The organism is Pseudomonas migulae, assembly GCF_024169315.1.
In the GTDB taxonomy this organism is placed as follows: Bacteria; Pseudomonadota; Gammaproteobacteria; order Pseudomonadales; family Pseudomonadaceae; genus Aquipseudomonas; species Aquipseudomonas migulae_B.
This window is the reverse complement of sequence record NZ_JALJWR010000001.1, coordinates 6,049,168-6,104,683: the sequence shown is the minus strand read 5'-3', so window position 1 is coordinate 6,104,683 and position 55,516 is coordinate 6,049,168. Positions and strand designations below refer to the sequence as shown.

General features: G+C 59.7%; 58 protein-coding genes (2 of these 58 running past the window's edge). 36 read left to right on the top strand and 22 right to left on the bottom strand.

The window, feature by feature from the left end; translation table 11 throughout:
• The 4 genes in view from J2Y86_RS28090 to J2Y86_RS28075 are tightly spaced (at most 28 nt apart) and all read left to right on the top strand, a layout consistent with a single transcriptional unit that may run on beyond the window.
• On the top strand, positions 1-126 hold the 3' portion of the coding sequence (locus J2Y86_RS28090) for an aromatic-ring-hydroxylating dioxygenase subunit beta (RefSeq protein WP_253439253.1). It extends 408 nt beyond the left edge of the window; only the last 126 of its 534 coding nucleotides appear in the window; its start codon lies beyond the left edge, outside the window; it ends in the stop codon at positions 124-126.
• A complete protein-coding gene (locus tag J2Y86_RS28085) occupies positions 126-719 on the top strand; it encodes a cysteine hydrolase family protein (RefSeq protein WP_253439250.1) in 594 nt (197 codons plus the stop codon). Before J2Y86_RS28090 ends, J2Y86_RS28085 begins: the two co-directional genes overlap by 1 nt.
• Positions 716-1,504, top strand: coding sequence for an SDR family oxidoreductase (locus J2Y86_RS28080; protein ID WP_253439247.1), 789 nt, complete (start codon positions 716-718; stop codon positions 1,502-1,504). Before J2Y86_RS28085 ends, J2Y86_RS28080 begins: the two co-directional genes overlap by 4 nt.
• 28 nt (positions 1,505-1,532) lie before the next feature.
• The gene (locus J2Y86_RS28075) at positions 1,533-2,765 is read left to right on the top strand and encodes a dienelactone hydrolase family protein (protein WP_253439243.1); all 1,233 of its coding nucleotides are present in this window, start codon (positions 1,533-1,535) and stop codon (positions 2,763-2,765) included.
• 62 nt (positions 2,766-2,827) lie between these two features.
• On the opposite strand, the gene J2Y86_RS28070 is transcribed toward J2Y86_RS28075, so the two are convergent.
• A complete protein-coding gene (locus J2Y86_RS28070; protein WP_253439240.1) occupies positions 2,828-4,345 on the bottom strand; it encodes a nucleobase:cation symporter-2 family protein in 1,518 nt (505 codons plus the stop codon).
• A 257-nt stretch (positions 4,346-4,602) separates the two neighbouring features.
• On the opposite strand from J2Y86_RS28070, the gene J2Y86_RS28065 reads away from it, so the two are divergent.
• Positions 4,603-4,884 carry a BrnT family toxin gene (locus J2Y86_RS28065; RefSeq protein ID WP_253439237.1) on the top strand — a complete coding sequence of 94 codons (282 nt, stop codon included), beginning with the start codon at positions 4,603-4,605 and terminating at the stop codon, positions 4,882-4,884.
• A gap of 3 nt (positions 4,885-4,887) precedes the next feature.
• Entirely contained in the window at positions 4,888-5,205 is a 318-nt protein-coding gene (locus tag J2Y86_RS28060) for a BrnA antitoxin family protein (RefSeq protein ID WP_253439234.1), read from the top strand.
• Here J2Y86_RS28060 and J2Y86_RS28055 read toward each other — a convergent pair.
• Together J2Y86_RS28055 and J2Y86_RS28050 are read right to left on the bottom strand one after the other, a co-directional pair.
• Positions 5,202-6,029 (bottom strand): arylamine N-acetyltransferase family protein, encoded by an 828-nt coding sequence (locus tag J2Y86_RS28055; protein ID WP_253439229.1) that lies wholly within the window; start codon positions 6,027-6,029, stop codon positions 5,202-5,204. The two genes, J2Y86_RS28060 and J2Y86_RS28055, sit on opposite strands and share 4 nt — an antisense overlap.
• Positions 6,030-6,141: 112 nt before the next feature.
• The gene (locus J2Y86_RS28050; RefSeq protein ID WP_253439225.1) at positions 6,142-6,936 is read right to left on the bottom strand and encodes an exodeoxyribonuclease III; all 795 of its coding nucleotides are present in this window, start codon (positions 6,934-6,936) and stop codon (positions 6,142-6,144) included.
• 127 nt (positions 6,937-7,063) lie between these two features.
• Here J2Y86_RS28050 and J2Y86_RS28045 point away from each other — a divergent pair, with 127 nt between their 5' ends.
• Entirely contained in the window at positions 7,064-7,651 is a 588-nt protein-coding gene (locus tag J2Y86_RS28045) for a GNAT family N-acetyltransferase (RefSeq protein WP_253439221.1), read from the top strand.
• Between the two features lie 89 nt (positions 7,652-7,740).
• Positions 7,741-8,079, top strand: a complete 339-nt coding sequence (locus tag J2Y86_RS28040; protein WP_253440471.1) for a hypothetical protein — start codon at positions 7,741-7,743, stop codon at positions 8,077-8,079.
• 54 nt (positions 8,080-8,133) lie between these two features.
• Here the strand turns inward: J2Y86_RS28040 and J2Y86_RS28035 are convergent, their stop codons facing one another.
• From J2Y86_RS28035 to J2Y86_RS28025, 3 genes are all read right to left on the bottom strand, one after another.
• Positions 8,134-9,705 (bottom strand): sensor domain-containing diguanylate cyclase, encoded by a 1,572-nt coding sequence (locus J2Y86_RS28035; protein WP_253439218.1) that lies wholly within the window; start codon positions 9,703-9,705, stop codon positions 8,134-8,136.
• Positions 9,706-9,770: 65 nt separating this feature from the next.
• Positions 9,771-10,562 (bottom strand): aldolase, encoded by a 792-nt coding sequence (locus tag J2Y86_RS28030; protein ID WP_253439215.1) that lies wholly within the window; start codon positions 10,560-10,562, stop codon positions 9,771-9,773.
• A 17-nt stretch (positions 10,563-10,579) separates the two neighbouring features.
• Positions 10,580-11,284, bottom strand: coding sequence for a haloacid dehalogenase type II (locus tag J2Y86_RS28025; RefSeq protein ID WP_253439211.1), 705 nt, complete (start codon positions 11,282-11,284; stop codon positions 10,580-10,582).
• A gap of 108 nt (positions 11,285-11,392) precedes the next feature.
• On the opposite strand from J2Y86_RS28025, the gene J2Y86_RS28020 reads away from it, so the two are divergent.
• Positions 11,393-12,235, top strand: a complete 843-nt coding sequence (locus J2Y86_RS28020; protein ID WP_253439208.1) for a LysR family transcriptional regulator — start codon at positions 11,393-11,395, stop codon at positions 12,233-12,235.
• Positions 12,236-12,365: 130 nt separating this feature from the next.
• Here J2Y86_RS28020 and J2Y86_RS28015 read toward each other — a convergent pair whose 3' ends face one another.
• Complete coding sequence (locus J2Y86_RS28015) at positions 12,366-14,108, bottom strand: L,D-transpeptidase family protein (RefSeq protein WP_253439205.1); 1,743 nt, start codon at positions 14,106-14,108, stop codon at positions 12,366-12,368.
• 81 nt (positions 14,109-14,189) lie between these two features.
• Between J2Y86_RS28015 and J2Y86_RS28010 the strand changes: the two genes are divergently transcribed.
• The 8 genes from J2Y86_RS28010 to J2Y86_RS27975 all read left to right on the top strand — a co-directional run bounded on the left by J2Y86_RS28010 (position 14,190) and on the right by J2Y86_RS27975 (position 20,886).
• Entirely contained in the window at positions 14,190-14,894 is a 705-nt protein-coding gene (locus J2Y86_RS28010; RefSeq protein WP_214382036.1) for a murein L,D-transpeptidase catalytic domain family protein, read from the top strand.
• A 114-nt stretch (positions 14,895-15,008) separates the two neighbouring features.
• Positions 15,009-16,709, top strand: a complete 1,701-nt coding sequence (locus J2Y86_RS28005) for a copper resistance system multicopper oxidase (RefSeq protein WP_253439202.1) — start codon at positions 15,009-15,011, stop codon at positions 16,707-16,709.
• Between the two features lie 12 nt (positions 16,710-16,721).
• Positions 16,722-17,609, top strand: a complete 888-nt coding sequence (locus J2Y86_RS28000; protein WP_253439198.1) for a copper resistance protein B — start codon at positions 16,722-16,724, stop codon at positions 17,607-17,609.
• A gap of 54 nt (positions 17,610-17,663) precedes the next feature.
• Positions 17,664-18,035 (top strand): copper homeostasis periplasmic binding protein CopC, encoded by a 372-nt coding sequence (copC, locus tag J2Y86_RS27995; RefSeq protein WP_253439195.1) that lies wholly within the window; start codon positions 17,664-17,666, stop codon positions 18,033-18,035.
• A gap of 3 nt (positions 18,036-18,038) precedes the next feature.
• The gene (gene copD, locus J2Y86_RS27990; RefSeq protein ID WP_253439192.1) at positions 18,039-18,974 is read left to right on the top strand and encodes a copper homeostasis membrane protein CopD; all 936 of its coding nucleotides are present in this window, start codon (positions 18,039-18,041) and stop codon (positions 18,972-18,974) included.
• A 276-nt stretch (positions 18,975-19,250) separates the two neighbouring features.
• Positions 19,251-19,649 carry a hypothetical protein gene (locus J2Y86_RS27985; protein ID WP_253439189.1) on the top strand — a complete coding sequence of 133 codons (399 nt, stop codon included), beginning with the start codon at positions 19,251-19,253 and terminating at the stop codon, positions 19,647-19,649.
• A 97-nt stretch (positions 19,650-19,746) separates the two neighbouring features.
• Positions 19,747-20,016 carry a heavy-metal-associated domain-containing protein gene (locus J2Y86_RS27980; protein ID WP_253439186.1) on the top strand — a complete coding sequence of 90 codons (270 nt, stop codon included), beginning with the start codon at positions 19,747-19,749 and terminating at the stop codon, positions 20,014-20,016.
• An 84-nt stretch (positions 20,017-20,100) separates the two neighbouring features.
• Positions 20,101-20,886 (top strand): transporter substrate-binding domain-containing protein, encoded by a 786-nt coding sequence (locus tag J2Y86_RS27975; protein WP_253439184.1) that lies wholly within the window; start codon positions 20,101-20,103, stop codon positions 20,884-20,886.
• Positions 20,887-21,006: 120 nt separating this feature from the next.
• On the opposite strand, the gene J2Y86_RS27970 is transcribed toward J2Y86_RS27975, so the two are convergent.
• On the bottom strand, positions 21,007-21,225 hold the full coding sequence (locus J2Y86_RS27970) for a hypothetical protein (RefSeq protein ID WP_223432055.1): 219 nt from the start codon (positions 21,223-21,225) through the stop codon (positions 21,007-21,009).
• Positions 21,226-21,702: 477 nt separating this feature from the next.
• Here J2Y86_RS27970 and J2Y86_RS27965 point away from each other — a divergent pair, with 477 nt between their 5' ends.
• The 7 genes from J2Y86_RS27965 (at position 21,703) to tal (ending at position 26,076) form a co-directional block, all read left to right on the top strand.
• Positions 21,703-21,972 (top strand): short-chain dehydrogenase, encoded by a 270-nt coding sequence (locus tag J2Y86_RS27965; RefSeq protein ID WP_253439182.1) that lies wholly within the window; start codon positions 21,703-21,705, stop codon positions 21,970-21,972.
• A gap of 310 nt (positions 21,973-22,282) precedes the next feature.
• Positions 22,283-22,708: a DUF2628 domain-containing protein gene (locus J2Y86_RS27960; RefSeq protein ID WP_253439180.1), complete on the top strand. Its 426-nt coding sequence runs from the start codon at positions 22,283-22,285 to the stop codon at positions 22,706-22,708.
• Positions 22,709-22,976: 268 nt separating this feature from the next.
• Positions 22,977-23,972 (top strand): tRNA dihydrouridine(20/20a) synthase DusA, encoded by a 996-nt coding sequence (gene dusA / locus J2Y86_RS27955; RefSeq protein WP_253439178.1) that lies wholly within the window; start codon positions 22,977-22,979, stop codon positions 23,970-23,972.
• A gap of 37 nt (positions 23,973-24,009) precedes the next feature.
• Complete coding sequence (locus J2Y86_RS27950) at positions 24,010-24,231, top strand: AbrB/MazE/SpoVT family DNA-binding domain-containing protein (RefSeq protein WP_253439175.1); 222 nt, start codon at positions 24,010-24,012, stop codon at positions 24,229-24,231.
• Positions 24,232-24,289: 58 nt separating this feature from the next.
• Positions 24,290-24,610 carry a hypothetical protein gene (locus J2Y86_RS27945; protein WP_008151354.1) on the top strand — a complete coding sequence of 107 codons (321 nt, stop codon included), beginning with the start codon at positions 24,290-24,292 and terminating at the stop codon, positions 24,608-24,610.
• The gene (locus J2Y86_RS27940; RefSeq protein WP_033061895.1) at positions 24,597-24,908 is read left to right on the top strand and encodes a helix-turn-helix domain-containing protein; all 312 of its coding nucleotides are present in this window, start codon (positions 24,597-24,599) and stop codon (positions 24,906-24,908) included. The genes J2Y86_RS27945 and J2Y86_RS27940 overlap by 14 nt, the downstream gene beginning before the upstream one ends.
• A 208-nt stretch (positions 24,909-25,116) precedes the next feature.
• A complete protein-coding gene (gene tal, locus J2Y86_RS27935) occupies positions 25,117-26,076 on the top strand; it encodes a transaldolase (RefSeq protein ID WP_253439173.1) in 960 nt (319 codons plus the stop codon).
• A 234-nt stretch (positions 26,077-26,310) separates the two neighbouring features.
• On the opposite strand, the gene rssC is transcribed toward tal, so the two are convergent.
• Both rssC and rssB read right to left on the bottom strand, forming a co-directional pair.
• A complete protein-coding gene (gene rssC, locus J2Y86_RS27930) occupies positions 26,311-26,793 on the bottom strand; it encodes an anti-sigma factor antagonist RssC (RefSeq protein ID WP_007935262.1) in 483 nt (160 codons plus the stop codon).
• Entirely contained in the window at positions 26,793-27,974 is a 1,182-nt protein-coding gene (gene rssB / locus J2Y86_RS27925) for a two-component system response regulator RssB (RefSeq protein WP_253439171.1), read from the bottom strand. Before rssB ends, rssC begins: the two co-directional genes overlap by 1 nt.
• A gap of 276 nt (positions 27,975-28,250) precedes the next feature.
• Here rssB and J2Y86_RS27920 point away from each other — a divergent pair, with 276 nt between their 5' ends.
• Positions 28,251-28,550, top strand: coding sequence for a PilZ domain-containing protein (locus J2Y86_RS27920; RefSeq protein ID WP_214382023.1), 300 nt, complete (start codon positions 28,251-28,253; stop codon positions 28,548-28,550).
• 61 nt (positions 28,551-28,611) lie between these two features.
• On the opposite strand, the gene J2Y86_RS27915 is transcribed toward J2Y86_RS27920, so the two are convergent.
• Positions 28,612-29,301 carry an MlaA family lipoprotein gene (locus J2Y86_RS27915; RefSeq protein WP_253439168.1) on the bottom strand — a complete coding sequence of 230 codons (690 nt, stop codon included), beginning with the start codon at positions 29,299-29,301 and terminating at the stop codon, positions 28,612-28,614.
• A 200-nt stretch (positions 29,302-29,501) separates the two neighbouring features.
• Here J2Y86_RS27915 and J2Y86_RS27910 point away from each other — a divergent pair, with 200 nt between their 5' ends.
• Both J2Y86_RS27910 and J2Y86_RS27905 read left to right on the top strand, forming a co-directional pair.
• Positions 29,502-30,122 carry an HAD family phosphatase gene (locus J2Y86_RS27910; protein WP_253439165.1) on the top strand — a complete coding sequence of 207 codons (621 nt, stop codon included), beginning with the start codon at positions 29,502-29,504 and terminating at the stop codon, positions 30,120-30,122.
• 109 nt (positions 30,123-30,231) lie between these two features.
• On the top strand, positions 30,232-30,495 hold the full coding sequence (locus J2Y86_RS27905) for a DUF4404 family protein (protein WP_084323769.1): 264 nt from the start codon (positions 30,232-30,234) through the stop codon (positions 30,493-30,495).
• A 172-nt stretch (positions 30,496-30,667) separates the two neighbouring features.
• Here the strand turns inward: J2Y86_RS27905 and queF are convergent, their stop codons facing one another.
• Both queF and copI read right to left on the bottom strand, forming a co-directional pair.
• Complete coding sequence (queF, locus tag J2Y86_RS27900) at positions 30,668-31,498, bottom strand: NADPH-dependent 7-cyano-7-deazaguanine reductase QueF (protein WP_253439161.1); 831 nt, start codon at positions 31,496-31,498, stop codon at positions 30,668-30,670.
• Positions 31,499-31,559: 61 nt separating this feature from the next.
• Entirely contained in the window at positions 31,560-32,084 is a 525-nt protein-coding gene (copI, locus tag J2Y86_RS27895) for a copper-resistant cuproprotein CopI (RefSeq protein WP_253439157.1), read from the bottom strand.
• A gap of 155 nt (positions 32,085-32,239) precedes the next feature.
• Between copI and J2Y86_RS27890 the strand changes: the two genes are divergently transcribed.
• On the top strand, positions 32,240-32,920 hold the full coding sequence (locus J2Y86_RS27890) for a heavy metal response regulator transcription factor (protein WP_253439154.1): 681 nt from the start codon (positions 32,240-32,242) through the stop codon (positions 32,918-32,920).
• Positions 32,920-34,269, top strand: coding sequence for a heavy metal sensor histidine kinase (locus J2Y86_RS27885; RefSeq protein WP_253439150.1), 1,350 nt, complete (start codon positions 32,920-32,922; stop codon positions 34,267-34,269). Before J2Y86_RS27890 ends, J2Y86_RS27885 begins: the two co-directional genes overlap by 1 nt.
• A 122-nt stretch (positions 34,270-34,391) precedes the next feature.
• Here J2Y86_RS27885 and J2Y86_RS27880 read toward each other — a convergent pair whose 3' ends face one another.
• The 3 genes from J2Y86_RS27880 to J2Y86_RS27870 form a co-directional block, all read right to left on the bottom strand.
• Entirely contained in the window at positions 34,392-35,636 is a 1,245-nt protein-coding gene (locus J2Y86_RS27880) for a lipoprotein-releasing ABC transporter permease subunit (protein WP_253439147.1), read from the bottom strand.
• Between the two features lie 64 nt (positions 35,637-35,700).
• Positions 35,701-36,384 (bottom strand): lipoprotein-releasing ABC transporter ATP-binding protein LolD, encoded by a 684-nt coding sequence (gene lolD / locus J2Y86_RS27875; RefSeq protein ID WP_167360488.1) that lies wholly within the window; start codon positions 36,382-36,384, stop codon positions 35,701-35,703.
• Positions 36,385-36,391: 7 nt separating this feature from the next.
• Positions 36,392-37,642: a lipoprotein-releasing ABC transporter permease subunit gene (locus tag J2Y86_RS27870; RefSeq protein WP_253439143.1), complete on the bottom strand. Its 1,251-nt coding sequence runs from the start codon at positions 37,640-37,642 to the stop codon at positions 36,392-36,394.
• Between the two features lie 94 nt (positions 37,643-37,736).
• Here J2Y86_RS27870 and J2Y86_RS27865 point away from each other — a divergent pair, with 94 nt between their 5' ends.
• On the top strand, positions 37,737-38,315 hold the full coding sequence (locus J2Y86_RS27865) for a PilZ domain-containing protein (RefSeq protein WP_253439139.1): 579 nt from the start codon (positions 37,737-37,739) through the stop codon (positions 38,313-38,315).
• Positions 38,316-38,333: 18 nt separating this feature from the next.
• Positions 38,334-39,056 (top strand): glycerophosphodiester phosphodiesterase, encoded by a 723-nt coding sequence (locus J2Y86_RS27860; RefSeq protein ID WP_253439136.1) that lies wholly within the window; start codon positions 38,334-38,336, stop codon positions 39,054-39,056.
• A gap of 42 nt (positions 39,057-39,098) precedes the next feature.
• On the opposite strand, the gene sthA is transcribed toward J2Y86_RS27860, so the two are convergent.
• Positions 39,099-40,493 (bottom strand): Si-specific NAD(P)(+) transhydrogenase, encoded by a 1,395-nt coding sequence (gene sthA / locus J2Y86_RS27855; protein ID WP_253439133.1) that lies wholly within the window; start codon positions 40,491-40,493, stop codon positions 39,099-39,101.
• 208 nt (positions 40,494-40,701) lie between these two features.
• Positions 40,702-41,751 carry an FAD:protein FMN transferase gene (locus J2Y86_RS27850; RefSeq protein WP_253439130.1) on the bottom strand — a complete coding sequence of 350 codons (1,050 nt, stop codon included), beginning with the start codon at positions 41,749-41,751 and terminating at the stop codon, positions 40,702-40,704.
• A gap of 134 nt (positions 41,752-41,885) precedes the next feature.
• On the opposite strand from J2Y86_RS27850, the gene J2Y86_RS27845 reads away from it, so the two are divergent.
• A complete protein-coding gene (locus J2Y86_RS27845) occupies positions 41,886-43,184 on the top strand; it encodes an MFS transporter (RefSeq protein ID WP_253439127.1) in 1,299 nt (432 codons plus the stop codon).
• A gap of 194 nt (positions 43,185-43,378) precedes the next feature.
• On the opposite strand, the gene J2Y86_RS27840 is transcribed toward J2Y86_RS27845, so the two are convergent.
• Positions 43,379-44,842 carry a glyceraldehyde-3-phosphate dehydrogenase gene (locus tag J2Y86_RS27840; protein WP_253439123.1) on the bottom strand — a complete coding sequence of 488 codons (1,464 nt, stop codon included), beginning with the start codon at positions 44,840-44,842 and terminating at the stop codon, positions 43,379-43,381.
• A gap of 363 nt (positions 44,843-45,205) precedes the next feature.
• On the opposite strand from J2Y86_RS27840, the gene mfd reads away from it, so the two are divergent.
• Genes mfd through J2Y86_RS27825 form a run of 3 tightly spaced genes read left to right on the top strand, consistent with a single transcriptional unit; the run spans position 45,206 to position 51,937 of the window.
• Positions 45,206-48,655, top strand: a complete 3,450-nt coding sequence (mfd, locus tag J2Y86_RS27835) for a transcription-repair coupling factor (RefSeq protein WP_253439120.1) — start codon at positions 45,206-45,208, stop codon at positions 48,653-48,655.
• A 10-nt stretch (positions 48,656-48,665) separates the two neighbouring features.
• A complete protein-coding gene (locus J2Y86_RS27830) occupies positions 48,666-49,232 on the top strand; it encodes a CsiV family protein (RefSeq protein ID WP_253439116.1) in 567 nt (188 codons plus the stop codon).
• Positions 49,233-49,243: 11 nt separating this feature from the next.
• Positions 49,244-51,937 (top strand): DEAD/DEAH box helicase, encoded by a 2,694-nt coding sequence (locus tag J2Y86_RS27825; RefSeq protein ID WP_253439113.1) that lies wholly within the window; start codon positions 49,244-49,246, stop codon positions 51,935-51,937.
• Between the two features lie 142 nt (positions 51,938-52,079).
• Here the strand turns inward: J2Y86_RS27825 and J2Y86_RS27820 are convergent, their stop codons facing one another.
• The 3 genes from J2Y86_RS27820 to psrA all read right to left on the bottom strand — a co-directional run bounded on the left by J2Y86_RS27820 (position 52,080) and on the right by psrA (position 54,706).
• The gene (locus J2Y86_RS27820; protein WP_034147894.1) at positions 52,080-52,817 is read right to left on the bottom strand and encodes an S-methyl-5'-thioinosine phosphorylase; all 738 of its coding nucleotides are present in this window, start codon (positions 52,815-52,817) and stop codon (positions 52,080-52,082) included.
• Between the two features lie 12 nt (positions 52,818-52,829).
• Positions 52,830-53,828, bottom strand: coding sequence for a beta-N-acetylhexosaminidase (gene nagZ, locus J2Y86_RS27815; RefSeq protein WP_253440467.1), 999 nt, complete (start codon positions 53,826-53,828; stop codon positions 52,830-52,832).
• Positions 53,829-53,998: 170 nt separating this feature from the next.
• Entirely contained in the window at positions 53,999-54,706 is a 708-nt protein-coding gene (psrA, locus tag J2Y86_RS27810) for a transcriptional regulator PsrA (protein ID WP_017337563.1), read from the bottom strand.
• 229 nt (positions 54,707-54,935) lie between these two features.
• Between psrA and lexA the strand changes: the two genes are divergently transcribed.
• Positions 54,936-55,516 carry the 5' portion of a transcriptional repressor LexA gene (gene lexA / locus J2Y86_RS27805; RefSeq protein ID WP_007944149.1) on the top strand. Its footprint extends 28 nt past the window's final position, so 581 of the gene's 609 nt are visible here — the first part of the coding sequence; it begins with the start codon at positions 54,936-54,938; its stop codon lies off the right edge, out of view.

The window sequence follows — 55,516 nt, the reverse complement described above, 5'->3', positions numbered from 1 at the left end:
CAGCTGGCTGGTCGCTACATCTATAAACTGGCCGCTCAGGACGATGGTGGCTGGCAGATCCAGCTCAAGCGCGTGGACCTCATCAACTGCAACGATGTGTTCGCCAACCTTGAGGTATTCGTGTGATGAACGCGCCGGTGGTGATCGCCCTGCACTATCAGAATGACGTGTTGCACCCCGACGGCAAGATCAGGGTCGGGCTGGGATCTGATGACAGCCTGCGTGCTCCACTGCTCGACGCCGCCGGCAGATTACTGGCCGGCGCACGCGCCAAGGGCTGGCCGATCGTTCACGTGCGCGTAGCGTTCCGACCGGACTATGCCGACCTGATCCAGAACGCGCCGATTCTGCGCACTGTCGCCACCCTTGGTGCTGCCCGGGAAGGCAGTTGGGGAGCGGAGTTTTTCAGCGCGCTGGCGCCTCTGGACAGCCGCCATGAGTTCGTCGTCACCCACAACCGGATCAATGCTTTTTATGGTTCACCGCTGGAAACTTTGGTGCGCCAGCTCAATCCTTCGCACCTGTTGATCGCTGGCGTGGCGACCCACTCGGTGGTGGAGAGCACAGTGCGCCATGCGGTGGATTGCGGATTCGAAGTGACGGTGGCGGCAGATGCCTGCGCCAGCGCGGACAGCGGCACACATGCGGCCTCGCTGGCGAGCATGGCGCTGATCGCCCGTATCAGCCACGTCAAGGAAGCCCTGGAGGTCTTGCGATGATGCTCGAAGGCAAAGTGGCGATTGTGACCGGCAGTACTCAGGGACTGGGTCTGGACATCGCTCGGCAGCTGTTGGCCGAGGGGGCTCGAGTGATGCTGGTGGGGCGTAATGCCGACAGCGGTCAGGCATTGGCGCAAGCAATGGGTTGCGGGTTTTCAGCCTGCGACGTGGAGCGCGACGAAGATATCGACGCATGCATCACGGCCACGCTGGCCCGCTTCGGCAGGCTCGACATCCTGGTCAACAACGCTTGCCTGTACGCCGATCAGGGACTGGCTTCTGACCGCGCACAGTGGCTGAAAACCCTGAACGTCAATCTGGTGTCAGCGGCAATCTTTACCCAGAAGGCCGCCGTGCATCTGCCCAGTGGCGGCGTGGTGATTAACATTGGCAGTACCGGTGGCAAATTCGGCGCCGCCGGGCGTGCACTCTACCCCGCCTCCAAGGCCGGCATCCTGCAACTGACGAAAAACCTGGCCATGACCCTGGCCCCGGAGCAAGTCCGGGTGCTGAGCGTATCCCCGGCCTGGACCTGGTCGCCCAGCGTCGCCGACCTCAGCGGCAACGATCCGCAGCTGGCCGATCGGGTTGGAGCCCCCTTTCACCCGCTCGGGCGTATTGGACGGGGCCATGAGGTAGCAAGCGTGGTGGCTTTTCTATGCAGCGCCGGTGCAGGCTGGATGACCGGTGTCGACGTACCGGTAGACGGCGGTTTTTCGATCCTGGGGCCAGACCGTGGCGTGTCGCCGCGAGTGTGGTTTCAACAACACCGTGACAGCCAATAAAACCTGATAACCGAATGAGGTAGACAACATGGGCAAGATGATTGAGATCCGGGCAACGGACAACAACGCCACGTTCAGCGGTTACCTGGCCCTGCCGGCCAGCGGTAAGGGCCCCGGGGTGGTGATCGGCCAGGAGATTTTCGGGGTCAACGCCAATATGCGCGCGGTGGCCGATTTCTATGCCGAAGAGGGCTACGTGGCACTGGTGCCGGACCTGTTCTGGCGCCTGCAACCGGGCGTGGACCTGGGCTACACCGAAGCGGATTTTGCCGTTGCCATCGACCTGTTTCAGCGCCTGGACGTGGACAAGGCAATCACCGATATCGACGCCAGCTTCAAAGCCCTGCGTGCCCTGCCTGAAGTCGAAGGTTCGGGCCTGGGTTATGTCGGCTTCTGCATGGGCGGCAAACTGGCCTGGCTAACCGCCGCGCGCACCGATGTGGCCTGTTCGGTCGGCTACTACGGCATGGGTATCGAACACCTGCTGCACGAATCGGAAAACCTCACGGGCCGGCTGGTACTGCATTTTGCCGAGAACGATGGCTACTGCGACGCCAATGCCCGTGACCGGATCAACCAGCACCTGGCCGGCAACGACAAAGCTGAAATCTACGTGTACCCCGGCGTCGACCATGCCTTCGCCCGGGCCGGGAGCTCACACTACGACAAGCCAGCCTCGCTGATGGCCCATGAACGCAGCATTGCCGCGCTCAAGCGCGAGATCGGTCCCCACTTCAACCTGTCGGCCCTGTGGGAAGAACATATTCGCCACGAATTCGAGACCCGTGACGTGCCCGCCACCATGGCGACCATGGTCGCCGAACCCTATGTCAACCATATCCCGACCATGACCGGCGGCGTCGGCGCCAGGGAACTCAGCCGCTTCTATCAACACCATTTTGTCCACGGCAACCCGCCGGACATGAAGCTCATCCCTATTTCCCGCACCATCGGCGCACTGCAGATCGTGGATGAATTCATCATGTGTTTCACCCACAGCACTGAAATCGACTGGATGCTGCCCAACGTCGCACCGACCGGTCAGTACGTCGAGATTCCGATGCTGGGGGTGATCAAGTTCCGGGGGGACAAGCTGTACCACGAGCATATCTACTGGGACCAGGCCAGCGTGCTGGTGCAGATTGGTTTGTTAAACCCTGAAGGGCTGCCGGTGGCGGGAGTGGAAACGGCGAGAAAGCTGTTGGATGAACAACTGCCGTCCAATACGTTGATGGGGCGCTGGACGCAAAGCGGGCAATAGAGACCGACAATGAAAAAGGCCGATCTGTCATTCGACAGATCGGCCTTTTTTTCAATCAAACGTCAGACATGTTCACTGCTTTTCGCATGCACCGCCCGAGGCTCTCCATGTCCATGGTCCGCCTCCACCACCGGGATCTCTTTCCCGTCGCAGTCATGCAACTTGCCTTCGCTGAAATAATCCCCTTCGCGCAACGCCGCGAGATCCTGATAACGCAGGACCCGTTCAGTACCGGCTGCAAACACCGACTGTTGATCCGAGTTGCCGGCGGTGAGGTGGTTGAAGGCCAGGTTCAGCACGATGGCCATGATCGCCGAGGAGCTGATGCCCGAGTGGAAGATCGTGGCGAACCAGCTTGGGAAGTGGTCGTAGAAATTCGGCGCGGCGATGGGGATCATGCCGAAACCGATGGAGGTGGCGACGATGATCAGGTTGACGTTGTTGCGGTAATCCACCTTGGACAGCGTGCGAATGCCGCTGGCCGCGACGGTGCCGAACAGCACGATACCGGCACCACCCAGCACGGAAGTCGGCACGGCGGCGATGACCCGGCCCATGAAAGGCAACAGACCCAGGATCACCAGGAACAACCCGCCGGTAGCCACCACGAAGCGGCTCTTGATCCCGGTCACCGCTACCAGTCCGACGTTCTGAGCGAACGCGCTTTGGGTGAAGGAGCCGAAGATCGGCGCGATCATGCTCGACAGCATGTCCGCGCGCAAACCGTTGCCCAAGCGTTTGGAGTCGACCTTGGTGTCGATGATTTCACCGACCGCGAGGATGTCCGCCGAGGTTTCCACCAGTGTCACCATGACCACGATGCACATCGACAGGATCGCAGCAAAGTGGAAGGTCGGCATGCCGAAATGGAACGGCGTCGGGAAGCCGAACATCGGGCCTTGCGTGACGGACGAGAAGTCCGCCATGCCGAGAAACACCGCGATGATCGTGCCGATGACCATCGCCAGCAGGATCGACAAACGGGAGATCGTCGCGCTGCCGATCTTGCTCAGTAACAGCACCAGCACCAGCGTCACCGCTGCCAGACCGATGTTCGCCATGCTGCCGAAATCCGGCGCATGGCTGTTGCCGCCCATGGCCCAGCGCGCGGCCACCGGCATCAGCGTCAGGCCAATGGTCGTGATGACGATGCCCGTCACCAGTGGCGGGAAAAACTTGGTGATTCGCGAGAATACGGGGGTGATCAGCAATCCGATCAGCGATGCGGCAATCACCGCCCCGAGAATCGACTGAAACCCGCCCTCCCCGCCACTGCTGACGATCGCCACCATGGTCGCGACGCCGGAGAACGAGACGCCCTGCACCAGCGGCAACTGACAACCGAAAAACGGTAAACCGAGGGTCTGCAGCAATGTCGCCAAGCCCCCCGCAAACAATGAAGCAGCAATCAACAAACCGATGTCCGCCGGCGAGAGCCCGGCCGCCTGGCCGATGATCAAAGGCACAGCGACGATACCGCCATACATGGTCAGAACATGTTGCAGGCCGTAAGCCATATTCGCGCCGACCCCGAGGTTTTCGTCCTCAGGCCGTTGGTGTGAAACATGGGGCGTTTTCATGGTTGGGGGGTTCCCTGGTTTTTGTTATGCGCACACTGTATGCAAGACTCAGGACAAATGTCTATAGAGTTGTATACAACTCACCGGTCAGATTATGGACATGTGTCCATCCCCGACCGCGGCTCACCCTCGGCATCCTTCAATAAACCTTGAAATATATCCCTCCCGGGCCCCCTCGCATCTCCCGCTAGTCTTTTGAATTCCTGGCGACCACCGGTAGTGGTCGCCCTCTTTTTTATACATATAAAGTATGCATAATGAAGTCATTCGAAATTCAGTATCACAAGGCAAAAAACGCGGCGAACAAACTGAAGCATAAAGGCATCAGCCTCGCCGAGACTGAGGCCGTGCTCCATGACGAACGAGCACTGACGCTTGAGGATGATCTTCATGATGAGCAACGATGGATCACCATGGAGCTGGACGCCAGGTGTCGCTTGCTGGTCGTTGTGTACACCTACCGCGATCCGAATTTCGTTCGAATCATTTCCGCGCGTCTCGCCACGAAAAACGAGCGTCGCCAATATCTGGAGGCTTGAGTAATGAAAGATGAGTACGACTTCAGCAGTGCCAAGCGAGGGGCGGTTGCCCCGGGCAAAGGTAAAACCCGCATCACCATCATGCTGGATGAAGCGGTCATAGAGGCCGCTCGCGCGCTCGCGGAAAGCGAGGGGTATGGCTACCAGACGGTGATCAACAACACGCTGCGACACGCATTGCTCAGCGACAAAAACAAATCTGCCGAGACCGGGCATCTCAAAAAAGGGATAACGCCCTCCGACCTGAAAAGCCTGGAGAAAAAGTTGCTGGATGCCGTCAACGAAATCCGGCAAATGATGGAGCCTGACGCTCGCCCCTAGGCCGGCGCGATCAACCGCCCAAGCACCTGCTTCAAATGTGCATGCTCAGGCACCCGGATCCCGAACTCGCTCTCCAGCAACCGGACCAGATCAGCCACCTGCGAGATCTGCCACCGCTCGCTCTCGCTGCCGATCCGGTGGATCGCAAAACTGCCATTGTTCAGCGTACGCCGCCAACCTTCCCCCGTCCGCGCCACCATCAGCTGTTTGGCAAAGGACGATTCGGGATGGGTTGAGACATACCAGTTGCCGACGGTGTAATCGATGTCTTCCTGGCGTTGCAGGTCGAAGATGTACATCGCCCGCCACTCACCGGCGACGTTAGCGCGCAGGGTGTAGCCGTCTTCGTGGCGTTCGATCCGATAGGGTTCGTGAGGGGTGAGTTGCTCGGCCGGAGTGTCGAGCAGCAGCGGTGCGGTGGGGACCATACCGCCGAAACCCACATCAGTGATGTAGCGCACGCCCTCCAGGGTAACCAGGCTCAAGCGGTGCGTACGCGCGGTCCACGCGCCCTCGGGTTGGCCCATGACCACGCGGCCGGATATGCCGCAAGCGTCGAAGCCCAACGCCTGAAGCAGGGCCAGGAACAGGTTGTTGAGTTCGTAGCAATAACCACCGCGGCCATCGTGCAGGATTTTTTGCTCGATGGACGGCAAGTCGATGAGTACCGGCTCGCCAGACAATGTGGTGAGGTTCTCGAACGGGAACACGCCGGTGTGACGAAGCTGCAACTGACGCAGGGTTTCCAGAGTGGGCACCGGTGGCGCGTCGAAACCCAGACGTTGCAGGTACAACGCAAGATTGCTCAGGCGTGGCTCGCTCATTGCTCGATCCTTATGCATTGGGGCCGCGGATCTCTCCGCCGATGGGCGCCATGTATAAGGGAAAAAGCGGTCCGACCGACAATTGATTTCGCCAATCGCCCCACGCGGTAATTCAACGGCGCTTGCGCGAACCCAGTTGAATCCACGTAGGGGCATGGTCGCTGGCATGCGATTCGTTACGCACCCACGCATCGACACCGGCCTCTTGCAAATAAGGACTCAGCGCCGGATTGAGCAACAGATGATCGATGCGCAACCCGGAGTTTTTCTGCCAGTGTTGTCGGAAATAGTCCCAGAAGGTGTAGAGCCGATCCTCTGGATACAGATGGCGCAGGGAATCGGTCCAGCCCTGATCCAGCAACCGTTGATAACACGCGCGGCTTTCCGGTTGCAGCAGCGCATCCTTGAGCCAGGACCTCGGGTTATAGATGTCCAGGTCAGTCGGCACCACGTTGTAGTCGCCGGCCAGTACCACCGGATGTTCGCTGCCCTGGAGATCCTTGGCATAGGCGATCAGCCGCTCGAACCAGGCCAGCTTGTAATCGAACTTCGGCCCTGGCTGCGGATTGCCGTTTGGCAGATACAGACAGCCCACCAGCACACCGTGCACGGCAGCCTCCAGATACCGACTGTGGGTATCGCCGTCGTCGCCCGGCAAACCACGGCGACTCTCCAGTGGTTGTGCATCCCGCGCCAGAATGGCCACCCCGTTCCACGATGACTGCCCCTGCCATATCGCGCCGTAGCCGGCAGCCTCGAGTTCTGCGGCAGGAAATGCACTGTCCACCGACTTGAGCTCCTGCAAGCAGGCGATGTCCGGTTTCTCCCGCTCCAGCCAGGCCAGCAGGTTCGGCAGCCGGGCGCGCATGCCATTGACGTTGAACGTGGCGATTCGCAGATTCTTCATGGGCCAGCACTCCGGACAGGTGTGTTCAGTGTGTGACATCCAGGCATTCCGGTGGTTGCGTCGGCCATCTCAAGTACGGCGTAATAGCCGCCCGACGCCCGCCCGATCTGCCGAGAAAACCGCTGTCATGGAAACCACACTGAAAGGCCACGGAATCAGCCTGCGCCCGCTGCAATACAGCGACGCCGACGCATTGGTACACGCCGCCACTGACGGCGAACTGTGGAACCTGACTGTCACCGTCGTGCCCTCTGCGAGCACCGTCGACAGCTACCTGAAAAAAGCCCTGGACGGCCGGGATGCCGGCACCGTCCTGCCCTTCGTCATTGTGCTGAACGACACCGGCGAGGTCATCGGCTCGACGCGCTTCTGGAAAATCGACCGGCTCAACCGCAAGCTCGAAATCGGCAGCAGCTGGATCTCGGCCCGCGGGCAAAAAACCTTCGTCAACACCGAAGCCAAATACCTGATGCTGCGCTTTGCCTTCGACGTGCTGGACTGTGTGCGGGTGCAATTCACCACCGACGAAAACAACCAGAAATCACGCAACGCCATCCTCAGGCTAGGGGCGCAGCAGGAAGGAATCGTGCGCCACGAACGGATCATGCCCGACGGCCGAAAACGCAACTCGGTGCGGTTCAGCATCATCGATGATGAATGGCCGCAAGTGCGGCAGAACCTCGAGCAAAAGCTTGCTGATTACGGTCGCCGCTGATCCTCGACGACCGCTCGTCATCCAATCGGCACCAACCCCACAGCCCTTCACACCAACATCAGGTAACGACTCATCTTTGGAGACGCACCCTGATGAACATCAAATTCACTTCACTGTTGCTGGCGAGCCTGTTGGCGGCGGCATCCGCGAGCGCTTTCGCAGCGTCGGGTGACGGCACAGACGCCACCGGCACCCAATCCGGATCGACGGGCGGCTCGACGATGGCGCCCAACAATAACCCCAGTGCACCTTCCGGCGGCCACAGCGGCGATGGCGGTAACAAGGGCGATGGCGGCTCGGGCTCCTCAAGCGGCAGCTCCGGCGGAACGGGCGGAACAGGCAGCTCCAGCGGTTCCGGTGCGGGGGGTGGCACCGGTGCAGCGGGCGGTGGGACCGGCGGTGCCGGAGGCGGAACAGGCGGTAGTTGAACACGTGCAAGCGACCCGCGAGGTCAAATCGCGGGTCGCCAAGCCGACGTCATCTCAGCGATCCGAGCGCATCAATTCCCCGACGCCACCGTCCATCGACAACACCGCCGAACGGTTTCGCCCGGAATGCTTGGCCTGATACAAAGCCGCATCCGCACGCCCGATGAACACTTCAGTGCTATCCAGGCGCGTCGGTACGAAGGCATAGCAGCCCAGGCTAACCGTCACGAAACCGCTGGGCGCACCGCTATGGCTAATGTTCTTGGCCATGACACTACGGCGGATCTGCTCGGCAATCACCAGCGCACCGTGAACATCGGTATCCGGCAGTAGCACGGCGAACTCCTCGCCGCCGTAACGCACCGCCAGGTCGGCGGTTCGATGGCAACAACTCTTCACCGCCCTCGCCACTTCGGCCAGGCAATGGTCACCTGCGACGTGGCCGTAAGCGTCGTTGTAGCGCTTGAAGTAATCGATATCGAGCATGATCAGGCTCAGCGAACTCGACTGCCGGGCGCCACGGCCAAACTCGATGGCCAGCGCCTGCTCGAACAGTCGGCGATTGGCCAGGCCGGTGAGACTGTCATGGGTCGCGATCAGCTTCAGCGCCTCCTTGGCCTTGCGCAAATCCTTCTCGACCCGCTCACCGAGGCGCACCTGGCGCACGAACACCCAACCGAACAACCCCACACCCAGCACAACCAGCGCCACAATGACGCTGGATTTAAGCGCCGTGTCATACCAACCCTTGAGAATCGAATCCCTGGACGAGGCTGCCGACACCACCACCGGATAGGCGTCGAGTTGCCGGTAGCCATGCAAGCGAACGGTGCCATCGAGCACAGAACCGATCATGGCGTTGCCGGACATTGCGCCCGTCAGGTACTTGCTGAAAATCGCCCCTTTGGCCAGTGACTGGCCAATCTGTGATTCCACAAACGGCCGTCGCGCCAGCAGCGTTCCGTCGGTCAGCGCGAGGAACATGGAGCCGTCGTCATCGATGCTGAAGCTTTTGAAAAACTGATCGAAGTAGGACATTTTGATGCCGGCCAGCAAAACGCCCTGGAAATGGCCGTCCTTGTCGTTGACCCGTTTTGACACCGGGATGATCCACTCGCCATTCACGCGACTGCGAACTGCGGGCCCGATGTGTGCCAGGGACGAAACGTTCTGTTGGTGAAACAGGAAATAGTCGCGGTCCGCCACGCCGGGGCCACGGGGTAAATCTTCGAAGGAGGTGACGACCCATTGCCCCTTTTGATCGAACAGGAAGATCCCGTGCAACTGACTGAGAGCCTGGACGCGCCGGGCAAACGTTTTCTGTAGACGCGGGATCTGCACGTGGGCAAACCCGTCGACCTGAATCCAGTCCGCCAGACTGGTCAGGACCAGATCGGCTTTCATGAACGTGTCTTCGGCCTGCTGCGCCATGGCGCGCGTGAGGTTCGATGACGCCACTTCGGCCACCGCCAGATCGTGCCGGCGCGATTGCTCCAGTTGCAGATAAAGCAAACCACACAGGCTCAGACACACCACCACAATAAACAGCACCGCCGCCTTGCGCAGGGGGAGCCGTTTCAAAGCGATGCCACTGGTGTGGCCCGGGTCGTCATGAGAGATAGGCAAAAGCTCGTCCTGCAAGGGTAAGGCAAGGGCGAAGGCCCAAAACCCTTAATGTTTGCGAGCTTAGTCTACGGGATGGTATGGGGCAATTGTCCTTTGGTCAGGCGTCGCATCGCACTGTGCAAATGCGCCCGCGCACTTTCCGCATCGCCAAGGCGCATTTGCTCGTAGGCGCGTTGCGCAATGGCGTGAGGCACCGGCTTGAGATCGCGCTGGGTCGCCATCGCCATCAATTGCACCTGGGCGGCGCGCTCCAGGTAGTACAGATCGTCCCAGGCTTCGGCAATGGTCGGCCCGGCGACGATCACGCCGTGGTTTTTCAGAAACAGCACGTCGGCATTGCCCATGACGCTGGCAATCCGGTCACCTTCGGATTCATCGAGGGCCAGGCCGTTGTAGTGCTCGTCCACCGCTGTACGCCCGTAGAATTTCAACGCTGTTTGCCCCAGCCACAGCAGCGGCGGGCCTTGCAGCAAACACAACGCCGTGGCGTGCGGCATGTGCGTGTGAAACGCCACTTTCACCCTCGGCAGCTGTTTGTGCAGGCGGGCGTGGATGTAGAACGCGGTCGCCTCGGGCTGGCCCTCGCCGGCCACGACGTTGCCGTGGAAGTCGCAGACCAGCAGGTTGTCTGCGGTGACTTCTGCAAACGCGTAGCCATAGGGGTTCACGAAAAACAGATCATCGCGCCCCGGCACCATGGCGGAAAAGTGGTTGCAGATCCCCTCCTCCAGCCCATGCAGGGCCGCCAGTTGAAAGCACGCCGCCAGCTCGGTGCGCGCCGTGATGACAGCCGGCGAATCGAGGTTCAGGTCGGAGTAGCGTGCGGAACGGTTACCGCCGGCAAGGGTGTGTGCCATGGCAATGACTCCGGGGTTTACCAGCCAAGGGATTCGAACAGAGGCACGACTTGATCCAGCGTGCTCACAATCGCATCGGGTTGATAGTCGGGCAGCAATTGACGACCGGTGCCGCGGTCGATCCACACACAGCGAAAATGCATGTCACGCGCGGCGGCGTGGTCCAGCGTCGGGCTCGCGCAAATATGCACTACCTGGTCACGACTGACGCCAAGCTGCTCGTGAGCGTAGTCGAACAGCCGTGGATTCGGCTTGTAGGCGCCGGCCTGCTGGGCGGTGATGACCCGATCGATGTGCCCACCGAGTTGCGCCACATTGCCGGCGATGATGTCGTCATCGGTGTTGGAGACGATGCACAACTTGAAACCCATCGCCTTGAGCCGGGCGAGCGTATCGATCACCTCGGGAAACGGCGGCATCTTCGGGATAGCCGCCGCCAGCCGTTGACTGTCTTCGGCCGAGCTCGCCAATCCCAATTCCTCCAACGCCAATTGCAGCCCAAGGGTGCTCAACTGACGGAACGAACGATGCGGCGGTGTCTGCTCCAGTCGGTGTTCGTGCCGGTCATACACCTCGATCAGGCGATCGACATCAACGGTGTGGTCCCCCTTGTCACGCAGGATCTGCGCGGCCACGGCTTTCAAGCCTTCATCCCATTGAATCAGCGTGCCGTAGCAATCGAAGGTCAGCCACTCGGGGCGCGGGGTGTTTTTGAGTGTCATGTTCATGCCCTCTGAAAGGTGATCTTCAGGTTACGAGCGAACAGTGATAGTGTGAAATTAAATTAATATCGACTCGTCAGTGGTAAATCGAATATCAAGGGAGCCGCCATGCTCGATCTCGAACTGCTCAAGACCTTCGTCTGCGTGGTGGACGAGGGTAGCTTCACCCGCGCTGCCGAGCGTGTGCACCGCACCCAATCCACCGTGAGCCAACAGGTTCGCAAGCTGGAAGAACTGGTCGGGCATGCGCTGCTGCTTCGCGACCGCACCGGGCAGAACATCAGCGTCACCGAGCACGGCGAGATGCTGATTCACTATGCACGGCGCCTGCTGGCCCTGTCTTCGGAGGCGGTGGAAGCCCTCGCCAGCGACCTCGACCTGGAGATCCTGCGCATCGGCGTACCGGAGGATTTTGATGCACGGCGTATGGCCGTGATCCTCGCGGGCTTCAACCGCAGCCGACCTGAAGCGCGGCTGGAAACCGTCAGCGGCATGAGCACCGATCTCAAGCAGAAGCTCGCCACGGGCGCCATCGATATCGCACTGGTCAAACGTGAACCGGACAGCGGCCCCAGTTGGGCGGCGTGGCCGGAAGCGCTGGTGTGGGTCAAGGGTGCGGGGGTCGACTCAACCCAGGGAGTCTTGCCACTGGCGTTGTTTCCGCAGGGCTGCATTTACCGGCAACGGGCGATCCGCCTGCTGGATGTGGCCCAGCGACCGTGGCGGGTTGCGTTTGGCAGCCACAGTCTGACGGGGATTCAGGCGGCGGTGGCGTCCGGGTTGGGTCTCTCGGTGCTGCCCGCTTCGGCGGTGTTGCCAGAGCACACTGTGTGCACGGACCTGCCGGACCTGCCACCGACAGAGTTGGCGTTGATCAGTCGGGAAGGCGCGCTGACTGGATTGCAGCGAGGGCTGGTGGCGTTTTTGCGGGAGGAGCTGGGCAAGGTTTGAACAGGAGAAATGGGCGTGACATGAACGCCCATTTCCCTACGCCGCTCAGCCTCAAGGCGTCATTTTCAAGTGCGCGTTGACCCTGCCGCTCTTCGGATCCCACGGGCAAGCGCCGAACGGTTGACGGCCATTACGGCTGCCCCGTCCCCGCCGAGGTCGTCGCCGCATGCAGATTCAGCACCGGCATTTGCGCAGGTCGATTCAATGCCCGCAACACGGGTGCATCGTAGCCGTACACATCGGGCTTGAATGCCACGCGCCCGTCGCTGCCCAAATCGACCGTCCAATAGGCCAACAGCACCGGCACTTTCACCGGCAGCCGAATGTTCTCGGTCTTGCCGTTGGCCAGCTGTTTCTGAATACCGGCACTGTTCCATTTAACCGGGTCGTTGAACAACAACTCCACCAGTTGCAGCGGATTCTCCACCCGGATGCAGCCCGAACTGGTCGCGCGAACAGTCTTGGCAAACAACTCGCGATGCGGCGTGTCGTGAAGGTAAATCGCGTAGTCGTTGGGGAAGCGGATCACCACCTGGCCCAGCGAACTCTCGGGCCCGGCATCCTGGCGCAAGCTGATGCCACGCGGGTGGGTCCAGTCGACGCCCGCCGGATCCAGCTCGTTGCCTTCGCGATCGATCACGCGAATACGGTTGGCGGCCAGGTAACCGGGATTGCTCTGAATCTTCGGCAGCACGTCTTCCTTGAGAATCGTCGGTGGCACCGTCCAGGTCGGATTAAACGTGATGTAGGTGATCTGCGCCTGAAAGATCGGCGTATTGCGCGCCGCTTTACCGACCTGCACCCGGGATCGCCAGATCGGCTGACCATCGCGGTACATCGCCACTTTGTAGCCGGCGATATCAACGATAACGAACGTGCCTTGAAGTTTGTAAAGCAGCCAGCGCGCGCGCTCCATGTTCACGCGAACCTGGTCAATGCGCGCATCCACGGGCACATTCAAGGCCGCCAGCGTGGTCGCCCCCGCCATGCCATCCGCTCCGAGGTATTGCTCGTTCTGATACTTTTTCACTGCGGCGGTGACGGCGCCGTCGTACTTCGTACCGCGGACCAGTCGCGGATCGAGAAAACCTGCCGCAACCATCCTCGCGCGCAACTGCGCGACAGCCGGTTCGTCCATGCCAGGCTTGAGCGAATGGTCGACGACCACTTGCGGCCAACCGCCCCGATCACGAATACCGCGCAGTTGCGCCAGCGCCTGACGCAACCCCCCGTACACCGCTTCTTGCGGCGGAGCGATGGCAAACGCCTTCGCGACATCGTGATTGTCGAGCGCCGCGAAGAACGCATTGACGTCGTCGCGCGGGTCGACGCCATTGGCGTCAAAATTCCAGTGAATGTCGAGCCGCGAAGGATCGACCTTGCCCCGCCGCAACTGCAGCAGCGCGGTAATGAAGGTATGCGTCGTCGCCAAATCAAAGGCCGCCCGCTGCTCGGGGGTGACCGGTGTGGTCTGCATTGTGGCCTGGGACCGGACCAGCTCATCGATATGAAAATCCGTCGGGTTCAAACCATCGGCTTCAGTCGCGTTCAGGCTGGCGATCAATTGTGCGACGTCGCGGTCATCCGTCCACGCTGCGCGATAAGCGCGATGCGTATAAAAATCCATGACCAGACGGCTGACATCCACGCGCCGATGACGCGGCGCGGTCAGCAACGGCGGAAACGCGGTTTTCAGGGGCTCCAGCGACGCCTGAATCGCCTGACCGACGTTATCTTCTGCTTCGGCCTCGATAACGGAGCTAGGCGCAATTACCGGCTCAATCGGCGAAGTTTCCGCAAGCGCCGTGCCGCTGATCAGAAAGCCCATAAAAAATACGCGGCTTATGACGAATAACCTTGTTAAAAGCACCATGGATAATCCTTAATCTCCCGCATTCAACGCCTGGCTTTCATTGCACTGCTAGACTCGAACTTAACATGATGAGACATCTATATGGCGCCACTACGTATTGGCTATCTGCTGCCGGCCCTGCTATTGACTGCAATGTCCGTACCGTTAGCCTACGCCGATTCACTCGCGGCCGCCCTCATCAAAGCGGCCCCGAAAGCCAACGCCAACGTCATTAACCTCGCCGTTCGCGCCTCGCAATGCAGCATCGCTCAAGGTGCTGCGCCTGTCCAAAGACTTGCGGTGATTGATTATTCCCTGCCTTCCACCGAACAGCGCCTCTGGGTATTCGATTTAAAGAAGCGCAAGTTGCTGTTTCATGAACTGGTCGCCCATGGTCGCAACAGCGGCGAAAACATGGCCGTCAATTTCTCCAATCAGAATGAAAGCTTCGCCACCAGCCTCGGGCTGTATCGCACGCAACAGAGCTATGTCGGGCAGAACGGTTATTCGCTGCGCATGGAAGGCCTGGAGCCGGGTTTCAACGACAATGCGTTCGACCGGGCGATCGTGATTCATGGCGCGCCTTACGTCAGTCCGGTGCTCGCACGGGCCAATGGCCGAATCGGCAGAAGCCTGGGCTGCCCGGCGGTACGGCCGGCGATTGCGCACAAGCTGATTGATTCGATGAAAGGCGGGCAGTTGTTGTTTTCGTACTACCCGGATCAGCGCTGGTTGAAGAAGTCTTCGTATATCAATTGTGGTAGCGGGACGGTGGCGACGGCGTCGAAATCCACCACCAACCGTTGAATGCAGCGTGAACCTGTCAAAACTGTAATCCGCGCCTCAGTCTGCTGAAAGGCAGCGCCCGTTAGTCTCGTCGTCAAGTTGTCTCCCAACTGACGGACCGGGAATAAAAACGGCATGCACTCCAACACTTCAAGACGCACCTTCGTGAAAGGCCTCGCCGCGGGCGGGCTGCTCGGCGGCCTCGGGTTATGGCGCACGCCTGTGTGGGCGGTCACCGGCCCTGGTGAACCGCAGGTGTTGGCCGGCACCGATTTCGACCTGTTCATCGGCGAAACCCCGGTCAACATCACCGGCAATCCGCGCACTGCGATGACCATCAACGGCGGCATCCCCGGCCCACTGCTGCGCTGGCGTGAAGGCGACACGGTCACCCTGCGGGTGAAGAACCGGCTCAAGGAAAACACCTCCATTCACTGGCACGGCATTTTGCTGCCGGCCAACATGGACGGCGTGCCGGGGCTGAGTTTTCACGGCATCGAACCCGGCGGCGTTTACGTTTACACATTCAAGCTCCGGCAGAACGGCACCTACTGGTATCACAGCCATTCGGGCCTTCAGGAACAGTCCGGCGTTTACGGCCCGCTGGTGATCGACGCCAAGGAGCCGGAGCCTTTCCAGTACGACCGCGATTACGTGGTGATGCTGACCGACTGGACCGACGAAGACGCGGCCAGCCTGATGAACACCCTGAAAAAGCAGTCCGATTACTACAACTACAACAAGCGCACCGTGGGCGATTTCATCCACGACGTCAGCGAGAACGGTTGGGCTTCCACGGTCGCCGATCGAAAGATGTGGGCCGAAATGAAGATGAATCCCACAGACCTCGCCGACGTCAGCGGCGCCACCTACACCTACTTGATGAACGGCCAGGCACCGGACTCGAACTGGACGGGCGTGTTCCGACCGGGCGAAAAATTGCGCCTGCGGTTCATCAACGGCTCCGCCATGACCTACTTCGACGTGCGCATTCCCGGGCTGAAAATGACGGTGGTCGCAGCGGACGGGCTGCACGTCAAACCGGTGAGCGTCGACGAATTCCGCATTGCGGTGGCGGAGACGTTTGATGTGATTGTCGAGCCGGCGCTGGACGCCTACACCGTGTTCGCCCAGTCGATGGATCGCAGCGGCTACGCACGGGGCACGCTGGCGGCGAAAGCAGGTTTGTCCGCGCCCGTGCCGGCACTCGATCCGCGACCGCTGGTGACCATGGATGACATGGGCATGGGCGGGATGGATCACGGCAGCATGGGCGACATGGCGGGCATGGATCACAGTGCCATGGGCGGCATGCAATCGCATCCCGCAACGGAAAACGACAACCCGCTGGTGGACATGCAAGCCATGAGCACCTCGCCGAAACTCGACGATCCAGGCCTCGGCTTGCGCAACAACGGCCGCCGCGTCCTCACCTATTCCGACCTGCGCAGCACTTTCGACGACCCGGACGGCCGCGACCCAAGCCGCACCCTCGAGCTGCACCTCACCGGCCACATGGAGAAGTTCGCCTGGTCGTTCAACGGCGTGAAATTCTCCGACGCCGAACCGCTGCGCCTCAAGTACGGCGAGCGCGTGCGCATCGTGCTGGTTAACGACACGATGATGACCCACCCCATCCACCTGCACGGCATGTGGAGCGACCTCGAAGATGAAAACGGCCAGTTCATGGTGCGCAAACACACCATCGACATGCCACCCGGCTCCCGACGCAGCTATCGCGTAACGGCCGATGCGCTCGGCCGCTGGGCCTATCACTGCCATCTCCTGTACCACATGGAAATGGGCATGTTCCGTGAAGTTCGCGTGGAAGAATGAGGCGCCTAAACCATGACCAGACTCACCCCGATCTCTTTGGCATTCGTGACCGCGAGCCTGACACTCTCTTCGGCGATGGCCGCGACCGACGACATGCAGAACATGGATCACAGCCAGATGCAGGGCATGGACCATAGCCAGATGCAAAGCATGGACGACGGCCAGATGCAGCCCGCTGCGCCCACCGAAAGCCGCACGCCGATCCCGGTTTTGACCGACACCGACCGCGCCGCCGTCTTCGTCAGCCCCGACGGCCATAACGTGCACGACTCCGCGCTCAACCACTACTTCCTCGCCGACAAACTCGAATGGCAGGACGCCGACGACGGCAGTGCGCTGGCCTGGGATCTCTCCGGCTGGATTGGTGGCGACATCGACCGTCTGTGGCTGCGCTCCGAAGGCGAACGCAGCAACGGCAAAACCGAAGACGCCGAAATCCAGGCGCTGTGGGGGCATGCCATCTCCTCGTGGTGGGACGTGGTGACCGGTGTGCGCCAGGATTTCAAACCCGGTGCCCCGCAAACCTGGGCCGCGTTCGGCGTACAAGGCATGGCGCTCTACAACTTTGAAACCGAGGCCACGGCGTTCATCGGCGAAGGCGGCCAGACCGCCGCGCGACTGGAAGGTGACTACGACATCCTGCTGACCAACCGGCTCATTTTGCAGCCGACTGCCGAACTGAATGTCTACGGCAAAAACGATCCGCAACGCGGCATTGGTTCCGGTCTGTCCAACACCGAAGCCGGGCTGCGGTTGCGCTATGAAATTCGCCGGGAATTCGCCCCATACATCGGCGTGACCTGGAACCGCACCTACGGCAGAACCGCGGATTACGCCAGGGACGACGGTGAGGATCGCAGCGAAGCGCGCCTTGTTCTCGGCGTTCGGCTGTGGTTCTAAACGCGTTGACTCAAAAACCAAAAACAACCGCTTCGAGCGGTAAAGAGGCCTTGCATGCGCACAATCAAAATCACCGCTGTTGTCATCGGCTTGCTCGTGAGTGGATTGGCTCAGGCGCACCCGAAACTGCTCTCCTCCACGCCCACTGAAGGTGCGGAGGGCGCGGCACCAGGCAAGATCGAACTGCACTTTTCCGAAAACCTCATGACCCAGTTCTCCGGCGCAAAACTGGTCATGACGGAAATGCCCGGCATGGCGCACTCCCCCATGCCAATGAAGGCCAAAGTCTCCGGCGGCAGCGATCCGAAAACCATGCTCATCACCCCGCTCTCGCCCTTGCCTGCCGGCACCTACAAAGTCGAATGGCGAGCGGTGTCTTCGGACACTCATCCGATCACCGGCAATGTCACGTTCAAAGTGAAGTGATTGATGAGCGACTGGATCAGCATTGCACTGCGGTTTGGGTTGTACGTGGATTTGATGCTGCTGTTTGGGATGGGGTTGTTTGGGCTGTATAGCCTTAAAGGACAGGAACGGATATCGGGGGCGGTGTTGCCGTTTCGGTCGATGTTGACGGGAACGGCGTTGCTGGGCGTGCTGCTTTCTGTCGCCAGCATGGTGATGATGGCGAGCGCCATGAGCGGTGAAACGGACTTTGCCGAGCTGCGTCCGCATATCGAGATGATGGTGTTTGAGACGGATGTCGGGTTGGCCTGGGTCGTGCGTATCATCGCGCTGGTTATCGCCAGTCTGGCGGTGATGCTCAATCACCGTGCGCCCGGATTCAGCCTGCTGATCGCCTCTTTTGCCGGCGCTATCGCCTTGGCCAGCCTGGCCTGGAACGGTCATGGGGCGATGGATGAAGGCAGCCGTCGGTATTGGCATTTTGCGGTGGACATTCTGCACCTGCTGGCAGCGGGTGCCTGGGTTGGCGCATTGGTGGCGTTTGCGTGGATGGCGAAAATTAACGCGCTGCAAACGGAAGAGCGGATCAGGTTACTGGCTCGGGCTGTCAGCCGATTTGAATGGGTGGGCGCGGTGATCGTGGCCGTCATCACGGTCACGGGCGTCGTGAATTACCTGTTCATCGTGGGGCCAACGCTCGACGATGTCTTGCTCAGTACCTACGGGATTTTGCTGTCCATCAAAATCGCGCTGTTTGCCGGGATGCTGGTGCTCGTCGCGTTGAACCGGTTTCACCTGGGGCCGTTTTTGCAGCGGTCGTTGCGTGAGGGTCAGTATCGGGTGGCAGCGAATACGTTGCGGCGCAGCGTGGTGGTTGAATTGGCGGCGGCGGTGTTGATTGTGGGGTTGGTGGCTTGGTTGGGGACGTTGAGTCCGGAAATGGAGATGAGCGCGGAGTAACGTAAAGCAGCACAACTTGATATGGATCAATGACGGCCTCTTGCTCGGGACTAAGCTCAAGGTAATCCCTCGGATCAGGTACACGGTTCCGAGCTTACCTACCGCTGCTGATCCGCCAAGTGCTCGTACTGTGGCCGCCAGCACGCCTGCGCTTCGTTCGCGTCAACGATTAAAACCGTTCTCCGAGCGTCCTGAATTAAGGCCGCCCCCCCTTTGGCTTCACGTCTATAGCGCGGCTCAATAGTCCTGTACGTCCCTGACTCACTGGAGATTGCCATGCATTCGCACTTCAAAGCACTCGTCGCCGCACTGCTCATCAGTAGCCCATTGGTTGCTCTGGCCGTCGAGGAACATCACCCCGACACACCGCCAACCACACCGGCCACCGCCTCCACCACCACGCAAGACAAGGCCATGAGCGAACAGATGCAAAAGATGCAAGCGGCCCACGAAAAAATGATCGCTGCCAAAACCCCGGCCGAACGCCAGGCCGCCATGCAAGAAGGCATGACCACGATGAAGGACAGCATGGGCATGATGCACAACCATTGCCAAGGCATGGGAATGGGCAAAGGCATGTCCGGCGGCAAGGACCGCTCAGACCAGATGATGGGCATGATGATGAAAATGATGGATCAGCAGTCGAGCATGATGAAGATGCCGATGAACAACTAACACCCTTAAAGAAGCGCTTGACCTTGCCATCGTGGCAGGGTCAACGATCGATCCACGTCATCACCACCTGCCACTCACAGTAAAAGAGGCTTACACAATGAACAGCACCGACCTGCAAGTCGAAGGCATGAGCTGCGGGAGCTGTGTCAAACACATCAACGCCGCGTTGCAGCCGCTCGCCGGGGTGGGTGAAGTGACTGTCGATCTGGCGTCCGGTCGGGTCAAGGTGACTGGGGTGGCCGAGAGCGATGTTCTGTTATCCGCACTGAAGGAGGCAGGGTATCCAGCAAGCGTACTGGCAGAAGACAAACATGAAGGCGTAAAGAAGAAATCTGGCTGCGGCGGTTCGAGTTGCTGCTGTCACTGAGTCCGCCCCGGCGAGGATGATGTTGAGCGGCGCGGCAGAAAGTAGGTACTCTCAGCCCCACTCCATCATGGAAGCCGGATAACAATGAAAAACGTAAAAAGTACAATGATGCTCGGTGGCCTGCTCGCTCTGTCGTTTGCCGCTCAGGCAGAGCAATCGCATCTGGACAGCGTCATCCAACAGGGTCAACTGCGCGTGTGTACGACGGGCGACTACAAACCCTATACCGTCAAAGCCGAGGACGGCGAATACTCGGGCATTGACATCGCCATGGCCCGCTCACTGGCCGACAGCCTCGGCGTCAAGGTCGAGTGGGTGCAGACCACCTGGAAAACCCTGATGCCCGACATGCTGGCGGGCAAATGCGACATCGGCATGGGCGGGATCTCGGTCACGCTTGAACGACAGAAAAAAGCCTTCTTCAGCACCACGCTGGATGTCGACGGCAAAATCCCGTTAGTGCGTTGCGAGGATCAGGCGCGGTACCAGACCATCGAGCAAATCAACCAGCCTTCGGTTCGCTTGGTTGAACCGGCTGGTGGTACCAACGAAGCCTTTGTTCACGCGTTTTTGCCCAAGGCGCAATTGAGCCTTCACGACAACGTGACCATCTTTCAGGAGCTGCTGGACAAGAAGGCTGACGTGATGATCACCGATGCTTCGGAAGCGCTGTATCAGCAGAAACTCAAACCCGGTCTGTGCGCGGTGAACCCGAAGCAATTCATGCAATACGGTGAGAAGGCTTACTTGCTGCCGCGTGATGACATGACTTGGAAGTTGTACGTCGATCAGTGGTTGCACCTGGCCAAAGTCACAGGCAACTACCAAAAAGTATTGGGCCAATGGATAGCGACACCCGAGCCCAAATAGACGCCACCTACACACCCCATGTAGCAGCTGGCGAAGCCTGCGTCCGACTGCGCAGCAGTCGCCAACCCAAAGCAGACGGCACATCAGGCAAAACGCAAAACGGCGGAAACACTTCCGCCGTTAATCGTCGTGCAACAACCCCGAACCGTACTCGCCGAAGCTGTTGCCGAGCGCACTGCCATGGAAATTCATCTTATTGGGGTTGTTGGTAGGCCCCGGACCAAAACCGGCAGACGGCAGGGTGGCTTCCGAATATTCGCTATGAGTGCTCGCACCCGAACAGGCGCTCAATAGCAACGCACCGGCGATCAGAGCGACTTTAAAGAGGTTCGAGATCATTTTTCAGTTTCCTGTGGGTTGGAAGCGCGGTGACCTTGGGGAGTCATCCTATGCCGCAAGCCCGCCGGGAATTATGAAACTTTGCTGGGCGACAGCGTTTGTTCAGGTAGTGATTGCTTGAGGCAAAAAAAGGGACTTTTCCAGACAAACTGTTAAAAGAGTAACGTCCTACACGACTCTGGGAATTGTCCGTACACTTGTCCATTGCTGTGCTTTTGTCACGAGGCCTATAGTCCGGTCCACGCCCAAATGGCGTATCGGGTTTGGCGACTCGATGATAAGGCACAGAATCCTCCGAGCCAGCTCGGAGAGTTTCTAAACGCACTTGGCTACCTTTTTTTTGGTGGCTGTGCGTGGGAGATCTTCGGGTCTGCCGGTTTGTGCCTTGTCCGGTTCGCCAACCCGCGTACAGCTACCACCCATTGTTTGGCGACAACGAGTGGTAGGTGATCTCACTTCACTTCAAGGCAATCACTCATGAAAGAATATATGGCTTTAACCAGCAACGCAGACGACCTTCCCTCGTTGTATGTAAACACCACCCAACCGCTGCATTCACTGCTTAGCACCGCACGCTACCGAATTGGCGCGGTAACGCAGATCCTGGAAAACCTCGCGATGCGCGGCGACATCACCACGGACTCGGTGATACTCAGCGACTTCGCAATGCTTTGCTGCATACCCTTGCGCGATGGCTGTGATGTTCTAGATGTCGTTGCGCGACGTATGGATGCTGAGCGGTCCTGATGTCACAAAGGGGCGCCCTCCTCGGACGCCCCTTCGAACTCATGATTCACCCGAGCACACGCTCAGAAACAAAACACCGACGATCAGCACGACTTTGATGATACTCAAGATCAACTTGCGGTTCTCTGCGGGTACGTGAGAGGAAACGAACGAAGTCTCGGCCAAACATAATGGCTTGTGAAATTTCATACGCTGCCGGAAACTCACCCCGCAACATTGGCCACTGGCCTGCAGAAAACGCGATACCAAGCACACTGAAAGAAAATCTGGTCGATACCTCGACCGAGCGCCACCCAAAAAAGGACAGAACATGAGCAACACGGATGAATTGCAAACCGACAATGCCAGCCCAAAATGGAAAGAGCGTTTCGCTTTTTTCAATCAGAACGGCAGCCCCAAAAGCCCCAACTTCAGTTCGGCGCTCAAGCAACTACCGACCCGTAAGCGCATGCTGATCAATATAAACTTCATCGCTATTTTCTTCGGGCCGATTTATCTTTTTGTGCTCGGTCTGTGGAAAAAGAACCTGGCACTCATAGCGATCATCGTTGGCATCACCTTCGGCCTGACGTTCACCTTTGCAATCCTCGGCTATGAAATGCCCAAAGCCTTAGGCAGCGGCCTGAACGTCGTCTTTGCACTTATGTATGGGTTGAGCGTCAACTATGCCTACTACCTGAAACAGGTAAAAGGTTCGCAAGGCTGGAACCCTTTCGAAGGGTTGAAGATCGTCTAAACGAACTCTCTGGATCGAAATGCACCCTGCAGAGTTCAGTTGTTCCCTTACTTTACACCAGCTCTTCAACTGCTCTGGACTAGCACCCCGTTATTGAAATGACGGGGTTCGGTTTCTCTTTACCATGCAATCTCGTCCCCCATCGTCGAATTCCTCTCATGCCGTTGTTCAGATGCCCTGAACAACGGCAACAAGACTCGCCTAAGCCCCGCAACCCCAATCCTGATAAACTCCCCACCTCCCAGCCTCACCCATTCCAGAACCGCCAATGCCCCCAATCACCGCCACGCCCGCCCCGCTCTCCCGCCGCTTCTCCGTCGCCCCGATGATGGATTGGACTGACAGGCATTGCAGGTATTTCCTACGCCTGCTCTCCAAGCACGCCCTCCTCTACACCGAAATGGTCACCACCGGCGCACTCCTCAACGGCGATCACGACCGCTTCCTGCGTCACAACGAAGCCGAACACCCGCTCGCCCTGCAACTCGGCGGCAGCGTCCCGCTGGACCTGGCCGCTTGCGCGCGCATGGCGCAGGAGCACGGTTATGACGAGGTGAACCTGAATGTCGGCTGCCCGAGTGATCGGGTGCAGAACAATATGATCGGCGCGGTGCTGATGGGGCATCCGCAGTTGGTGGCGGATTGTGTGAAGGCGATGCGTGACGCGGTGTCGATTCCGGTGACGGTGAAGCATCGCATCGGGATTAATGGGCGGGACAGTTACGAGGAGTTGTGTGATTTCGTCGGCACGGTTCGCGATGCCGGGTGCACGAGTTTTACGGTGCATGCGCGGATTGCGATTCTGGAGGGGTTGTCGCCGAAGGAGAATCGCGACATTCCGCCTCTGCGGTATGACGTGGCGGCGCAGTTGAAGAAGGATTTTCCGGAGCTGGAGATCATTCTCAACGGCGGGATCAAGACGCTGGAGGCCTGTCACGAGCATTTGCAGACGTTCGACGGTGTGATGCTCGGCCGTGAGGCGTATCACAATCCTTATGTGATGGCCGAGGTGGATCAGCAACTGTTCGGCAGCACGGCGCCGGTGATCAGCCGGGCCGAGGCGCTGGCGCAGTTGCGGCCTTACATAGCGGCGCACATTGATGCGGGCGGCTCGATGCATCACATCACCCGGCATGTGCTGGGGCTGGGCACCGGGTTTCCGGGGGCACGCAAGTTTCGGCAGTTGTTGTCGGTGGATATTCACAAGGCCAAGGAGCCTTTGGTGTTGCTGGATCAGGCGGCGGAGTTGTTGGAGGGGCGGTAACCGGAAAGTCCCTAGCTACGTTAATGGAGTGTCATTGATGGCAACTGCGAGGCTAACGACGCAAGGACGAATTACCATTCCGGCGCAGGTTCGCACCTCGCTCGGGTTGGCCGCAGGTGATCACGTCGAATTTGTAACGTTGCGAGACGGCAGTGTTGAATTTTTGGCCAAGACGGGCTCGGTTCATGCGCTCAAAGGTCTTATCTGCAAGCGGTCCAAGACGATAGGAGTTGTGAGCCGAACCCGTCGCCGGATCTAATAAAAGGCAATTAGCCTCCAATTGTCAGCCACTACGTCAAAGACGTATGATCGCAACCATGCTGACAATCATTGAATCCAAGATATTTACAAAACTCTGGCCGGATTACTGGACTGAAGAAGAACGCGGTGCGTTCATGTCCTATCTGGCAAACAATCCGGACGCAGGCGCAGTGATCCCGGGCTCGGAGGGATGCCGAAAAGTGCGTTGGAGCATGGATGGTCGCGGTAAAAGTGGCGCGGTTAGAATTATCTACATCGCGCAACTTGCCAGCGGCGCCTTGGTCACATTGCTGATCTACGGCAAAGGCGCCACAGAGAACATCCCCGCGCATATACTGCGCAAAATCGCAAAGGAGCTGAATCATGCCCCTAACTGAAAAAGAACTGATGGAACGGGATGCCAAACGCAATATTGGCGAAGAACTGTTGGCGTCGATTCTTGAAGTCAAAGCCGGCCTACACGGCGACGTTCACAAAGTTGAAGTAACCGAGGCTGCAGAGGCCCGAAGCAAAACCGGTCTATCACAACCGAAGTTTGCGGAGCTGCTGGGCGTTTCCGTACGCACTCTGCAGGAGTGGGAACAAGGACGACGGTCCCCTTCTGGGGCTGCACGATCGCTCCTTCATATCGCAGCTATTCGCCCTGACGTTTTCCGAGACGTATTGGCGAACTGAAGTCATGACTGTGGACCTTCTGGGCGTTAACGGTCGCCTGGGTTGAACCTGTGGTCTGATTTGGCATCGTATTTATCGATACTGCGCCCCGCCATTCAAACAGCCGTTTTCAGGTTGTTGCCGCTGAGGCCCTCGATACGTACACACACCCTTGAGTGGCTGTCAGCGCTCGGGTAATGTCATTAGACCCATAGGACAGAGCACGCCCATGACTTCCAAGCTGGAACAACTCAAACAGATGACCACCGTGGTTGCCGACACCGGCGACTTCGAAGCGATCGCTCGCGTTAAACCGGTGGACGCTACCACCAACCCTTCCCTGCTGCTCAAAGCGGCGGCCATTCCTGGTTATGCCGAATTGCTGAACGCTTGCGTCAGCGACTGCAAGGGCGATGTGGGCCTGGCCAGTGACCGTTTTGGCGTTGCGGTAGGGCAAGAAATTCTGAAGGTGATTCCTGGCCGTATTTCCACTGAGGTGGATGCGCGCCTGTCGTTCGACACTGACGCCGTATTGAAGCGTGCGCACCGTCTGATCGAGCTGTACGACAAGGCCGGCATCGGCCGCGACCGCGTGCTGATCAAGATCGCTTCCACCTGGGAAGGCATCCGCGCTGCCGAGATTCTGGAAAAAGAAGGCATCCAGACCAACCTGACGCTGCTGTTCTCGTTCGCGCAAGCGGCGGCGTGTGCGGATGCAGGTGTGTTCCTGATTTCGCCGTTCGTGGGTCGGATCTACGACTGGTACAAGAAGGCCAACGGCAACGACTACACCGGCGCGGATGATCCGGGCGTGCAGTCGGTGACGCGCATTTACAACTACTACAAGGCCAATGACTACAAGACCGTGGTCATGGGCGCGAGCTTCCGTAATCTGAATCAGATCGAGCAGTTGGCCGGTTGCGACCGTTTGACCATCAGCCCGGACTTGATCGACAAGCTGGCGGCGGATACGGGCAAGCTGGAGCGCAAATTGGCGGCGGATACGGGCAAGCTGGAGCGCAAATTGGCGCCGGGCCATGCCGGTGAGGCGCGTTTGAGCCTGAATGAAGCGCAGTTCCGTTGGTTGTCCAACGAAGATGCGATGGCGACCGAGAAACTGGCTGAGGGGATTCGTCAGTTTGCCCGGGATCAGGAGAAGCTTGAGGCGCTGCTGCAGGCCAAGCTGTGATCTAGTTTCGACGCAATACAAAAGGGCGAACCCATTGGGTTCGCCCTTTTTTGTGGATGTTTGTCTGGTGTTGGCTTCGCGCTGACGGATGAGGAGGTCGTGCGGGGCGCTTTCGCGGGCAAGCCTCGCTCCTACAGGGGAATGTGTCGGGTCGTGGTCATTTGAACGACGCAAAACCGTAGGAGCGAGGCTTGCCCGCGAACAGGCCAGTCCGCGGACTACATCACCTTGAGATCAATGCCGCTCCAGCGCATTCACCAGATCATGGAACGCTTCACGATTCGAATCGTTCAGCCCCATCAGGATCTTGTGCGCTTCGAGCACTTTGATCCGCACCACTTCCTCGGACTGATCCTGGTCTGGCAGGTCGGTCAGGCACTCAGGGCACGGGATCGGGCGGTCAACGATGTTGAACACCTGCTCGAAGCCCATGGACTGCAGCAGACGGGTGATGTCTTCGTGGGTGGTGACGACGGTCGGCAGCAGGCCGACCTTTTGCCGCGACAGGATCGACAATTTGGCCAGCAGGCCAAGGGTGGTGCTGTCGATGCTGCGGGTTTCGGTCAGGTCGATCACGATCGCGTTGAAATTCAACGCCGTGAAGATCCGCTCAATAGTCGCATCCAACGCCGAACACAGGGTCAGGCGAACTTCACCGACGAACTTCAGGACGAAGGTGCCGTCCTGCTCGGCGAACTGGATTCTACCGGTACTCATTAAAGATTCCTGCTCAACACCAACAGGGCGATATCATCCGGCATCTCCCCTAGCGTGGCCAATCCAAAAACCTGCCGCAACCCATCCAGGGTGCCGCCCGCTGCCTTGACCCGCTGGGGCAAAGCCGCTTCTTTTTCTTTGAGTGTAGGTTCTGGCAAAAGGTCCAGAATGCCATCAGACATCAGCGTCAGGCTGAACGTCGGCGGCAGTTCCAGCACGTGGTCTTCGTAGGTGGCTTCATTGAAGAGGCCCACCGGCAGACCACGCCCTTCCAGATAACGGACACTGTCTGGCGTGTACAACACAGGCAACGGCAAATGACCGCCGATGCTATAGGTCAACAAACCTGTCTCCTCGTCGATGACTCCACCGACCATTGTGACGTGTTTACCCAGCTTACAACTGATCAGGCCCCGGTTGATATGACCAAGGACCTCTGAAGGCTTGAATTCCGGCAATGTGCCGTTGCGCTTGGATTCGAACAACAAGCGCGTGGTCATGAATTTCAGCAGCACGGTGACGAAGGCTGAAGAGGCACCATGACCGGAAACGTCCGCCAGGTAGAACGCTACCCGACGCTCGTCGACCCGAAAGTAGTCGACGAAATCACCCGACAGGTACAGCGACGGGATGATCTGGTGAGCAAACTGGAACTCGTCGATGGTCCAGGGGCTGACCGGCAGCATGTTCATCTGCACCTGGCGACCGGCGTTCTGGTCTTCCTGGAGCAGGTTCAGGCTGGCTTCGAGCTCGCGGTTGGCCTTTTCCAGCTTCTCGCGGTAGCGCTGGTTTTCCAGCAGCAGGCGCGCGCGATCCAGGGCCCGGCGCACGGAGTGCTCGAGCACGGCCAGATCTTCGAGAGGCTTGATCAGGTAATCCGCCGCGCCCAGGCGCAAGGCCTCGACCGCGTCGTTCATCACGCCGGCACCCGACACCACAATAACTGGGGTTTGCGGTGACCGCTCGGTGACCTGGCGGATGAGTTCGAGTCCGCCCATCTGCGGCATGCGCAGATCGCAGATGACCAAGTCGGGCTTGTATTGCTCGAATACCTGAAGACCCTGCTGGCCATTGCTGGCCTGCAAGACGCTGAAACCACTGTCTTCCAAATAGGCGGCGAGGCTCGCGCGCACTACTTCGTCATCATCGATTATCAGCAGCGTGGCACTGGTTTTTGGCATGTGGGCAAACGGCGCCAGAATTAGGTTGGCGTAGCAGGCTGGGCAATTGACCCCGCGCACACTACTGGATTCGCTTTCTAGCCTCTCTGTTGCACCGCTTTCGGGCATTCACCCTACTCACAGGCACACCAGAGGTGCCCTTCTAAGGCGCAGACGGTACTCCCATCCGCGGGGCGTTTCAAGCTCACGCCGATGGTCGCTTGACGTCTTTACTTGTCAAATCACCGGGAGTTATAAGAACAGACAAAACCGTAACTCAATGGAAGGACGAAGCCCATGAGTCAAACCGATCGGGACTACAGTGAAAAGCGTGATTTCATCCGCATGCGGGTCGATGCCGATGTCGCGCTTATTCACGAAGGGGACGAGGTTGCAGCCGTCTGCATCGACCTTTCCAGCAGTGGCATGCAGGTTGAGGCGCCTCGCTTGTTCAAGGTCGGCGACCGCCTGAGCGTGCGGATCGATTCCGATCATGCGGCGCTCAAAGGCCTCGAAGCCGACACCGAAGTGGTGTGGGTCAAAGAACAGGACGGCGGCAGTCAGAAACTCGGCCTTACAATCTTGAAGATGAAATAACCCGGATCCAAAAGCAAAGAAGGCGGCCAACTGGCCGCCTTCTTCGTTTTATCGGTCGAAATCAGAAATCGTCTTCGACCTGACCGTCCTTCACTTTGAATTCGCGGTTCTGCAAGTACGCATTGCGGATGAAGGTGTACTTGTCGCCACTGATCAGCTTCTCGGCCGACAGCAGGCTGGCGCGGGTGTCGACGATGTTCAGGCCGAAGATCGAATTACGCACGGGCACATCGTGAATGTACGGGTATGGGCCGGTGTAGCCATCGACGTATTTCGCCGGAGCATCACGCAGAGTGCTTGGGCCGAGCAACGGCAGCATCACGTACGGGCCGCTGCCTACACCCCAGTAGCCCAGCGTCTGACCGAAGTCTTCGTCGCTGCGGTTCAGGCCCATTTTGGTGCCCACGTCGAAGAAGCCCAGCACGCCGAACGTGGTGTTGAAGATCAGGCGCGCGGTATCGACCCCGGCCGCGGCCGGTTTGGCCTGCAAGATGTTGTTGGCAAGGTTGGTGACATCACCGACGTTGCGGAACATGTTGTGGATGCCGTCTTCGAGAAACTGCGGGGTGACGAACTGGTAGCCCTGCGCCAACGGCTTCAGCGCATAGGTATCGACCACATCGTTGAATTTGTAGATAGGACGGTTGATGCTTTCCCAAGGGTCGTCTTCCGAGGCTGCCTGGGCAACGAACGGAGCCAGTAACACACTGGCGCATACGAAAAGCTGAGCTAGATGATTGCTCCAGCGCATAGAAAACTCCTTGGTTTGTACTGGCGCGGGCGTCTTGGCCCGGGCATGAAGCTGGTTAGTATAAGGTGGAAAAGCCGCTTTAGGCAGTATCGTGCGTGATGGCGTTCGGATGATTCGCCCTGAGTGTGAGTGATTCACATCAATGTCATCCAACTGTCACCGGCCACGCATAGCCTTGTCGCTATTTCAGGGACGTTGACATGCCGCACGCCGAAGCCTTGCCCCTCGCCGCACCCAGCCTGACCGCCGTCCTGTTCGGCCTCAGCGGATGCCTGGTGGATTTCGGCGCCCGCACGCGCCAGCACGACGCCCATTCTGCCGAGCACGCCGAGGTCACGCCGGGTGCCCTGGACAGTTTGCACAGCCTGCAACGTCAGCAGATTCCCTGTGCCTGGCTCGACGAACTCGCCCCTGCCCTCAGCCATTCCCTGGCGGCCGCTCTACCGGAATGGATCAAACCTTCGCAACACCCCGCAACAATCAATCCTTGGCCCGCGCCGAATGCGTGCTGGGAAGCCTTGATGGCGCTGAATGTCGAGCGCCTGGATGGCTGCGTGCTGGTCAGCGGCGAACCGCGACTGCTGCAGTCGGGCCTGAACGCCGGGCTGTGGACGATTGGCCTGGCCTCCTGCGGCTCGCTTTGCGGGCTGGCGCCCAGCGAATGGCAGGCCTTGAGCCAGAAGGAACGCGAACACCTGCGCGGCAAGGCGACGGTGCAGCTGTTCAGTCTGGGCGTGCACTCAGTGATCGATCACCTGGGCGAACTCGACAACTGCCTGGCCGACATCAGCCTGCGTCGCCTCAAGGGTGAAAAGCCCTGACCCGGATCATGCAGGTTTCGCGCGAGTGGATTAATCTAAAGGTCAGCCATAGACCTTTGGCGCGCTGCTACGGTCTATGCCAGTGCCTATCGATAAAAGGAAGAACGCCATGCCTGCCCGCGAACTGCAAGAACAGCTCAATACTCTGCGCGAGCAATTGGAACAGAATCCGCCGCTGACGGAAGCCGAGCGCGAAGACCTGCATGCACTGATGCAACAGATCGAACTTGAGATTGAACTGGAAACCAAAACCCAGGACTCCAGCCTCTCCGACAATGTGAATTTGGCCGTAGAACGTTTCGAAATTGAGCACCCTACTCTCGCCGGCACACTGCGCAACATCGTGCAGGCCTTGGGCAATATGGGGATCTGAAGCCACCGGATACAAAAAAGCCCCGCTAGCGATAGCGGGGCTTTTTCATATCTACGATTTGTAACGCATTCCCCTGTGGGAGCGGGCTTGCTCGCGAATGCGGTTTATCAGGCACCATCAATGCCGACTGATACACCGCATTCGCGAGCAAGCCCGCTCCCACATTAGATCTTTATTGGCGGACCAGACGGTGGTTCGGCAGTTGAACGTCTTCAGTGCTGCGATACGGGTTGATATCCAACCCTCCACGCCGCACATAGCGCGCATACACCGTCAGTTTCTCGGGTTTCAGCAGCCGCTGCAGGTCGAGGAAAATCCGCTCCACGCACTGCTCATGGAAGTCCGAGTGCTGGCGGAAACTCACGATGTACTCCAGCAAACTCGCATGATCCAGCGCCGCGCCACGGTATTCCACCGCCACGCTGCCCCAGTCCGGCTGGCTGGTAACCGGGCAATTGGACTTGAGCAGATGACTGTGCACGCTCTCTTCGACAACGCGCGACTCGTCGCAACGCAGCAGCTCCGGACGCGGATGCTCGTAGTTGCTGACGCTGATCTCCAGATCATCGATGCACACGCCCGGCAGCGCCACGACGCCTTCGGCTTCAACGTCTTTCAGGCTGCGAATCCGCACGCCAACCGGTTTACCCGCCGCAGCGGACAGGTCTTTCACCAGCGTCGCTTCAAGGCTCGCGGTGTCGGCAAACGGCGTCTGGTTCAGCGAGTTCAGGTACAGTTTGAACGACTTGGATTCGATGATGTTCGGCGAATCCGCCGGGATGCTGAATTCGCCGATCGCCACCACGGGTTTGCCGGACGGCAACAGCCACGACAGCTCGAAGCAGTTCCAGAAATCCACGCCCTTGTACGGCAGGGTTTCAGCCGTCAGACCCAGCTCGGCCCATTTCGCGGTGCGCGGGATCGGGAACAGCAAGGACGGCGTGTAAGTGGCGATGTATTCGCTGGATTTGCCCAGCGGCGAGTGTTCGGCTGCGGGATGCATGGCGGAAACCTGACTGAAGAATCAGCGGATTCTACCAGCCTTTGCTCCCGTCTTTGAGTGCTTACTGACTGACAGTCAACTTGCCGACCATGCCAGCCTGATAGTGGCCAGGGATATTGCAGGCAAATTCCAGACTGGTGGCCTTGGTGAAGGTCCAGGTCAGCTCGGCGGTTTTGCCGGGTTCGACGAGGACACTATTCGGGTCATCGTGTTTCATCATTCCGTGATCCATGCCGGCCATCGAACTGTGGTCCATTTCCTTCATGCCTGTAGGCGTGAGCATGCCGCTCTGCTGCATCTTCAACATTTCCTGCTGATGTTTTGCATGCATCGCCGCGTCGCCGAGGTTGAATTCGTGCAGCAACTGGCCTTTATTCACCAGCACAAAACGAATCGTCTCACCGGCCTTGATATCGATGGCCTTGGGCGTAAACGACATGTCACCCATCACCACTTCGACGCTGCGGCCCGCCTTTGCGGCCGGAGCCGGTTGACCGAAGTCGTAGGTGTGCGTCGGCGCTGCCCACGCCGGCGAGCTCAGCGCCAGCAAACACGCAACCAGCATCAGAGGTGTGCGCAAAAACATAGTCGTACTCCAACAAGATAAGGTTCAGCCTGTGGAAAACTTTAAACTGCAGCCACTGCCCACAAGCTGACGGCCAGATTACAACTTTGTCAGGTTGGCCTGTACTGACGCTGCCCACGGTATAAAGCGTTCGTTCCACTTACCTCGAGTCGCCCATGAAACTACTGATCGTCGAAGACCAACCGAAAACCGGCCACTACCTGCGCCAGGGCCTGGCCGAGGCCGGATTCAACGCCGAGCTGGTGGCCGACGGCAACTCCGGTCTGCAATTGGCGCTGAGCGGCGATTACGCGCTATTGATCCTCGATGTGATGCTGCCGGGGCGCGATGGCTGGCAGATCCTGCAAGCCGTGCGCAGCGCCGGCCTCGAAACGCCGGTACTTTTTCTGACAGCGCGAGATGCGGTGGAAGACAGGGTCCACGGCCTCGAACTCGGCGCCGACGATTACCTGGTCAAGCCGTTCGCCTTCTCCGAACTGCTGGCCCGGGTCCGCAGCCTGTTGCGCCGTGGCAGCGCCCCGCCTCAGGAAACCAGCCTGCAACTGGCCGATTTGCGCCTGGATTTGATCCGTCGCCGCGTCGAACGCAGCGGTCAACGCATCGACCTGACCGCCAAGGAATTCGCCCTGCTGGAAATGCTCCTGCGACGTCAGGGTGAAGTGTTGCCCAAGTCGCTGATTGCTTCGCAGGTCTGGGACATGAACTTCGACAGCGACACCAATGTCATCGAAGTCGCCATCCGCCGGTTGCGCCTGAAGATCGACGACGAATTCCCGAACAAGTTGATCCACACCGTGCGCGGCATGGGTTATGTCCTTGAAGAGCGTCCTGCCTGATGCGCCGATTGTCCTTGAGCAGCCGCCTCGCGTTGCTGTTTGCCGCCTGCACTGCCGTGGTTTCGTTGTTTGCCGGGGTGTTGTTCAGTCGCGCCAGCGAAGCGCATTTTGTTGAACTGGATCAGCAGTTGCTGGACGGTAAGTTGATCGGTTTGCGTCGGGCGCTTCACGATATCCGATCGAGTGACAGCGAAATCAGGCTGGCGGATGAATTGAGTCGTGAGGCTGATCTTTCACTGCGCATTACCGGCAGCGATGGCCAACGCTGGTATGACAGCTCCACGCGTGTACCCGACAAGCTCCCGCACAAACCGGGCTTATCGACCATTAACGACAACGACACCGACTACCGCGTCCTGAACGCTCCATTGTTTGTCGACAAGCCTGATTCACCACAATTGACCCTGCTGCTGGACATCACCCATCACCAGCACTTTCTGCAACGCATGCAGCACCTGATCTGGCTCACCGTGGGTTTGTCTGCCCTGGCCACGGCGCTGCTCGGTGCCTGGGCGGCGCGCAGCGGGCTGCGTCCATTGCGCCGCATGAGTGCGGTCGCCCGCGGAGTTTCGGCGCAATCGCTCAACGCTCGCCTGCCCGAAGACGACATGCCGCCAGAACTCGCGGAAATGGCCCACCACTTCAACGCCATGCTCGGACGCCTCGACGACTCGTTTCAGCGGCTCTCGGCGTTTTCCGCCGACATCGCCCATGAGCTGCGCACGCCACTGTCAAACCTGCTGACCCACACCCAGGTCACCCTCACCCGCCCGCGGCCCATCGAGGACTACCGCGAGGCGCTGCACAGCAACCTCGAAGAACTGCAATGGATGGCGCAACTGGTCAACGACATGTTGTACCTGGCGAAAGCCGACCATGGTTTGCTGACGCCCAAGCGCGAACCGCTGGAGTTGGCGGAGGAAGCGGATGTGTTGCTGGAGTTTTTTGCGCCGTTGGCCGAGGACGCTCGGGTGACGCTGAGTCGTGAAGGTCATGCGCGCATGGAGGGTGACCGCAGCATGCTGCGGCGTGCACTGTCCAATTTGCTGGACAACGCGTTGCGGTTTACGCCGGCCGAGGGTGAGGTTCGCGTGCGGATTATCGAGCGACCTGAAGCGTTGAACCTGACGGTTGAGAACAGCGGCGAAGGCATTGACGGGACATTACTGCCGCGTTTGTTTGATCGCTTCTACCGGGCGGATCCGGCCAGACAGGAAGGCAGCAGTGAACATGCGGGGTTGGGATTGGCGATTACCCAGTCGATCGTGCGTGCCCATGGTGGGCAGATTCGTTGTGAATCGGCTGATGGATGGACCAGGTTTGTGATTGAGTTGCCAAAAGGGGATTAAGGCCAGCAGGGCTGGCCCCTTCGCGGGCAAGCCTCGCTCCTACGGTTTTGTGTCGAACGCAAAGATGCAATCGACATAGACCCTGTAGGAGCGAGGCTTGCCCGCGAAAGCGGTCTACCGGATTACGAATACCGAAGCGCGTGAGCCGGCTCGATCTTCGCCGCACGCCATGCCGGGTAAACCGTGGCCAGGAAGCTCAGCACAAACCCCGCAGAACAGATCAACAGCACATCCCCACCCTGCAACTCCGAAGGCAAGTTGCTGACGAAATACACATCGGAACTGAAGATGTGCTGCCCGCTCACCCGCTCCATCCAGCCCACCAGCTCACTGACGTTCAGCGCCGCAATCACGCCGAGCACGCCACCGATCAAGGTGCCGACCACCCCGATCACCGTGCCCTGGACCATGAAAATCGCCATGATCTGCCGAGGCGTGGCGCCGATGGTGCGCAGGATCGCGATGTCCGCGCCTTTGTCGTTCACCACCATGATCAGTGTCGCGATGATGTTGAACGCCGCCACTGCAACGATCATCAGCAACAGCAAGCCGATCATGGTTTTTTCCATTTTCATCGCGCTGAACAGGCTGCCCTGGGTGTGGGTCCAGTCGTCAGCCTTGTAAGCCGTGCCCAGGCCGCCCGCGATATCGCTGGATACCTGCGGCGCCGCGTATAAATCCTTCACCGCCAGGCGCACGCTCTGCACCTGATTCGGTTCCCAATGCTGCATCTGCGCGGCATCGGCAACGTGGATCAGCGCCATCGAACCGTCCAGCTCGGCACCGACCTTGAACACACCAACCACGTTCAGGCGCTGCATGCGCGGGGTAATCCCGCCCGGTGCGTTGCTGACTTCCGGCACGATCAGGGTGATCTTGTCGCCCACATTCAAGCGGAACCGTCGCGCTGTGATCTCGCCGATCACTACGCCGAACTCGCCTGGCTTCAAGGCATCGAGACGGCCCTGAACGATGTGCTGAGCCACGATCGACACCTTGCCTTCCAGCGCCGGATCGACACCGCTGACCTGAATCGGCTGCATCGTGCCTTTATAGGAGAGCATGCCTTCCATCTCGGTGAACGGCACAGCGGCGGTCACTTCCGGATTTTTCATCGCGGCCGCGGCCACCGGCTGCCAATCATCGATCGGATTGACGCCGACGATAGTCGCGTGAGGCACCATGCCGAGGATGCGCGAACTCATTTCGCGCTGGAAGCCGTTCATCACCGACAACACCACGATCATCGCCAGGACGCCGAGGGCGAGGCCGATCATCGAGGTCATCGAGATGAACGAAACAAAGCGATTGCGGCGCTTGGCGCGGGTATAGCGCGTGCCGATAAAGATCGATAACGGTCTGAACATTCGCTGGGGCACCGTATAAAAACAAAAAGACCCGACGCCTTTTCAGACATCGGGTTTCGACCAATCAGATAGGCGTCAGGCAACCTTCCTGCAAATGCAGGACGCGATCCATCTGACGAGCCAGGTTCATGTCGTGGGTCACCACCAGGAACGCCGTGCGCATCGAGGTGCTGAGTTCCAGCATCAAATCCTGAATGCCCTGGGCGGTGTGGGAGTCGAGGTTGCCGGTCGGCTCGTCGAGCATCACCAGGCCTGGCTTGTTCACCAGGGCGCGGGCGATGGCCACCCGCTGGCGTTCGCCACCGGACAATTCGGACGGCTTGTGCTCCAGGCGATGGCCCAGCCCTACCCGCTCCAGCAACGCCGTCGCACGCTGACGTGCTTCGGGGATCGCTGTCTTGCCGATCAGCAGCGGCATGCAGACGTTTTCCAGCGCGGTGAATTCCGGCAGCAAATGGTGGAATTGGTACACGAACCCGAGGGAACGGTTACGCAGCAGGCCACGATTTTTCTCGCTCAGCGCCGAAAGCTCTTCGCCGTCGAGCCAGACGCTGCCCTTGGTGGGCGTGTCGAGGCCGCCCAGCAGGTTGAGCAAGGTACTTTTGCCCGACCCCGACGTGCCGACAATCGCCACGCGCTCACCCGGATGCAGCTCCAGCTGCAGACCCGCCAGTACCTCTACCGACTCCGGGCCTTCCTCGTAGGATTTGCCCAGGTTGCGGCAGCTCAAGATTGCTTTATCACTCATGCCCGACTCACTCATAACGTAGCGCCTCCGCAGGCTGGGTGCGCGCGGCACGCCAGGCTGGATACAGGGTGGCGAGGAAACTCAGGACCAACGCGGCGGCGCAGACCATCAACACATCCTGGCTCTGCACTTGCGACGGCAGGTAATCGATGAAGTACACGTCGGCGTTGAGGAATTTGTGCCCGATCAGCCCTTCGAGGGCCGAGATCGCGGCGCTGACGTTCAGCGCGGCGAAAATCCCGACCACGGCGCCGATCAACGTGCCGACCACGCCAATGACGGTGCCCTGGACCATGAAGATCGCCATGATCGAACGCGGTGTGGCGCCAAGGGTGCGCAGAATCGCGATATCGCCCTTCTTGTCGTTCACCACCATCACCAGCGTGGAAATGATGTTGAACGCAGCGACGGCAACGATCAGCAGCAACAGCAGACCGATCATGGCTTTTTCCATCCGGATCGCCTGATACAGATTGCCGTGGGTGCGGGTCCAGTCGCGGGCGTAGAAATGGTCTTCGCCGAGCTGCTGGGCGATGTTCCACGCAGTGCGTGGGGCCTGGAACAGGTCGTCGAACTTCAGGCGGATGCCCTGCACCTGATCCGGCTTCCAGCGGTGCAGCTTCGCCAGGTCCTGCAGGTTGGTGACGCCCAGGTAACCGTCGATCTCGCCGGCACCGACGTGGAAGATGCCCACGACGGTGAAGCGTTTCATGCGTGGGAACATGCCGGCCGGGGTCACGGTGACTTCCGGTGCGACGAAGGTCAGCTTGTCGCCGATGGCCGCGCCGAGCTTGGCGGCCGCCTTGTCGCCAATGACGATGCCGAAACTGCCGGGCGCGAGGTCATCGAGTTTTCCCTGCAGCATGAACTTGTCAATGATCGACACCTGGCGTTCCAGCGCCGGGTCGATGGCATTGAGCAGCACTTTGGAGACTTTGCCGTTGTTGGTCAGCAGACCCTGCATCTGGGTAAACGGCGCCACGGCCGTCACCTGCGGGTTCTGCTTGACCTTGGCGGCCAGGCTTTGCCAGTCGCTGATCGGCTCGCCGGACTCGATGGTCGCGTGGGGCACCATGCCCAGCACGCGGGTGCGCATCTCATGATCGAAGCCGTTCATGACCGACAGCACCACGATCATCACGATCACGCCGAGGGCAAGACCGATCATCGAAGTCAGGGAAATGAACGACACAAAATGATTGCGACGCTTTGCACGGGTATAACGCGTGCCAATAAATACGAAGAGAGGTCTGAACATGTCGGGGCTTGTTCGGAGGGAAAAGGAACGTCCTTGTGGCGGGGGTCGATAACCAGCTTTACACTCAGACCACCGCCGCTACCATGGGTTCGCCATGTCGACATTAGATGAAGAAGATCGCCGCGAATACTACCGTATCGAGGACACGATCGCACTGGAAATTCGGCCCCTGTCCGCTCCCGAAGCCGCAGGCCAGGAAGTGTTGCAGGATGCTTCCCCACTCTTCAACCTGCTCAGCGAACTGCACCTGAGCGAATTCGAATCGCAACACCTGTTGCGCCAGATCAGCGAGCGCGACCGCAACCTCGCGGCGTTCCTGAAATCCCAGAACAAACGCATCGACCTGCTCAGCCAGGTGATCGCCATCACCGTGCTCGGACAGATCGGCGAGCCGCAACCCGTGATCATCTCCGAGGGTGGCATCGACTTCCAGCACCCGACACCGATTGCCGCGGGCACGCACCTGTCGGTGAAACTGGTGCTGATGCCGCAAGCCCTCGGCCTGTTGCTGCGGGCGCGTGTTACCCATTGCGATCGCAAGGGCGACGGCTACGACGTCGGCACCGAGTTCGAACGCCCAACCGATGCCCAGCGCCAACTGCTGGCCCGCTACATTTTGCAGAAGCAGGCCCAGGAACGACGTCTGGCCCGCGAAAACGAATCAGGTATTTAATCTTTTTAAGGAAGAACCGTGACCCTCATCTACGGCCATCGCGGCGCCAAGGGCGAAGCACCGGAAAACACCCTGACCAGCTTTCAGGAGTGCCTCAAGCACGGCGTACGCCGCTGCGAACTGGACCTGCATCTGTCCATGGACAACGAGTTGATGGTCATTCATGACCCGACCCTCAAGCGCACCACCGACCGGCGCGGCAAGGTGGTCGAGCACACCGCTGCCGAACTGGTGACCTACGACGCGCGCAAGGGCGGCCCGGGCTGGATCAAGCCATGCCCGATTCCCACGCTGGAAGAACTGTTCGAGAAATGCGACTTCGAGCACTGGCAGCTGGAAGTCAAAAGCGCTTCCCGCACCCGCGCCGCGACCACCGTGTTGGCGATTCGCGAAATGGCTCAGCGTTTTGGCATGCTCGACAAGGTCACCATCACCTCGAGTTCGCGAGAGGTGCTGAAAGCCGCGCTGGACTTGGTGCCGGACGTGTCCCGCGGGCTGGTGGCCGAATACGCCTGGCTCGACCCTTTGAAGGTCGCGCAAAGCTATGGCTGCGAGATTCTGGCGCTGAACTGGACCCTGTGTACGCCGGAACGCCTGCAGAAGGCGCAACGTCAGGGGTTGCATGTGTCGGTATGGACAGTCAACGAGCCCGCGCTGATGCGCAGACTCGCCGACTTCGGCGTTGACAGCCTGATTACAGACTTTCCCGGTTTGGCCAGCGCCACGCTCGAGAATTGCTGAAATCGGTCTCCCCGGCCGGCTCAGGCCACCGGCCGGAGCCGCTCAAAAAAGCCGGTTGAGGCCATCGTACGCCGCTACCCGATAGGCTTCGGCCATGGTCGGGTAGTTGAACGTCGTGTTGACGAAATACTTCAGCGTGTTCAGCTCACCCGGCTGGTTCATGATCGCCTGACCGATGTGGACGATTTCCGACGCCTGATAACCGAAGCAGTGAACACCCAGCACTTCCAGCGTCTCGCGGTGGAACAGGATCTTCAGCATGCCCTGGGGCTCGCCGGCGATCTGTGCTCGCGCCATGCTCTTGAAGAACGCCTTGCCCACTTCGTACGGCACCTTGGCCTGCGTCAGCTCTTGCTCGTTCTTGCCGATCGAGCTGATCTCGGGAATCGTGTAGATGCCGGTCGGTACGTCGTTGACGAAGCGCCAGCTACCGTTGTCGACGATGCTGCCAGCGGCCGAGCGGCCCTGGTCGTGCGCGGCACTGGCCAGGCTCGGCCAGCCGATCACGTCACCGGCACCGTAGATGTTCGGTACGCAGGTACGATAGGCCTCGTCGACTTCGATCTGGCCACGGCTGTTGACCTTGACGCCGATGTTTTCCAGACCCAACTGATCGGTATTACCGGTACGGCCGTTGCACCAGAGCAAGGCGTCGGCCTTGATCTTCTTGCCGGACTTGAGGTGCAGGATCACGCCGTTGTCCACGCCTTCGACGCGGTCGTAGTCTTCGTTGTGGCGAACCGTGATGTTGTTGTTGCTGAAGTGGTAGCTCAGCGCCTGGGAAATTTCCGAGTCGAGGAAGCTCAGCAACTGACCACGGTTATCCACCAGTTCGACCAGCACGCCCAGACCGCTGAAGATCGACGCGTATTCGCAACCGATCACGCCGGCGCCGTAAACGATGAGTTTACGCGGGGTGTGGCCGAGGCTGAGGATGGTGTCGCTATCGTAGATACGCGGGTGATGGAAATCGATGTCCGCCGGGCGATAAGGACGCGAACCGGTGGCGATGATGATGTGCTTGGCCACCAGTTTTTCGACCACGCCGTTGGCGCAGACCACTTCGATGGTTTGCTCGTCGGCGAAGCTGCCGGTGCCGAAGAACACGTCGACGCGGTTACGGGCGTAGTAGCCGGTGCGCGAAGCGACTTGTTTGGAAATGACTTTCTCGGCGCTTTTCAGCACGTCCGGAAACGAGAACCAGCGCGGCTCACCAATGGCCCGGAACATCGGGTTGGTGTTGAACTGCATGATCTGCCGGACCGAGTGACGCAGTGCCTTGGACGGGATGGTACCCAGGTGGGTGCTGTTGCCGCCGACCTGGCGACGGCTATCGACCATCGCCACCTTGCGCCCCGCTTTGGCGGCGTTCATTGCCGCGCCTTCTCCGGCCGGGCCGGAACCCAGCACCACCACGTCGTAGTTGTAGACAGCCATGCGTACTCCTCAGAACAGGCCGCGGCGCCCTCGGCACCTGCGGCTAAATCACGCCGAATCTGCGGCGTGAAGGAACAATTTGGGGCCAGTGCAGAACCCGGACACAGTCTATAGAAGCGTCAACGCCGGGCACATTAACCCTTGGTCGCGTCGTAGGCTACTTTTGCCTGCATTACAACGCCAGTCTTCAATGCGCAAATCGCCGCAATCATTCGGTTTTGCCGCCACTGAGGCGTTCAAAAGCCTGATTGGTTCGTGTGACGAAACCTGTATCGGCACGAATCACAAAGAATGCACCGATGTTGTGAGTTTGGGCATAGTCCCAACCCCGTTCAGGACCGAGAATCAGCAACAGCGTCGATAAGCCATCGGCCATCAACGCTGAAGGATGAATCACCGTGACTGACGCCAGGGCGTGTAAGACGGGCGCACCGGTGCGGGCATCAAGGGTGTGGGAATAACGCCTCCCATCCTGCTGGAAATAGTTGCGGTAGTCTCCGGAAGTGGACACGCCATAGCCGTCGACATTGATGATGCGCTGAGCCACTTGCTGATCATCGCGAGGCTCCTCCAACGCAATTTTCCAGGATGAACCGTCGAGTTTCTTGCCTGCTGCCTTGAGTTCGCCAGTGGCTTCGGCGAGGTAGTTGTGGATGCCCATGGCTTCGAGTCTTGCGGCAATGGTGTCGACCGCGTAGCCAGCCGCGATGCTATTGAAGTCGACCTCGACGGCCGCGTCCTTGCACAGCTGGTCACCGTCGATGCGCAAATGCTGATAACCGACTCGCTGGCGCACCTCCGCCAGCGCCTGGGCAGTGGGGACTTTTTCCTCTCGCGCCTGAGGTCCGAATCCCCAAATATTGAGCAGCGGTTCCACCGTAAGGTCGTAGGAGCCTTCGCTTTGCTCCGACAGCCGTTCACCAACGCGAACCAATTCGAGGACCGGCGCGGGCATTTTCTGACACCGACCGGCCGGCAATGCGTTGAAGCGTGCGGTGTCCGAGTCGCTGCGATAGGTCGAGAATTGTCGGTCCACTTCGGCGAGGATATTTTCTACTTCTGCCTGCACCGCTTTCGGCCCGGGCGTAGAGGAATGTCTTACGTACTGGATGGAATAACGACTGCCCATGGTCGGGCCGTCGAAGCGTTCCAGGCTGTCGCCGTTGCCACAACCGGCCAAAACGCCGGCCAGCACCACAAGTCCACTCCAGCGTCCAGTTAACAAATCTTCATCTCCCCCCAAAACCGCGCCCGCCATTATGGGCCTCAGAGCGCATGAGAGCGAGTTCTGCCAGCGCCCGCCAGCCAGACGCAAAACCTGTGGGAGCGAGCAGGCTCGCCCCCCCCGCAAGTGCAGCGTTTCAAAAGTTTTACCAGCGTGAGTACCTACCAATGCCTTCCAACACGAGCAACGGCAAAGCAATTTTTCGCGTCGTCAGCGGAAACTTCCTGGAGATGTTCGACTTCATGGTCTACGGCTTTTACGCCACGGCCATCGCCAAAACGTTCTTCCCCGCCGACAGCGCTTTCGCCTCCCTGATGTTATCGCTGGCCACGTTTGGCGCCGGCTTCCTCATGCGTCCGCTGGGTGCGATTTTCCTCGGCGCCTACATCGACCGTCATGGTCGTCGCAAAGGGTTGATCATCACCCTCGCGATGATGGCCGCGGGCACGGTGCTGATTGCCTGCGTGCCGGGTTACGCCACATTGGGCGTGGCTGCGCCGCTGCTCGTGCTGTTCGGTCGGCTGTTGCAAGGTTTCTCGGCCGGCGTGGAGCTGGGCGGTGTATCGGTGTATCTCGCAGAGATTTCCACACCGGGCCGCAAAGGCTTCTTCGTCAGCTGGCAGTCCGCCAGTCAGCAAGCGGCGGTGGTTTTCGCCGGTTTGTTGGGGGTTGCCTTGAACCACTGGCTCAGCCCGGAAGAAATGGGTGACTGGGGCTGGCGCGTGCCGTTCCTGATCGGCTGCATGATCGTGCCGGTGATCTTCGTGATTCGTCGTTCGCTGGAAGAAACGCCGGAGTTCCAGGCGCGAAAACACCATCCCACCCTGCGGGAAATCGTCCGCTCGATCGGTCAGAACTTTGGCATCGTGATCGCCGGCATGGCGTTAGTGGTGATGACCACGGTGTCGTTCTACCTGATCACGGCCTACACGCCGACCTTCGGCAAAGCCGAACTGCACTTGTCGGATCTGGATGCGTTGCTGGTGACGGTGTGCATCGGCCTGTCGAACTTCTTCTGGCTGCCAGTCATGGGCGCCGTGTCCGATAAGATCGGGCGTAAACCCTTGCTGCTGGCGGCGACTATTCTGGCGATCCTCACCGCTTACCCTGCCCTGTCGTGGCTGGTGGCGAACCCGAGCTTCAGCCATTTGCTGATCGTCGAATTATGGCTGTCGTTCCTGTATGGCTCGTACAACGGCGCCATGGTCGTGGCGCTGACCGAGATCATGCCGGTGGAAGTTCGTACGACAGGTTTCTCGCTTGCCTACAGCCTGGCGACGGCAACCTTCGGCGGGTTTACGCCCGCAGCCTGCACTTACCTGATCCATGTGCTGGACAACAAGGCTGCGCCGGGGATCTGGCTTAGTGGCGCGGCGGTGTTGGGGCTGATTGCGACGCTGGTGTTGTTCAAAGGCAATCGGCATGAGCTGCGGACTGCGCAAGCCGCTGTGGCACGCAGCGCCTGATAGATCGCCGTCGCGGGCAAGCCCGCTCCCACAGGGATCTGTTGCGCGAACACTATCGAGTGAACGCCACTGAACCTGTGGGAGCGGGCTTGCCCGCGATGAGGCCCGCACAGACAACACATCCATAACTGACCAAACCCCGAAAACAAAAACGCCCCGACCAAAGTCGGGGCGTTTTCATTTCCTGCTAAGGCTTAGCGTGGGAACGCTGGCGGGTTTACACCGGCCATGTCTTCCATCACGCGAACCACCTGGCAGCTGTAACCGAATTCGTTGTCGTACCAAACGTACAGAACAACGCGGTTGTCTTGGGTGATGGTTGCTTCAGCATCCACAACGCCTGCGTGGCGCGAGCCAACGAAGTCGGTGGAAACCACTTCCTGCGAATTGACGAAGTCGATTTGCTTGTGCAGATCGGAGTGCAACGCCATGTAGCGCAGGTACTCGTTCATCTCTTCACGGGTGGCGGCTTTCTCAAGGTTCAGGTTGAGAATGGCCATCGACACGTTCGGCGTCGGAACACGGATCGCGTTACCGGTCAGCTTGCCGGCCAGCTCAGGCAACGCCTTGGCAGCAGCGGTGGCAGCACCGGTCTCGGTGATCACCATGTTCAGCGCGGCGCTACGGCCACGGCGATCGCCCTTGTGGAAGTTGTCGATCAGGTTCTGGTCGTTGGTGTACGAGTGAACGGTTTCGACGTGACCGTTGATGATGCCGAACTTGTCATTCACAGCCTTGAGCACCGGCACGATGGCGTTGGTGGTGCAGGAAGCGGCGGACACGATCTTGTCTTCAGCGGTGATTTCACTGTGGTTGATGCCGTGAACGATGTTCTTCAGCTTGCCTTTGCCAGGCGCGGTCAGAACAACGCGGTCGATACCCGGGCACGCCAGGTGCTGACCCAGGCCTTCAGCGTCACGCCATACACCGGTGTTGTCCACCAGCAGCGCGTCTTTGATGCCGTACTGGGTGTAATCCACCTCGGTCGGGTTCTTCGCGTAGATCACCTGGATCAGGTTACCGTTGGCGGTGATGGTGTTGTTTTCTTCGTCGATGGTGATGGTGCCGTTGAACGAACCATGTACCGAATCGCGGCGCAGCAGGCTGGCGCGCTTGGTCAGGTCGTTCTCGGCGCCCTTGCGCACCACGATGGCACGCAGACGCAGGCCGTCGCCGCCACCGGTTTTTTCGATCAGGATGCGCGCCAGCAGACGGCCGATACGACCGAAGCCGTACAGGACAACGTCGGTGCCTTTGCGAGCGGAAGCGTTTTGCTGGCCAACCACGTCAGCCATTTCTTCACGGACGAACTGCTCGGCAGTGCGGCCATTGCCTTCGACGCGGAATTTGTACGCCAACTTGCCCAAGTCTACCGAAGCCGCTCCGAGCTTGAGCTCGCTCATGGCTTTCAGCAGAGGGAATGTTTCGTGGACGGAGAGTTCGCTATCGTCGGAAGAACGATGGCGAGCAAAGCGGTGAGCTTTGAGAATCGCGATGACAGACTGGTTGATCAGGCTGCGGCCATAGATCGAGCTCACCACGTTGTTATTGCGGTAGAGCTGACCGATAAGTGGAATCATCGCTTCTGCGAGTGCTTCACGGTCGATCCATTCACCAAGACACTGGTCGGGCTTCTGAGTCACGGGAACCTTCCACATGTAGGGGCAGAAAAAAGGGGCTACATTATGCCGCCGAGTGCCGCGCGTAGCAATGCGCGCCTGTCGTGCGATCCGTAACAAATTTCCGTTCAAAAAAATCACGCACCGTTAAAGCCCAGTAAAACCGGGGCTTCCAGCGCAGTCAATTTTTTGGAGATACCGCTGTCTTATCCGTAACCCTCCGTAACACCCGACCGTTTTGCCACTACATAATCGGCAAATTTCAGTAAAAAACCGGCGTTTTTTGTCTTTACCACTACATTTCGCCAAACCTGCGTAATAGACACAGTCAGCAACTGACAGGCGGCACCCGGGACCGCTACAATTACCGACTTTGTCGCAACGCTTGGAGCTCAACCTTCCGTGCCCGTTCTGCGTCTACCGCTTCTCCCTGCCGCGGCAGGTAAACAGCACTGGGGCAACCTGCCCGGTGCCGCCCTGAGCCTGGCCATCGCCGAGGCTGCCAGCGCTGCCAAGCGCTTTACCCTGCTGCTGACTGCCGACAGCCAAAGTGCCGAACGGCTGGAACAGGAGCTGAGTTTCTTCGCCCCGGATTTGCCAGTGCTGCACTTCCCGGACTGGGAAACCCTGCCGTACGATCTGTTTTCGCCACACCAGGACATCATTTCCCAGCGCATCGCGGCTTTATACAGGCTGCCGGAGCTGAGTCATGGCGTATTGGTGGTGCCGATCACCACAGCCCTGCATCGCCTGGCGCCGACCAAATTCCTGCTCGGCAGCAGCCTTGTGCTGGACGTCGGCCAGAAGCTCGATGTCGAGCAGATGCGCACCCGGCTTGAGGCCAGCGGCTATCGCTACGTCGACACGGTGTACGAGCACGGTGAGTTCACCGTCCGCGGCTCGCTGATCGATCTGTTTCCGATGGGCAGCAAACTGCCGTTCCGGATCGACCTGTTCGACGACGAAATCGAGACGCTGCGGACCTTCGATCCGGAAAACCAGCGTTCCATCGACAAGGTGGACACCGTTCGCCTGTTGCCGGCCCGTGAGTTTCCGCTGCAAAAAGACGCGGTCACCCGTTTCAAGGCGCGCTTCCGTGAGCGCTTCGATGTCGACTTCCGTCGTTGCCCGATCTTCCAGGACCTGAGCAGCGGAATTACACCGGCGGGTATCGAGTACTACCTGCCGCTGTTCTTCGACGAAACGTCCACGCTGTTCGATTACCTGCCCCAGGACACCCAGGTGTTCTCACTGCCGGGCATCGAGCAGGCGGCGGAAAACTTCTGGAACGATGTGCGCAACCGTTATGAAGAGCGCCGCGTCGATCCTTCTCGTCCTTTATTGCCGCCGGCCGAACTGTTCTTGCCTGTGGAGGATTGCTTTGCCCGGCTGAAAAGCTGGCCGCGTGTGGTGGCCAGTCAACAGGACGTTGAAACCGGTGTCGGCCGCGAGCGCTTCCCGGCGCGGGAGTTGCCGAACCTGGCGATCGAGGCCAAGGCAACGCAACCACTGGCGGCGCTGGCTGGCTTCCTCGACGAATTCCCCGGTCGCGTGCTGTTCACCGCGGAGTCCGCGGGCCGTCGTGAAGTGCTGCTGGAACTGCTGGAGCGCCTGAAGCTGCGGCCGAAAACCGTCGACAGCTGGCCGGACTTCGTCGCGAGCAAGGAACGCCTGGCGATTACCATTGCGCCGCTCGACGAAGGCCTGGTGCTCGACGACCCGGCCCTCGCGCTGGTGGCTGAAAGCCCGTTATTCGGTCAGCGTGTCATGCAGCGCCGTCGCCGCGAGAAGCGCGCCGACGCCAACAACGACGCCGTCATCAAGAACCTCACCGAGTTGCGCGAAGGCGCGCCGGTGGTGCACATCGATCACGGCGTCGGTCGTTATCTCGGTCTTGCGACGCTGGAAATCGACGACCAGGCTGCCGAGTTCCTCACACTGCAATACGCCGAAGGCGCCAAGCTTTATGTGCCGGTCGCCAACTTGCACTTGATCGCCCGGTATACCGGCAGCGACGATGCCCTGGCGCCGTTGCACCGTCTGGGCTCGGAAACCTGGCAGAAAGCCAAACGCAAAGCCGCCGAACAGGTGCGCGACGTGGCGGCCGAATTGCTCGACATCTATGCCCGCCGAGCCGCTCGCGAAGGATATGCCTTCGAAGACCCGAAAGCCGATTACGCCACCTTCAGCGCCGGTTTCCCGTTCGAAGAAACCCCGGACCAGCAAACCACCATCGATGCGGTGCGTGCCGACATGCTCGCACCGAAGCCGATGGACCGACTGGTCTGCGGCGACGTCGGTTTCGGCAAGACCGAAGTGGCCATGCGCGCAGCGTTCATTGCCGTGCATGGTGGCCGCCAGGTGGCGATTCTGGTGCCGACCACCCTCCTCGCCCAGCAGCACTACAACAGCTTCCGCGACCGCTTCGCCGACTGGCCGGTGACCGTGGAAGTGATGAGCCGCTTCAAGTCGACCAAGGAAGTCAACGCTGCGGTGGCGGACCTCGCCGAAGGCAAGATCGACATTGTCATCGGCACGCACAAACTGCTGCAAGACGATGTAAAGATCAAAAACCTCGGGCTGGTGATCATCGACGAAGAACACCGTTTCGGTGTCCGTCAGAAAGAACAGCTCAAGGCCCTGCGCAGCGAAGTCGACATCCTCACGCTTACCGCCACGCCGATTCCGCGCACGCTGAACATGGCGGTGTCGGGCATGCGCGACCTGTCGATCATCGCCACGCCACCGGCCCGTCGCCTGTCGGTGCGGACCTTCGTCATGGAGCAGAACAAGAGCACGGTCAAAGAGGCCTTGCTGCGTGAGTTGCTGCGTGGCGGGCAGGTCTACTACCTGCACAACGACGTGAAGACCATCGAGAAATGCGCCGCCGACCTCGCCGAACTGGTGCCGGAAGCGCGGATCGGCATCGGCCACGGGCAGATGCGCGAACGCGAACTCGAACAGGTGATGAGCGACTTCTACCACAAGCGCTTCAACGTGCTGATCGCCTCGACCATCATCGAGACCGGCATCGACGTGCCGAGCGCCAACACCATCATCATCGAGCGTGCCGACAAATTCGGGCTGGCGCAGCTGCACCAGTTGCGTGGCCGCGTCGGTCGCAGTCACCACCAGGCTTACGCGTACCTGCTGACACCACCGCGCCAGCAAATCACTCCGGACGCAGAAAAGCGCCTGGAAGCGATCGCCAACACCCAGGACCTCGGAGCAGGCTTCGTGCTCGCCACCAACGACCTGGAAATCCGTGGCGCCGGCGAACTGCTGGGCGACGGCCAGAGCGGGCAGATCCAGGCCGTCGGTTTCACCTTGTATATGGAGATGCTCGAACGCGCGGTGAAGTCGATCCGCAAGGGTGAACAGCCGAATCTCGATCAGCCGCTGGGCGGTGGCCCGGAAGTCAACTTGCGTGTGCCGGCGTTGATTCCCGAAGACTACTTGCCGGACGTGCATGCCCGACTGATCCTGTACAAACGCATTGCCTCGGCCACCGATGAGGATGGCCTCAAGGACCTGCAAGTGGAGATGATCGATCGTTTCGGCCTGCTGCCGGAGCCGACCAAGAACCTGATGCGCATCACGGCGCTGAAGTTGCAGGCCGAACTGCTGGGCATCAAGAAAGTCGATGGTGGCCCGCAAGGCGGTCGAATCGAGTTCGCGGCGCAGACGCCGGTCGATCCGCTGACACTGATCAAACTGATTCAGGGTCAACCAAAACGCTACAAATTCGAAGGCGCCACGATGTTTAAATTCATGGTGCCGATGGAGCGCCCGGAAGAGCGCTTTAATACTGTAGAGGCACTGCTTGAATGCCTCATTCCGAAAACTGCTTGAAGGACGCCGCATGCGCCTGTTTCGCTCACTGACTTTGCTGATGACCCTGGCCGCCCCCACAGCGTTTGCCGATGACCTGTATCAGGTTGAAATGATCTTGGTGCGGCAGAACGCCGTACCTGCCATTGTCAGCAAAGCCGCACCGGAAGACTGGGCTGCCGGTGCCCAGCGCATCAGTCCCGACAGCTTTCGCACGCCGAGCCTGAATCCCGAGGTGGAAAAGCTCACCGCCAGTAATGAATATTCGGTGTTGCTGCACAAGGCATGGCAGCAATCGCTCGGTGAAGAAGCCACGAAAGTTGCGATCAGCGAGGGCACCGAACAATTTGGCCAGTTCCCGATCGAGGGCACTTTGAGCTTGAAACTGGGGCGTTTCACCGACGTCGACGCCGACTTCTGGGTCAACCAGATCGACGCCAACGGTATGGTCACCAACAGCGAACGCCTCAAACAGGAAAGCCACACCAAGAACGGCCAGCTGAACTTCCTCGACAACGGCCACCTCGGCCTGCTGATCAAGATCACCTCGCTCACCGCCCCTGCGCCTCGGCCAGTCCCCGATGAAATACCGGACTGATTGAAGTCCTTATGCCTGCGACCCTGAGCAAACCCCTGGCACCTTCATGGGTCAGCCGATTCAAGGAACAAAGCCTGGAGCGTGGCCGCCGCTACGCCCTGGAGAACCGCGTCAGGATCGTCGAGGTCGGCGACGCCACGATCACAGCCGCTTGCGAAGGCTCTGGCGGTAACGTTTACCGTCAGACCATTCGCCTGCGCGAGTCGGCCAAATCCACCTTGCTGATGGTCGACGCCACGTGCACCTGCCCCGTCCGCAGCAACTGCAAACATTGCGCAGCGGTGCTACTGAAAGTGCAGGAAACCCTCGCCTACCCCGCCGCCGCGCAAGACGCCGAACTGCTGGAAAAACTTCAGGCGGTACTGGAAAACCGCAGCCCCAAGGCACCACCACAAGTTCTGGTGGACAACGTGCAACCGGTACCGCGCCTGTGGCTGGCGAGCATCGAGTTCAGCGCCTTCGAACCGCGCAACGGCAAGATGCAGCGCTACATTCAGCATCGTGCAGCGCTGTCCTTCAGTTATCTGGATGAATACGTCAGCGGACAGAAAAACGCCGACATCCTGATTCGTCAGGAGACACAGACCTTACGGATAAAACGCCACCCGGAAGTCGAACAAGCCTACAGGGAACAACTGCGAATCCTCGGTTTCAAGGTCGCCACCCGTCAAAGTAAAGCCCTGCCGGAAAGCGCCGGTGAACTCTACGAGATGGTCAACGACAGCGCCTGGCTGACCTTCACCCTCAACGAATTGCCGAAGCTGCGTACTCAAGGCTGGGAATTGCAGATCGATGAAGATTTCGGTTTCGACCTGACCGCCGTGGACGACTGGTACGCCACCGTGGAGCAGGCGCCGGAGCGCGACTGGTTTGATCTGGAACTGGGGATCATCGTCAACGGCGAGCGGCTGAGCCTGCTGCCCATCCTGCTGAACCTGATGCGCTCCCACACCGAAATCCTCAATCCGGAACGCCTCGCCCGGCGCCGTGACGACGAGTTGATTTTGGTGAACATCCCCCATCGCCCGAACTCCGAGCATGGGCCGTTGCAAGTCGCTCTGCCGTTCGGCCGCTTGAAACCGGTACTGGCGACTCTCGGCGAGTTCTACCTGCAGGAACCCGGCGAGACCACGCTGCGCCTGAGCAAGGCCGACGCCACGCGCCTGAACCCGCTGGAAGACCTGCCGCTGCTCTGGGAAGGTGGCGAGCAGATCCGCACGTTTGCCCAGCGCCTGCGGGACATCAAGGATTACACCGCGACGGCACCGGAAGGCTTGAACGCAACCTTGCGTCCGTATCAGCTGGAAGGCTTGAGCTGGATGCAATCGCTGCGGCAACTGGAGGTCGGCGGGATTCTCGCGGACGACATGGGTCTGGGCAAAACCCTACAGACCCTGGCACACGTTCTCAGCGAGAAAATCGCTGGACGCCTCGACCGACCTTGCATGGTCGTGATGCCCACCAGCCTGATCCCGAACTGGCTCGACGAAGCAGCGCACTTCACGCCACAACTCAAAGTGCTGGCGCTGTACGGCGCCAGTCGCAAGAAGCATTTCGACACACTGGCCGATTACGACCTGATCCTGACCACCTATGCGCTGCTGCCCAAAGACGTCGAACGCCTGGCCGCACAGCCGTTGCACGTACTGGTGCTGGACGAAGCGCAGTACATAAAAAACCCCAACAGCAAGGCCGCCCAGGCTGCGCGCGAACTGAATGCGCGCCAGCGCCTGTGCCTGAGTGGTACGCCGCTGGAAAACCACCTGGGTGAACTGTGGTCGCTGTTTCACTTCCTGCTGCCCGGCTGGCTCGGCGATGTGAAAAGCTTCAACCGCGATTACCGCGTGCCGATTGAAAAGCGCGCCAGCGAGGTGCGACTTCAGCACTTGAACGGTCGGATCAAACCGTTTCTGTTGCGCAGGACCAAAGAGCAGGTGGCGACGGAGTTGCCGCCGAAGACTGAGATCATCCACTGGGTCGAGCTCAACGAAGCCCAACGCGATGTGTACGAAACCATGCGCCTGGCCATGGACAAGAAGGTTCGCGACGAAATCACCCGCAAGGGCGTGGCGCGCAGCCAGATCATCATTCTTGAGGCGCTGCTGAAGCTGCGTCAGGTGTGCTGCGATTTGCGCCTGGTCAACGATGCTGCGCTGCCGGCTCGCGGAAGCACCTCGGGCAAGCTCGACAGCCTCATGGAAATGCTGGAGGAATTGTTCGAGGAAGGTCGGCGGATCCTGCTGTTTTCTCAGTTCACGTCGATGCTCGCGTTGATCGAGGTCGAACTGAAGAAACGCGGTGTCGAATATGCGCTGTTGACCGGACAGACCCGTGACCGACGTGCGCCGGTGAAGGAATTCCAGAGCGGAAAGCGTCAGATCTTTCTGATCAGTTTGAAGGCCGGTGGTGTGGGTCTGAACCTGACCGAGGCGGACACGGTGATTCACTACGACCCTTGGTGGAACCCGGCGACGGAAAACCAGGCGACTGACCGTGCGTACCGCATTGGCCAGGAGAAACCGGTGTTCGTCTACAAGATGATTGCCCGAGGCACGGTGGAAGAGAAGATTCAGCACCTGCAGAAAGAAAAATCCGACCTCGCGGCGGGCGTGCTGGATGGGCGCAAGGCCGGGGACTGGAAGTTGCAGAGTGATGATATTGAGGCGTTGTTTGCGCCGTTGCCGGAAAAGCTGGAGAAGCGCTGAGATCTTTGGCGTTTATCAGATTGCCTTCGCGGGCAAGCCTCGCTCCTGCAGGCTTTGTGTTGATCGCGGTATTTGCGACCGATTCGGAACCTGTAGGAGCGAGGCTTGCCCGCGAAGGGGTCGACTCGGAATACAGCCTGACTCAGCCCTTAAGCACCCGCGCCAAGGTCGACTTAACCTTGCCCATCCCGTCATGCAACGCCTGCTCGATCTCGGCCATGGTGATCACCGCCGTCGACTTGCCCGCCGCCGGGTTCACCACCAGCGCCAGGCAGGCGTAATCCAGTTCCAGCTCGCGCGCCAATGCGGCTTCCGGCATGCCGGTCATGCCGACGATGTCGCAACCGTCACGTTCCAGACGCGCAATTTCCGCCACCGTTTCCAGACGCGGCCCTTGGGTGCAGGCATACACACCATGACTGCTGTAGCCGACGCCTTCGGCCGCCAGTGCTGCAATCAATTGCTGACGCAGCGGCTCGCTGTAGGGATAGCTGAAGTCGATGTGAGTGACCTGCTCCAGATCATCGGCAAAGTAGGTGTGTTCGCGACCACTGGTGTAGTCGATCAGCTGATGTGGCACGCAGAAATGCCCGGTGCCCATCGCCGAATGAATGCCGCCCACGGCATTGACCGCGAGAATGGCTTCGGCGCCGGCCTGTTTCAATGCCCAGAGATTGGCGCGGTAGTTCACCTGATGCGGCGGGAAGCGGTGCGGGTGACCGTGACGCGCGAGGAACAGCACTTCCTTGCCAGCGTATTCACCGATCTGCACTTCGGCCGAAGGCGCGCCGTAAGGAGTGTCCACCGCGAGTGACTGACGAATGCTCAGGCCTTCGAGTTGAGTCAGGCCGGTGCCACCGATAATCGCGTAAACCGTCATAACGTAAAGTCCTTATTCAATCAGTTGAGCGTCTTTGAGCGCGCCGATGGCCGTCAGCCAGCGCGGGTCTTGACGGTATTCGGTGCTGGCGTACGACTGGCCGCGCATACGCGCAATGCGCTCGGACGGCTTGACCTTCAATCGCTGGGCGGCGCTCAAGGCGAGTTCAGCCGCAGCGCGGTCGTTGCACACCAGCCCCATGTCACAACCGGCAGACAGGGCGGCTTCGATCCGGCTGGCGGCATCGCCGACCACATGAGCGCCGGCCATCGACAGGTCATCGCTGAAGATCACGCCATCGAATTGCAGCTCGCCGCGCAGGATGTCCTGCAACCAGCGGCGGGAGAAACCGGCGGGCTGGGAATCGACTTGTGGATAAATCACGTGGGCCGGCATGACCGCAGCCAATTGCTTGCTCAACCGGGCAAACGGCACCAGGTCATTGGCGCGGATCTCGTCGAGACTGCGTTCGTCATTCGGGATCGCGACGTGGGAGTCCGCCTCGGCCCAGCCGTGGCCGGGGAAGTGCTTGCCGGTGGCGGCCATTCCCGCGCTGTTCATCCCCCGGATAAATGCACCCGCCAGCAGCGCCGCGCGTTCCGGGTCACCTTCGAACGAACGGGTGCCAACCACGGCGCTGCGCTGGTAATCCAGATCCAGAACCGGGGCGAAGCTCAGGTCGAGTCCGACGGCCAACACTTCGGTGGCCATGATCCAGCCGCACTGTTCGGCCAGGTATTCGGCATTCGGATTGTCAGCGATGGCGCGCATGGCTGGCAGTCGCACAAAGCCCTGACGCAAGCGCTGCACGCGGCCGCCCTCCTGGTCCACTGCCAGCAGCAGATCGGGGCGAATGGCGCGGATCGCGGCGCTCAATTCGCGCACCTGGCGCGGGTGTTCGATGTTGCGGGCAAAAATGATCAGGCCGCCCACTTCGGGCTGACGCAACAATTGGCGATCTTCGGCCGTCAGCCAGGTACCGGCGACGTCCACCATCAACGAGCCTTGCAGGCCAGCAGTCATAGAGATTCCTTGATAACGATAAACCCGGCTCGCACGCATTCGCCGCCGCGGGCTGTGCCCGGCAGGTCGGCGATAAAAATGGGGAGCGGGTTCAGAACGAGAGTCGGCATGGGCGGCTAGCTTAGCGGATGTCAGCTGCCGCGCCCACCCGTGCGCGGTTAAACCTTGGCGGCAACCTGTGTCGATTTGCTGCGCGGACGCAACTGCGCGGTGGCCATGGCCGTGTCGGTCACGCCGGTTTCGGCACGCATGCCCGCTGCCAGGAACGGCACCATCAGACGCATCACCTGCTCGATGGAGGTGTTGACGCCGAAATCGGTTTCGGCAATCGCGCGCAAGGCCTTGATACCGGACATGCTGAACGCCGCGGCACCGAGCATGAAGTGCACGCGCCAGAACAGTTCGATCGGCGGAATGCGCGGCGCAGCTTCGTTGACCAGCGTCATGTAGCGGCGGAATACCTTGCCGTACATGTCTTCGAGATACCGACGCAAGTGACCCTGGCTCTGGCTGAATGCCAGGCCCAGCAAGCGCATGAAGATGGAGAGATCGTTGCCGCTGCGTGGCTGCACCACGAGGGCCTGCTCGACGAGAATTTCCAGCAGTTCTTCAAGTGTCGGCTTGTTCTCGGGCTTGGCCTGGCGCCGCTCCAGCTCTTTATCGAGGCTCAGGCAGAACGGTCCGAGAAAGCGCGAGAAGACGGCCTGGATCAGCGCCTTCTTCGAGCCGAAGTGATAGTTCACAGCCGCCAGATTGACCCCGGCCTTGCTGGTGATCAAACGCAGTGAGGTTTCAGCAAAACCTTTTTCCGCGAACAACTGTTCTGCAGCATCGAGAATGCGTTCAACGGTTTCCGACTGGGCCATGGCTACTCCGCCTGACAAACACTTGTTTGAAACATACGTTTCAGCCCAGGCCTTGTCAAGCCTGGCGGTTCGTTTCGGGAATGGTCAGTCAGCTATTTAACCATACATCTGCGCCGTGTTAATCAGCACGCTGATTGACCGTCTGGCGGCCGGCAAAAAAAGGGGCATTGCCAAGATGCTTTCACTGTATATAATCCCAGTCACTGTATAAAAAGACAGAGCGATCAATATGCTAAAGCTGACGCCACGCCAAGCCGAGATTCTGGCCTTCATCAAACGCTGCCTGGAAGACAATGGCTACCCGCCGACCCGCGCGGAAATCGCTCAGGAACTGGGTTTCAAGTCGCCCAACGCGGCAGAAGAACATCTCAAGGCACTGGCCCGCAAAGGCGCCATCGAGATGACACCAGGCGCTTCCCGCGGCATCCGCATCCCCGGCTTCGAAGCCAAGGCCGACGAGTCCACCCTGCCCATCATTGGCCGAGTCGCTGCCGGTGCGCCGATCCTTGCCCAGCAGCACATCGAAGAGTCCTGCAATATCAATCCTGCGTTCTTCCATCCTCGCGCCGACTATTTACTGCGCGTGCATGGCATGAGCATGAAGGACGTGGGCATCTTCGACGGTGACTTGCTGGCCGTCCATACCACCCGCGAAGCCCGCAACGGCCAGATCGTGGTGGCGCGTATCGGCGACGAAGTGACGGTCAAGCGCTTCAAGCGCGACGGCAGCAAAGTCTGGCTGATTGCCGAAAACCCTGAATTCGCCCCTATCGAAGTGAACCTGAAAGATCAGGAACTGGTGATCGAAGG

Coding starts and splice junctions, on each gene's coding strand:
- J2Y86_RS28005 (WP_253439202.1), top strand. CDS start 15,009: ATGCACTCCAACACTTCAAGACGCACCTTCGTGAAAGGCCTCGCCGCG.
- J2Y86_RS27920 (WP_214382023.1), top strand. CDS start 28,251: ATGAGTCAAACCGATCGGGACTACAGTGAAAAGCGTGATTTCATCCGC.
- J2Y86_RS27840 (WP_253439123.1), bottom strand. CDS start 44,842: ATGTGGAAGGTTCCCGTGACTCAGAAGCCCGACCAGTGTCTTGGTGAA.
- J2Y86_RS27910 (WP_253439165.1), top strand. CDS start 29,502: ATGCCGCACGCCGAAGCCTTGCCCCTCGCCGCACCCAGCCTGACCGCC.
- J2Y86_RS27830 (WP_253439116.1), top strand. CDS start 48,666: ATGCGCCTGTTTCGCTCACTGACTTTGCTGATGACCCTGGCCGCCCCC.
- J2Y86_RS28015 (WP_253439205.1), bottom strand. CDS start 14,108: ATGGTGCTTTTAACAAGGTTATTCGTCATAAGCCGCGTATTTTTTATG.
- J2Y86_RS27885 (WP_253439150.1), top strand. CDS start 32,920: ATGCGCCGATTGTCCTTGAGCAGCCGCCTCGCGTTGCTGTTTGCCGCC.
- J2Y86_RS28075 (WP_253439243.1), top strand. CDS start 1,533: ATGGGCAAGATGATTGAGATCCGGGCAACGGACAACAACGCCACGTTC.
- J2Y86_RS27940 (WP_033061895.1), top strand. CDS start 24,597: ATGCCCCTAACTGAAAAAGAACTGATGGAACGGGATGCCAAACGCAAT.
- copI (WP_253439157.1), bottom strand. CDS start 32,084: ATGTTTTTGCGCACACCTCTGATGCTGGTTGCGTGTTTGCTGGCGCTG.
- J2Y86_RS28025 (WP_253439211.1), bottom strand. CDS start 11,284: ATGACACTCAAAAACACCCCGCGCCCCGAGTGGCTGACCTTCGATTGC.
- sthA (WP_253439133.1), bottom strand. CDS start 40,493: ATGGCTGTCTACAACTACGACGTGGTGGTGCTGGGTTCCGGCCCGGCC.
- copD (WP_253439192.1), top strand. CDS start 18,039: ATGAGCGACTGGATCAGCATTGCACTGCGGTTTGGGTTGTACGTGGAT.
- J2Y86_RS28000 (WP_253439198.1), top strand. CDS start 16,722: ATGACCAGACTCACCCCGATCTCTTTGGCATTCGTGACCGCGAGCCTG.
- J2Y86_RS27985 (WP_253439189.1), top strand. CDS start 19,251: ATGCATTCGCACTTCAAAGCACTCGTCGCCGCACTGCTCATCAGTAGC.
- J2Y86_RS28060 (WP_253439234.1), top strand. CDS start 4,888: ATGAAAGATGAGTACGACTTCAGCAGTGCCAAGCGAGGGGCGGTTGCC.
- J2Y86_RS28080 (WP_253439247.1), top strand. CDS start 716: ATGATGCTCGAAGGCAAAGTGGCGATTGTGACCGGCAGTACTCAGGGA.
- lolD (WP_167360488.1), bottom strand. CDS start 36,384: ATGAGTGATAAAGCAATCTTGAGCTGCCGCAACCTGGGCAAATCCTAC.
- J2Y86_RS27865 (WP_253439139.1), top strand. CDS start 37,737: ATGTCGACATTAGATGAAGAAGATCGCCGCGAATACTACCGTATCGAG.
- J2Y86_RS28020 (WP_253439208.1), top strand. CDS start 11,393: ATGCTCGATCTCGAACTGCTCAAGACCTTCGTCTGCGTGGTGGACGAG.
- J2Y86_RS28070 (WP_253439240.1), bottom strand. CDS start 4,345: ATGAAAACGCCCCATGTTTCACACCAACGGCCTGAGGACGAAAACCTC.
- J2Y86_RS27975 (WP_253439184.1), top strand. CDS start 20,101: ATGAAAAACGTAAAAAGTACAATGATGCTCGGTGGCCTGCTCGCTCTG.
- rssB (WP_253439171.1), bottom strand. CDS start 27,974: ATGCCAAAAACCAGTGCCACGCTGCTGATAATCGATGATGACGAAGTA.
- J2Y86_RS27820 (WP_034147894.1), bottom strand. CDS start 52,817: ATGACGGTTTACGCGATTATCGGTGGCACCGGCCTGACTCAACTCGAA.
- rssC (WP_007935262.1), bottom strand. CDS start 26,793: ATGAGTACCGGTAGAATCCAGTTCGCCGAGCAGGACGGCACCTTCGTC.
- J2Y86_RS27890 (WP_253439154.1), top strand. CDS start 32,240: ATGAAACTACTGATCGTCGAAGACCAACCGAAAACCGGCCACTACCTG.
- J2Y86_RS27965 (WP_253439182.1), top strand. CDS start 21,703: ATGAAAGAATATATGGCTTTAACCAGCAACGCAGACGACCTTCCCTCG.
- queF (WP_253439161.1), bottom strand. CDS start 31,498: ATGCATCCCGCAGCCGAACACTCGCCGCTGGGCAAATCCAGCGAATAC.
- J2Y86_RS27945 (WP_008151354.1), top strand. CDS start 24,290: ATGCTGACAATCATTGAATCCAAGATATTTACAAAACTCTGGCCGGAT.
- J2Y86_RS28085 (WP_253439250.1), top strand. CDS start 126: ATGAACGCGCCGGTGGTGATCGCCCTGCACTATCAGAATGACGTGTTG.
- dusA (WP_253439178.1), top strand. CDS start 22,977: ATGCCCCCAATCACCGCCACGCCCGCCCCGCTCTCCCGCCGCTTCTCC.
- J2Y86_RS28055 (WP_253439229.1), bottom strand. CDS start 6,029: ATGAGCGAGCCACGCCTGAGCAATCTTGCGTTGTACCTGCAACGTCTG.
- J2Y86_RS27915 (WP_253439168.1), bottom strand. CDS start 29,301: ATGCGCTGGAGCAATCATCTAGCTCAGCTTTTCGTATGCGCCAGTGTG.
- J2Y86_RS27845 (WP_253439127.1), top strand. CDS start 41,886: ATGCCTTCCAACACGAGCAACGGCAAAGCAATTTTTCGCGTCGTCAGC.
- tal (WP_253439173.1), top strand. CDS start 25,117: ATGACTTCCAAGCTGGAACAACTCAAACAGATGACCACCGTGGTTGCC.
- J2Y86_RS28045 (WP_253439221.1), top strand. CDS start 7,064: ATGGAAACCACACTGAAAGGCCACGGAATCAGCCTGCGCCCGCTGCAA.
- J2Y86_RS28065 (WP_253439237.1), top strand. CDS start 4,603: ATGAAGTCATTCGAAATTCAGTATCACAAGGCAAAAAACGCGGCGAAC.
- J2Y86_RS28010 (WP_214382036.1), top strand. CDS start 14,190: ATGGCGCCACTACGTATTGGCTATCTGCTGCCGGCCCTGCTATTGACT.
- J2Y86_RS27960 (WP_253439180.1), top strand. CDS start 22,283: ATGAGCAACACGGATGAATTGCAAACCGACAATGCCAGCCCAAAATGG.
- J2Y86_RS27950 (WP_253439175.1), top strand. CDS start 24,010: ATGGCAACTGCGAGGCTAACGACGCAAGGACGAATTACCATTCCGGCG.
- J2Y86_RS28030 (WP_253439215.1), bottom strand. CDS start 10,562: ATGGCACACACCCTTGCCGGCGGTAACCGTTCCGCACGCTACTCCGAC.
- J2Y86_RS27980 (WP_253439186.1), top strand. CDS start 19,747: ATGAACAGCACCGACCTGCAAGTCGAAGGCATGAGCTGCGGGAGCTGT.
- J2Y86_RS27880 (WP_253439147.1), bottom strand. CDS start 35,636: ATGTTCAGACCGTTATCGATCTTTATCGGCACGCGCTATACCCGCGCC.
- J2Y86_RS27970 (WP_223432055.1), bottom strand. CDS start 21,225: ATGATCTCGAACCTCTTTAAAGTCGCTCTGATCGCCGGTGCGTTGCTA.
- J2Y86_RS27870 (WP_253439143.1), bottom strand. CDS start 37,642: ATGTTCAGACCTCTCTTCGTATTTATTGGCACGCGTTATACCCGTGCA.
- J2Y86_RS27850 (WP_253439130.1), bottom strand. CDS start 41,751: ATGGCGGGCGCGGTTTTGGGGGGAGATGAAGATTTGTTAACTGGACGC.
- psrA (WP_017337563.1), bottom strand. CDS start 54,706: ATGGCCCAGTCGGAAACCGTTGAACGCATTCTCGATGCTGCAGAACAG.
- J2Y86_RS28050 (WP_253439225.1), bottom strand. CDS start 6,936: ATGAAGAATCTGCGAATCGCCACGTTCAACGTCAATGGCATGCGCGCC.
- J2Y86_RS27905 (WP_084323769.1), top strand. CDS start 30,232: ATGCCTGCCCGCGAACTGCAAGAACAGCTCAATACTCTGCGCGAGCAA.
- copC (WP_253439195.1), top strand. CDS start 17,664: ATGCGCACAATCAAAATCACCGCTGTTGTCATCGGCTTGCTCGTGAGT.
- J2Y86_RS27825 (WP_253439113.1), top strand. CDS start 49,244: ATGCCTGCGACCCTGAGCAAACCCCTGGCACCTTCATGGGTCAGCCGA.